This window comes from Anaerosporobacter faecicola (assembly GCF_012070565.1).
Taxonomy (GTDB): domain Bacteria; phylum Bacillota; class Clostridia; order Lachnospirales; family Lachnospiraceae; genus Anaerosporobacter; species Anaerosporobacter faecicola.
This window is the reverse complement of the sequence record NZ_JAAQRO010000022.1, coordinates 115344-173014: the sequence shown is the minus strand read 5'-3', so window position 1 is coordinate 173014 and position 57671 is coordinate 115344. Positions and strand designations below refer to the sequence as shown.

Annotated in this window: 47 protein-coding genes and 1 other annotated feature (2 of these 48 cut by a window edge); of the genes, 35 read left to right on the top strand and 12 right to left on the bottom strand. The window is 36.0% G+C overall.

What is annotated here, in order from left to right; genetic code table 11:
• Positions 1-233 carry the final stretch of a sensor histidine kinase gene (locus HBB17_RS08965; protein ID WP_167957138.1) on the top strand. The gene continues 1084 nt to the left of window position 1, outside the view, so only the last 233 of its 1317 coding nucleotides appear in the window; its start codon lies off the left edge, out of view; it ends in the stop codon at positions 231-233.
• Positions 234-503: 270 nt separating this feature from the next.
• Here HBB17_RS08965 and HBB17_RS08960 read toward each other — a convergent pair whose 3' ends face one another.
• Together HBB17_RS08960 and HBB17_RS08955 are read right to left on the bottom strand one after the other, a co-directional pair.
• On the bottom strand, positions 504-1733 hold the full coding sequence (locus HBB17_RS08960) for a DUF4352 domain-containing protein (protein WP_167957137.1): 1230 nt from the start codon (positions 1731-1733) through the stop codon (positions 504-506).
• An 81-nt stretch (positions 1734-1814) separates the two neighbouring features.
• Positions 1815-2159 carry an Ig-like domain-containing protein gene (locus tag HBB17_RS08955; RefSeq protein ID WP_167957136.1) on the bottom strand — a complete coding sequence of 115 codons (345 nt, stop codon included), beginning with the start codon at positions 2157-2159 and terminating at the stop codon, positions 1815-1817.
• Positions 2160-2417: 258 nt separating this feature from the next.
• Between HBB17_RS08955 and HBB17_RS08950 the strand changes: the two genes are divergently transcribed.
• The 4 genes from HBB17_RS08950 (at position 2418) to HBB17_RS08935 (ending at position 7087) form a co-directional block, all read left to right on the top strand.
• The gene (locus HBB17_RS08950) at positions 2418-3188 is read left to right on the top strand and encodes a flavin reductase family protein (RefSeq protein WP_330588196.1); all 771 of its coding nucleotides are present in this window, start codon (positions 2418-2420) and stop codon (positions 3186-3188) included.
• A 53-nt stretch (positions 3189-3241) separates the two neighbouring features.
• On the top strand, positions 3242-5098 hold the full coding sequence (locus HBB17_RS08945) for an ATP-dependent nuclease (protein WP_167957135.1): 1857 nt from the start codon (positions 3242-3244) through the stop codon (positions 5096-5098).
• Between the two features lie 88 nt (positions 5099-5186).
• Positions 5187-5690, top strand: a complete 504-nt coding sequence (locus tag HBB17_RS08940) for a shikimate kinase (RefSeq protein ID WP_167957134.1) — start codon at positions 5187-5189, stop codon at positions 5688-5690.
• 98 nt (positions 5691-5788) lie between these two features.
• Complete coding sequence (locus tag HBB17_RS08935; protein WP_167957133.1) at positions 5789-7087, top strand: UDP-N-acetylglucosamine 1-carboxyvinyltransferase; 1299 nt, start codon at positions 5789-5791, stop codon at positions 7085-7087.
• Positions 7088-7278: 191 nt separating this feature from the next.
• Here the strand turns inward: HBB17_RS08935 and HBB17_RS08930 are convergent, their stop codons facing one another.
• A complete protein-coding gene (locus HBB17_RS08930) occupies positions 7279-8385 on the bottom strand; it encodes an HD-GYP domain-containing protein (protein ID WP_167957132.1) in 1107 nt (368 codons plus the stop codon).
• A 431-nt stretch (positions 8386-8816) separates the two neighbouring features.
• Between HBB17_RS08930 and HBB17_RS08925 the strand changes: the two genes are divergently transcribed.
• The 10 genes from HBB17_RS08925 (at position 8817) to HBB17_RS08880 (ending at position 22210) form a co-directional block, all read left to right on the top strand.
• Complete coding sequence (locus tag HBB17_RS08925; protein WP_167957131.1) at positions 8817-11090, top strand: heavy metal translocating P-type ATPase; 2274 nt, start codon at positions 8817-8819, stop codon at positions 11088-11090.
• Positions 11091-11131: 41 nt separating this feature from the next.
• Positions 11132-11464 carry a metal-sensing transcriptional repressor gene (locus HBB17_RS08920; RefSeq protein WP_207717336.1) on the top strand — a complete coding sequence of 111 codons (333 nt, stop codon included), beginning with the start codon at positions 11132-11134 and terminating at the stop codon, positions 11462-11464.
• A gap of 45 nt (positions 11465-11509) precedes the next feature.
• The gene (locus HBB17_RS08915; RefSeq protein ID WP_167957130.1) at positions 11510-11704 is read left to right on the top strand and encodes a heavy-metal-associated domain-containing protein; all 195 of its coding nucleotides are present in this window, start codon (positions 11510-11512) and stop codon (positions 11702-11704) included.
• A gap of 165 nt (positions 11705-11869) precedes the next feature.
• Positions 11870-12073, top strand: a binding site (T-box leader).
• A 163-nt stretch (positions 12074-12236) separates the two neighbouring features.
• Positions 12237-13670 (top strand): proline--tRNA ligase, encoded by a 1434-nt coding sequence (gene proS, locus HBB17_RS08910; RefSeq protein WP_167957129.1) that lies wholly within the window; start codon positions 12237-12239, stop codon positions 13668-13670.
• A gap of 38 nt (positions 13671-13708) precedes the next feature.
• A complete protein-coding gene (locus tag HBB17_RS08905) occupies positions 13709-15109 on the top strand; it encodes a CCA tRNA nucleotidyltransferase (protein WP_167957128.1) in 1401 nt (466 codons plus the stop codon).
• Between the two features lie 100 nt (positions 15110-15209).
• On the top strand, positions 15210-16196 hold the full coding sequence (locus HBB17_RS08900) for a CotS family spore coat protein (RefSeq protein WP_167957127.1): 987 nt from the start codon (positions 15210-15212) through the stop codon (positions 16194-16196).
• 233 nt (positions 16197-16429) lie between these two features.
• The gene (locus tag HBB17_RS08895) at positions 16430-17863 is read left to right on the top strand and encodes a PEGA domain-containing protein (protein WP_167957126.1); all 1434 of its coding nucleotides are present in this window, start codon (positions 16430-16432) and stop codon (positions 17861-17863) included.
• Positions 17864-18048: 185 nt separating this feature from the next.
• Complete coding sequence (locus tag HBB17_RS08890; RefSeq protein ID WP_167957125.1) at positions 18049-19782, top strand: phospho-sugar mutase; 1734 nt, start codon at positions 18049-18051, stop codon at positions 19780-19782.
• 275 nt (positions 19783-20057) lie between these two features.
• Complete coding sequence (locus HBB17_RS08885) at positions 20058-20504, top strand: protease complex subunit PrcB family protein (RefSeq protein ID WP_167957124.1); 447 nt, start codon at positions 20058-20060, stop codon at positions 20502-20504.
• A gap of 137 nt (positions 20505-20641) precedes the next feature.
• Positions 20642-22210 (top strand): DUF3794 and LysM peptidoglycan-binding domain-containing protein, encoded by a 1569-nt coding sequence (locus HBB17_RS08880; protein WP_167957123.1) that lies wholly within the window; start codon positions 20642-20644, stop codon positions 22208-22210.
• An 82-nt stretch (positions 22211-22292) separates the two neighbouring features.
• Here the strand turns inward: HBB17_RS08880 and HBB17_RS08875 are convergent, their stop codons facing one another.
• The gene (locus HBB17_RS08875) at positions 22293-22931 is read right to left on the bottom strand and encodes a hypothetical protein (RefSeq protein ID WP_167957122.1); all 639 of its coding nucleotides are present in this window, start codon (positions 22929-22931) and stop codon (positions 22293-22295) included.
• Positions 22932-23544: 613 nt separating this feature from the next.
• Here HBB17_RS08875 and ispE point away from each other — a divergent pair.
• The 6 genes from ispE to HBB17_RS08845 all read left to right on the top strand — a co-directional run bounded on the left by ispE (position 23545) and on the right by HBB17_RS08845 (position 28362).
• A complete protein-coding gene (gene ispE / locus HBB17_RS08870; RefSeq protein ID WP_207717335.1) occupies positions 23545-24420 on the top strand; it encodes a 4-(cytidine 5'-diphospho)-2-C-methyl-D-erythritol kinase in 876 nt (291 codons plus the stop codon).
• 5 nt (positions 24421-24425) lie between these two features.
• The gene (locus tag HBB17_RS08865; protein WP_167957121.1) at positions 24426-25103 is read left to right on the top strand and encodes a GntR family transcriptional regulator; all 678 of its coding nucleotides are present in this window, start codon (positions 24426-24428) and stop codon (positions 25101-25103) included.
• Positions 25104-25231: 128 nt separating this feature from the next.
• Complete coding sequence (gene spoIIR, locus HBB17_RS08860) at positions 25232-25876, top strand: stage II sporulation protein R (protein WP_167957120.1); 645 nt, start codon at positions 25232-25234, stop codon at positions 25874-25876.
• 125 nt (positions 25877-26001) lie between these two features.
• On the top strand, positions 26002-27063 hold the full coding sequence (locus HBB17_RS08855; protein ID WP_167957119.1) for a D-alanine--D-alanine ligase family protein: 1062 nt from the start codon (positions 26002-26004) through the stop codon (positions 27061-27063).
• An 11-nt stretch (positions 27064-27074) separates the two neighbouring features.
• Positions 27075-27887 (top strand): glutamate racemase, encoded by an 813-nt coding sequence (murI, locus tag HBB17_RS08850; RefSeq protein ID WP_167957118.1) that lies wholly within the window; start codon positions 27075-27077, stop codon positions 27885-27887.
• 34 nt (positions 27888-27921) lie between these two features.
• A complete protein-coding gene (locus tag HBB17_RS08845; RefSeq protein WP_167957117.1) occupies positions 27922-28362 on the top strand; it encodes a DUF1934 domain-containing protein in 441 nt (146 codons plus the stop codon).
• Positions 28363-28442: 80 nt separating this feature from the next.
• Here the strand turns inward: HBB17_RS08845 and HBB17_RS08840 are convergent, their stop codons facing one another.
• The 4 genes from HBB17_RS08840 to HBB17_RS08825 all read right to left on the bottom strand — a co-directional run bounded on the left by HBB17_RS08840 (position 28443) and on the right by HBB17_RS08825 (position 33099).
• Positions 28443-28898, bottom strand: a complete 456-nt coding sequence (locus HBB17_RS08840; RefSeq protein ID WP_167957116.1) for a hypothetical protein — start codon at positions 28896-28898, stop codon at positions 28443-28445.
• 194 nt (positions 28899-29092) lie between these two features.
• Positions 29093-29821, bottom strand: a complete 729-nt coding sequence (locus HBB17_RS08835) for a lysophospholipid acyltransferase family protein (protein ID WP_167957115.1) — start codon at positions 29819-29821, stop codon at positions 29093-29095.
• 154 nt (positions 29822-29975) lie between these two features.
• Positions 29976-31424 carry a M15 family metallopeptidase gene (locus HBB17_RS08830; RefSeq protein WP_167957114.1) on the bottom strand — a complete coding sequence of 483 codons (1449 nt, stop codon included), beginning with the start codon at positions 31422-31424 and terminating at the stop codon, positions 29976-29978.
• A 214-nt stretch (positions 31425-31638) separates the two neighbouring features.
• Positions 31639-33099 (bottom strand): nicotinate phosphoribosyltransferase, encoded by a 1461-nt coding sequence (locus HBB17_RS08825; RefSeq protein WP_167957113.1) that lies wholly within the window; start codon positions 33097-33099, stop codon positions 31639-31641.
• Between the two features lie 314 nt (positions 33100-33413).
• On the opposite strand from HBB17_RS08825, the gene HBB17_RS08820 reads away from it, so the two are divergent.
• Positions 33414-34550 (top strand): DUF3298 and DUF4163 domain-containing protein, encoded by a 1137-nt coding sequence (locus HBB17_RS08820; RefSeq protein WP_167957112.1) that lies wholly within the window; start codon positions 33414-33416, stop codon positions 34548-34550.
• Positions 34551-34759: 209 nt separating this feature from the next.
• On the opposite strand, the gene HBB17_RS08815 is transcribed toward HBB17_RS08820, so the two are convergent.
• Entirely contained in the window at positions 34760-37195 is a 2436-nt protein-coding gene (locus tag HBB17_RS08815) for a GH36-type glycosyl hydrolase domain-containing protein (protein WP_167957319.1), read from the bottom strand.
• Between the two features lie 633 nt (positions 37196-37828).
• Between HBB17_RS08815 and HBB17_RS08810 the strand changes: the two genes are divergently transcribed.
• The 8 genes from HBB17_RS08810 to HBB17_RS08775 all read left to right on the top strand — a co-directional run bounded on the left by HBB17_RS08810 (position 37829) and on the right by HBB17_RS08775 (position 47817).
• On the top strand, positions 37829-38845 hold the full coding sequence (locus HBB17_RS08810) for a LacI family DNA-binding transcriptional regulator (RefSeq protein ID WP_167957111.1): 1017 nt from the start codon (positions 37829-37831) through the stop codon (positions 38843-38845).
• An 879-nt stretch (positions 38846-39724) separates the two neighbouring features.
• Positions 39725-41317 carry a DEAD/DEAH box helicase gene (locus HBB17_RS08805; RefSeq protein WP_167957110.1) on the top strand — a complete coding sequence of 531 codons (1593 nt, stop codon included), beginning with the start codon at positions 39725-39727 and terminating at the stop codon, positions 41315-41317.
• Positions 41318-41939: 622 nt separating this feature from the next.
• Complete coding sequence (locus tag HBB17_RS08800; RefSeq protein WP_167957109.1) at positions 41940-44129, top strand: alpha-galactosidase; 2190 nt, start codon at positions 41940-41942, stop codon at positions 44127-44129.
• 132 nt (positions 44130-44261) lie between these two features.
• Positions 44262-45023, top strand: a complete 762-nt coding sequence (locus HBB17_RS08795) for a hypothetical protein (RefSeq protein ID WP_167957108.1) — start codon at positions 44262-44264, stop codon at positions 45021-45023.
• A 225-nt stretch (positions 45024-45248) separates the two neighbouring features.
• Positions 45249-45617 (top strand): GntR family transcriptional regulator, encoded by a 369-nt coding sequence (locus HBB17_RS08790; protein ID WP_167957107.1) that lies wholly within the window; start codon positions 45249-45251, stop codon positions 45615-45617.
• A gap of 13 nt (positions 45618-45630) precedes the next feature.
• Positions 45631-46515, top strand: coding sequence for an ATP-binding cassette domain-containing protein (locus tag HBB17_RS08785; protein ID WP_167957106.1), 885 nt, complete (start codon positions 45631-45633; stop codon positions 46513-46515).
• Between the two features lie 14 nt (positions 46516-46529).
• Positions 46530-47189, top strand: a complete 660-nt coding sequence (locus tag HBB17_RS08780; RefSeq protein WP_167957105.1) for a hypothetical protein — start codon at positions 46530-46532, stop codon at positions 47187-47189.
• Complete coding sequence (locus tag HBB17_RS08775; protein ID WP_167957104.1) at positions 47173-47817, top strand: hypothetical protein; 645 nt, start codon at positions 47173-47175, stop codon at positions 47815-47817. Before HBB17_RS08780 ends, HBB17_RS08775 begins: the two co-directional genes overlap by 17 nt.
• Before the next feature lie 78 nt (positions 47818-47895).
• Here the strand turns inward: HBB17_RS08775 and xylB are convergent, their stop codons facing one another.
• From xylB to HBB17_RS08760, 3 genes are all read right to left on the bottom strand, one after another.
• Positions 47896-49365, bottom strand: a complete 1470-nt coding sequence (gene xylB, locus HBB17_RS08770; RefSeq protein ID WP_167957103.1) for a xylulokinase — start codon at positions 49363-49365, stop codon at positions 47896-47898.
• Positions 49366-49645: 280 nt separating this feature from the next.
• Positions 49646-50191 (bottom strand): NADH peroxidase, encoded by a 546-nt coding sequence (locus HBB17_RS08765; RefSeq protein ID WP_167957102.1) that lies wholly within the window; start codon positions 50189-50191, stop codon positions 49646-49648.
• Positions 50192-50566: 375 nt separating this feature from the next.
• Positions 50567-50956 carry a Fur family transcriptional regulator gene (locus tag HBB17_RS08760; RefSeq protein WP_167957101.1) on the bottom strand — a complete coding sequence of 130 codons (390 nt, stop codon included), beginning with the start codon at positions 50954-50956 and terminating at the stop codon, positions 50567-50569.
• A gap of 298 nt (positions 50957-51254) precedes the next feature.
• Here HBB17_RS08760 and HBB17_RS08755 point away from each other — a divergent pair, with 298 nt between their 5' ends.
• The 5 genes from HBB17_RS08755 to HBB17_RS08735 all read left to right on the top strand — a co-directional run.
• Complete coding sequence (locus HBB17_RS08755) at positions 51255-53084, top strand: sensor histidine kinase (protein WP_167957100.1); 1830 nt, start codon at positions 51255-51257, stop codon at positions 53082-53084.
• A gap of 41 nt (positions 53085-53125) precedes the next feature.
• Positions 53126-53938 (top strand): response regulator, encoded by an 813-nt coding sequence (locus HBB17_RS08750; protein ID WP_238483709.1) that lies wholly within the window; start codon positions 53126-53128, stop codon positions 53936-53938.
• Between the two features lie 550 nt (positions 53939-54488).
• Entirely contained in the window at positions 54489-54962 is a 474-nt protein-coding gene (locus tag HBB17_RS08745) for an NADH-quinone oxidoreductase subunit NuoE family protein (RefSeq protein WP_167957099.1), read from the top strand.
• Between the two features lie 63 nt (positions 54963-55025).
• The gene (locus tag HBB17_RS08740) at positions 55026-56882 is read left to right on the top strand and encodes an NADH-quinone oxidoreductase subunit NuoF (protein WP_330588194.1); all 1857 of its coding nucleotides are present in this window, start codon (positions 55026-55028) and stop codon (positions 56880-56882) included.
• A 20-nt stretch (positions 56883-56902) separates the two neighbouring features.
• Positions 56903-57671 carry the 5' end (the start) of an NADH-dependent [FeFe] hydrogenase, group A6 gene (locus HBB17_RS08735; RefSeq protein ID WP_167957098.1) on the top strand. It continues 992 nt past the right edge of the window, so 769 of the gene's 1761 nt are visible here — the first part of the coding sequence; it begins with the start codon at positions 56903-56905; its stop codon lies off the right edge, out of view.

The following is a 57671-nucleotide window of genomic DNA, read 5'->3' as shown; positions in this document are numbered from 1 at the left end:
AAGAAGAGTATTGTCAGATTATTCAGATTACCAATAGTGGAATCCCAGTTCCGAATACAGAGTTTGTTCACATGTTTGAAAGCTTTTGGAGAGGCAACAATGCACATGAAAAACAAGGGTATGGTCTTGGCCTATACATATGCAAAAATCTTATGCAGCAGATGAAAGGCGAGATCTATGCGGAGAATACCCCTGATTCCATGAGCTTTATGATCGTTGTTCGAGAGGCATAGCAGAGCGTGCTTTATTTGTAGGGTTCGGGTGTCAAAAGCCCTTATTTATTTTGAGGTCTGTCAATTTGCACAATTTAAGTTTGTCTAACATGTAATACAGGACATAGTTCACTCTGGGCACGCTCTCGCCCCGCTGAAGTTCGTAGTGGTACATAAGGCTCTAAAGTACAGAGCCAAAGTACCAACGACTTCATACAGTTGCTCATCAAACTATGTCCTGTATTACATGAGATTAGCTAATGTTTGTGCAAATTAACGAAATAAAGTTTACTAAGGGCTATTGACACCCGAACCTTTGCAGGAAAACCAGATTCCTTGCTCATTTCGTTCAAGAAAAACTATGGTTGGGTTAGTATCATCCTTGCTAACAAGGAAGCACACATACCCTTGTTGGGTATTCCCTGTATACATATCAGTGAGCGTAGGTTCAAGTCCTGCAATGGATACAAAATCATCATATTTAATTCCGGCGCTACTTACTAACTCGAAGTTAGCAGAATTGATTTCAATTTTTGCGTCATCCACGGAATCGGTGGCCGTTACCTCAAAAAGTGCAAGTAGATATTCCATTCCCTCTGAAGGAAGGTCGTTATAGGAATTGGCTTTGGTTACGAGAGCAAGCGCTTCCTCTCCGCGATTTATTTCGGTTAGTGTTAGATTGGCTTGATAGGTATCGAATACTGTTTCTAGCCCATTAAATGTTGCTTGTTCACCAATGGAAAAGGGATTTAATCTAGAACCAAGAGTAGCATTGGTAGTATCTTGTTTGGGAATACTTTCAGCTGGAACATAAACAGTACTACCTTCTGCCAAAGCAGCATTTGGATCTGTAGAAAACCAGATTCCGTTATTATTTCGTTCTAAAAAGACCAGATTAGGGTATTGGTCATCCTCATCAACTTCAAAATAAGCATATCCTTCTTGGGTACCACCTGCATACATTTCCTGTAGAGTCGGTTTTAATCCACTAACTGAAGTAAATGCATCATATGTTTTTCCATTTTCACTTACAACCGTAAAGGAAGCGCTGTTAATATCAATAACGGCATCCTCTTGGGAAGACAATGCACGAATCCGAAATTTTGCAAAAAGATATTCTTTTCCCTCGGCTGGTTCTGAGTTATAGGAATTTGCGCCCATCGCCATCTGATAGGCTTCGTTCCCTCGTATAACCTCTAAGAGGGTGATTTCTGCCTGATAGGTATCAAAAAGTGTGTTATTTCCATTGAATAGAGCGGTTGTATGCAAAGGGAGAGGATTGGTTCGAGTACCGATGGGAACGGATTCATCTTCAATTGGTGTAACATCGGGTAGTGGTTTTGTCGTATTGGAATCATCAGAATCTAGATCGTCTGTACCCGGAACTGCTCCATTATTTTGGGGAGATTCACTACTTTGGTTGCCATCTTGAGTTGAATTTTGCGCGTTGGTACAGGAACAAAAAAGTGTAGATAGAAGAAAAAGAATAAGGATACCATAACATCGCTTATGAATTTTCATAATATACCTCCATAGTTTTATGAATTTTCAAGAATTGATGTTAGTGTATCCTTAATTTATGGGAATTATTATAAGTCTGAATTACTTGTTCATTTTAAAGTTAATCTTGATGGGACTGCGAAGGTATTTCCCACCCTTAGATTGTACCTTTGTTGTTACATTCAGTGTATAGACATCCGCTTCAGAATATGGTTCTAACGGTTCTACTTCTATGGTATTCGTTGCGGTATCGTAACGTATGGATGTCTGTAATGTTTTTTGATTCTGGTTCGTTACGTAGAGATTCACATTGTTCACAGATTTTGGATTCAGAGGGGTATTAAACTTTACTTTCCATACAAACATGTTCGTACGAAAGCGAATATCTTGACGAACTTTGTTCTTAACGTCATCGGTAGTCACAATATCTAAATAATTGGAAGCCATAGTATCACCTCTTTAATAAATGATGTTTGGGGAGAATGCCGATTGTTTCTCCGCCATAATACACATGACCTTTTGAAACAAGTATCTTCATATAATCGATTAGAACGACAAAAGGTATATAAATAAATATGTAAAAATACTTCATCATGTGCTAAAATAATTATTAAAATTGTAATCTTTTTAAAGAAAAAAGTCAATCGTATATAAGGCATAGATATTTAGAAAATGCTAAGATGTTTTTAGATAGAAAGGAGCATTGTGAACCTGCAAATATTGCGGTTGTTTACAAGTGAATATATGAATAAAGAAGTTTGGAAAGCTGGTAATATGCTATATCCATTGCCAGTAGTAATGGTTAGTTGTAAGAGAGAAGGAGAAAAACCGAATATTATTACAGTGGCTTGGGCTGGTACCGTCTGTACAAATCCACCTATGGTATCTATATCTGTACGACCAGAACGATATTCCTACGATATACTTGCAGAAACAAAGGAATTTGTTATTAATCTTACTACCAGAGATTTAGCAAGAGCAACCGATTATTGTGGGGTACGTTCGGGAAGGGATGTAGACAAATATAAGGAAATGGGGTTGCAAGTACAGGAGAGCAGTAAGATTTCAGCACCAGGAATTAAGGAAAGTCCAGTAAACATAGAATGTAAATTAAAGGAGATCATTAAATTAGGTTCGCACGATCTCTTTTTAGCAAATGTAGAAGCCATACAAGTAGATCGTTCCTTATTAACAGAAAAAGGTAAGTTGGAATTAGGAAGATCCAATCCCATTGTATACTCCCATGGTGAATATTACGACTTAGGTAATCTGATTGGAACCTTTGGCTATTCTGTAAAAAAGTCTAGTAAGAATTCCAAACAAGTAGAACGAGGAAGTGTTACAAGAAAGACTGTTGAAAAAAGTGCTGCCATTGAAAAGACAAAACACAAAGAAGAGTATCATTCGAAACGGATAAAGGATAAGCAGAAGAATAATCAAAAGAGTAATGCTAAAGATAGAAAAAGCAAAACATAATTTATATGTAAAGAACCAGTAGTAAATAACGAATGTAAAGGAGAGTAAAGCTTATGAAGATTAGTTATCTTAGAATTCGTAATTTTAAAGTTATTAAGGATATGACCATTAATGAAGTGGAAAATGCTCTAATTTTAGTAGGAAAGAATAACACTGGTAAAACAGTAGTTTTAGATGCCATTCGAGCAATTACTGGGGATTTTGTGGTAACAAAACCGAATTTTTTAGTGCCTGAAAAACCAATTCTTATTGATATTAAAGTTGAATTTTCAGAAGAGGATCTACAAAATTATCAGGAAAAAGGTATTGTTAGCCGTTACAAACGTTATGACTTGTGGGAAAAAGAATTTAAGACAAGACTCCCTTCTTTTCAGGAGGGGGTACTATCTTTTCAGTGTATCATTACACCAGATGGAACGATTAAGTACAATGACGGATTTAAAAAGAACAACATTTACATAAAAGCTGTTTTTCCTAAGATTTATCATATCGATCATACAAGGAACACGGATCAGATTCAAAATGATGTATTTAGTTTCTATGATAAACAAGATTTGATGAACTTACGCGAGAATATTTGTATGTTTGATTCTACGAAACCATGCAATAATTGTTTCCAATGCATTGGTGTGATATCAAAGAAGGAGCCCAATGATCTGACCATTTATGAAACAGCACGTTTGTTGGAGTATAAGTTATATCATATGAATTTGCAGCAATTTGCAGATAAAGTAAATCGGTATTTTTATAGAAACGGAAGTGTGTCCCAAAAGATTCGTTATACGGTGAATCTGGATATTGAAGACATGCTTCGAATTGAGACACAAATCTATAATGAAGAGCGTGGAACCAATGGTAATCTGAACATGTTGGGAGAAGGTTTAAAAAGCATATATGCATTATCCTTGCTGCAGGCTTATATTGATGAACCAGGTATATTGCCTTGTATCATTATGATAGAAGATCCAGAGATTTACCTTCATCCACAACTTCAAAAACAAGCAAGTGAGATTTTGTACCAATTATCCAAAAAGAATCAGGTAATGTTCTCCACCCATTCACCAAATTTAATCTTTAACTTCTCACAGAAACAGATCAAACAAGTTGTACTGGACGAAGAGCATTATACAACAGTTCGGGAGGATGCGGACATTGATGAGATCTTAGATGATCTAGGTTATACAGCCAATGATTTGATGAACGTTAATTTTGTATTTATTGTAGAAGGAAAGCAGGATAGTAGCCGTCTTCCATTACTTTTGGAAAAATATTATTCTGAGATATATGATGAGAATGGAAAACCACAGCGAATATCCATTATAACGACAAATAGCTGTACGAACATTAAGACCTACGCGAATCTAAAATACATTAACCAGTTGTATCTAAAGGATCAATTTTTAATGATTCGTGATAGTGACGGAAAAAATCCAAAACATCTTGTAAAGCAACTTTGTAGTTATTATAGCCAGAGAGCCAAGGAGGATGTTGATAAGCTTCCACGTGTAACACCAAAAAATGTATTAATATTAAAATATTATTCATTCGAGAATTACTTTTTAGATCCTAAAATTATGACTAAAATAGGTGTTGTGAAGAGCGAAGAAGAGTTTTATAATATACTTTATACAAAATGGAAAGATTATTTATTCAAATTAGGCAGTACAAAACGATTGATCAAGAATTTTAATCTTCGTATTACCTGTAAGAATGATCTGAAAAATAATATGGAATTGATCAAGACTTATGTGCGGGGACATAATCTTTTTGATATATTCTATGGTCGTTACCGTGGAGATGCACAGATCGATATTCTTCAAAAGTATATTGCTTATGCGCCAAGAGAGAATTTTAAAGATATATTGGATTCCATTGACTCCTTTGTCTACTTTGAGAATAGAAAAAAATAGAATATTTAGCAAAAGAACATGCAATACACTTTTTGCATTATGGTTATACTAAGAAAGAACAAAAGAATGACTTAATTTGGAGGAAGTTATGCGTAATGTAGTTTTAGTTGGAATGCCAGGTGCTGGTAAAAGTACGGCAGGAGTAATTTTAGCAAAAGTACTAGGCTATCAATTTATTGATAGCGATCTACTGATTCAAAAACAAGAAAAAAAGTTATTACATCAAATTATTGCAACGAAAGGTCTTGATGCGTTCATTGAGATAGAAAATAAAGTGAATGCTTCTATTGAGGCAGAGGAAGCCATCATTGCAACAGGAGGAAGTGTGATCTATGGAAAAGAAGCGATGGAACACCTTCGAGCCATTGGAACTGTCGTATACATAAAGCTGAGCTATGACACATTATGCAAACGGCTTGGCAATATAAAGCAAAGGGGTGTTGTGCTGAAAGAAGGTCAAGACTTGAGAGGGCTATATGATGAAAGATGTCCTCTGTATGAGCAATATTGTCATTTTGCAATTGATGCGGAAAATTTGGACGCAGAAGGATTAGTAGAGGCAATTCGTAATCTTTTGTTTACAAATGAATAGTTTATGGTATAATCATATATGTGAAAAAATTAAGAATGGAAAACTATGCTGAAAAATTAACTTTTTTCTGTTTTTATAGGAAACAATAGAGGTGTGCGATGGAGCAATATATTATCAAAGGTGGGAAACCGCTTCATGGGGAAGTTACAATAGGTGGCGCAAAGAATGCTGCTTTAGGTATCTTATCTGCTGCAATTATGACAGATGAAACAGTAACAATTGAGAATTTACCAAACGTACGAGACATTAATGTTTTATTACAGGCAATGGAAGGCATCGGGGCGAAGGTTGAGCGTGTTAATGAACATGTCGTTAAGATAAATGGAAGTCAAATTAGCAGTATTAATATTGATTATGAATTTATACGAAAGATACGAGCTTCTTACTATTTATTAGGAGCTTTGTTAGGAAAATACAATCATGCACAAGTTGCATTACCTGGTGGTTGTAACATCGGAAGCAGACCGATTGATCAACATATCAAAGGATTTGAAGCATTGGGAGCTTCTGTGAAGATTGAATATGGCATGATCTGTGCAAAAGCAGAAGAATTAATTGGTAACCACATCTATCTTGATATGGTTAGTGTTGGTGCTACTATTAATATCATGCTAGCTGCTTGTATGGCAGAAGGACAGACAATTATTGAGAATGCTGCAAAAGAACCTCACATTGTAGATGTAGCCAATTTTTTGAATAGTATGGGGGCGAACATTAAAGGTGCGGGTACTGATATTATTCGAATCAAAGGTGTCAATAAATTACATGGAACGGAATATTCAATTATTCCTGACCAGATTGAAGCGGGAACATTTATGTTAGCTGCAGCTGCTACAAAAGGGGAAGTACTGATCAAGAACGTAATACCAAAGCATCTTGAAGCAATTACAGCTAAATTAATCGAAATCGGTGCAACCGTTGAAGAATATGATGATTCTGTATTAGTGAAGTCTGAAAAACGTTTAGGTAATACACATGTTAAGACGTTACCATATCCAGGATTTCCAACAGATATGCAGCCACAGATTGCCACTTTGTTGGCGTTATCCAATGGAACAAGTATCGTAACAGAAAGTATCTTTGAAAATAGATTGAAATATGTTGATGAATTGGCTCGTATGGGTGCTACTATTAAAGTTGAAGGAAATAGTGCAATTATTACAGGAGTCGAAGGCTTTACTGGTGCGATTGTGAGTGCGCCTGATCTACGTGCAGGGGCTGCTTTAGTAACTGCAGGACTTGTAGCAGAAGGCTTTACTATTGTTGACCATATTGAATACATTGAACGTGGATATGAAAACTTTGAAGGTAAGATGCAGCAATTAGGCGCAGATATGGAAAAAGTAGATGTAGAGGATGACAAAGCCATTCAAAAATTCAAACTTAAAGTAGGTTAATATCTAATCGTATAGAAAAAAAGTTAATAAAACTATGATAAAATCTCAAATTATGTTAAGAGGGAGAAATCCTGCTTACTGTAATTTGAGATTTTTTTAGATAATTTTTGTGTAATTTAATTTGTAAGGTTATGTCTCGTGCTTGCGCCCAAAACATAACCTTAATTAGTTTTATTCATTATAAAAGTTGACTATAAAATTGCTTGTATGTATAGATCTTTGTGCTTAGAAAGATCGATGAATTCGCTACCAATTTGAACAATTGGATCTGCTAAGGCTTGCTTGTTCAGCATGATGATCTTGCCTTCCGATCCATCATTGAGACGTACCGTATTAGAAACATAGGTTGCGAACATTTTCTGAAAGAAAACAACTAAATAAGCAGGATCGTATTTGACGAACCCTTCTCTTTCGAAAATATGTAATACTTCAAAAGGACAAAGTGGTTCTCGATAGACTCGTTTGGAAGTCAAGGCATCATATACATCTGCAATTGCAACAATTTTTGAAAAATTATCGATCTGGTCACCTTTTAGATGTTGTGGGTAACCTGATCCATCGAGACGTTCATGATGCATCAAGGCAGCTTTCTTAATACGTATATCAATATCTCGATCTTTTAATAGGTCATAGCCCATTAACGTATGCTTTTTCATCATTCGATACTCATCATCTGTTAAACGATCCGGCTTCATAATGATTGATTGAGGAATCTCTAATTTTCCAATGTCGTGGAAAAGACCACATAGAGTAAGCGTATCAACATCTGCTTGTGACAGGTGGATCCATTGTCCAAATACATTGCAGATTAGGGAAACATTGATGCAATGGCTATAAGTGGAATCATCATACGCTCTCATACAATTGATCATATCAAATAAATGAATGGTATTACGGGATTTGCCCATTACCTTATTCGTTGAATTCAATAGATACGACAGATCTAAAGGAACATCGGTTGTAATAACCTGATCTATATAGGATTGAAAGTGATTTGCATAGGCATAGAATTCTTCTTGGAATTCTTGAAATTCCTTTGTGTTCCGAATCTTTTCTAGATGCCAATCTGAGGTAGAGGGCGAATCTTCATGAGAATCCTCATAAGCATTAACAATCTCCCCCTGATCATTCATCTGTACAAGAAGACTTTGGATGGCATAAAACTGTAGTTTGGAGATAATCTTGTCTGTTAATGTAGTACCATCGGCAACTAAAATCTTGCCAGAGTAATCAAGAATATCTTTTGCCAATACCATACCTGGTATTGCTTTGGACATGAGAATTTTTGTCACCTTCATACCTTATCACCTCTTTTGATATAAAATAATTAGAAGATATATGACATATACTAAATGAAAGATTAATCAAAAAATCTATTAATACGTAATAACATTGCGTATGATATCGAAAACTGATTGAACATTGCAAATATGTAACTTGAAACAGAGGCAATTTGGCCCTGTTGTCATATGTATAGTATAAAAATAATAATGTAAAAAGTCAATAAAGGGTGAATGTAATCGAAATTAGTTAAGATGGGAAATATGTCCTATTGTATATAGAAAAACAACCGTAATATAACAATGTGTTTTGAATGATTAAAGAGTGAAAAAAGTGATTGACGTATAGTAGAGAATAGATTATGATGGATATACCCCTTAGGGGTATAGAAAGGAAAATTTCCCTTTATAAAAGGAATAGAGATAAACCATCAGAAAGGAGAAACACAATGAAAGAAGTTACACTACAGATCAATGGGATGACTTGTGCAGCTTGCAGTAGTGGAGTTGAAAGAACCGTAAGAAAACAGGCAGGAGTTGAAACATGTGAAGTAAATCTAACCACAGCAAAAGCAAGGATTGTGTATGATGAAAAGCAGATTACTCTTGATACAATAAAAGCAAAGATTGAAAAAGCAGGTTTTGAACCAAAAGATATTGAAAAAGGGGCAGAGGATCATACACGGAAAGAGGAAGATGAGCAATTGGAAAGTGCCAAAAGAAGATTGATCAGTGCAATTCTTCTAGCTATTCCACTTTTATATCTATCCATGGGGCATATGTTACCATTTCCAATCTATGTACCAGAGTGGATCAGTATGGAACATCCAATGAATTTTGCACTTGCTCAGTTAATATTGACAATTCCAATCTTATATCTAGGACGAAACTTTTATATAGTCGGGTTTAAGACATTGGCAAAGGGAAATCCCAATATGGATTCACTTGTTGCAATCGGTACGACAAGCGCATTTCTTTACAGTTTGGTCATGACGATTAGAATACCGACTTCTGAACATGCAGTTCACAATCTGTACTATGAATCAGCTGCCGTAGTTATTACACTGATCATGTTAGGAAAATTCCTAGAGAAAAGAAGCAAAAGTAAAACCTCAGGCGCAATTAAAAAGTTATTAGAACTTACCCCAGACACGGCATGTCTGATTCACAATAATGAGGAGAAGATTATTCCTGTAGAGCAATTACAAGTTGGTGATCTTGTTGTCATCAAACCAGGTAATAAAATACCCATGGATGGTATTGTTACAACAGGGAACAGTAGTGTGGATGAGTCCATGTTAACAGGGGAGAGTATTCCCGTAGAAAAGCAGGCAGAGGATGAGGTAATTGGTGGTAGCATAAACTATAATGGTGTGCTTTATGTGCGAATTACAAGAACAGGAGAAGATACCACCTTATCTAAAATCATTAAACTCATTGAAGATGCGCAAGGGAAAAAAGCACCAATTGCAAAGATTGCAGATAAAGTTGCAGGGTATTTCGTACCAACGGTTATGGGAATTGCAATTGTCGCTGCAATTGTCTGGCTGCTAATGGGTTATGAACTTGCATTTGTATTAAAGATTTTTGTGTCGGTACTTGTAATTGCTTGTCCATGTGCGCTGGGTCTGGCAACTCCAACAGCAATCATGGTAGGTACGGGACTTGGTGCAAGCAATGGAATCCTGATTAAAAGTGGAGAAGCATTGGAGACAACCCATAAGGTTACAGCAGTAGTTTTAGATAAAACGGGTACCATTACCAATGGAAAACCACAGGTAACGGACCTCATTAGCCATTCGTATGCACCGAATGAACTTTTAATGATTGCAGCTCAGGTTGAAGCTGCATCGGATCATCCATTAGCCAATGCCATTGTAGGACAAGCAAAAGTGGTAAAGAAACAGGAAAATAACTGGGAGAACTGGATTCAAGAACAGAAGTACCTAGTAGAGGATTTTATAAATCTCAGTGGAAAAGGTGTAGAAGCGACATTTTCTAATGGAAAAAGTATTTTGATTGGGAATGATAAAATTCTAGCAGAACACGAAGTGGATATGAAGACTTATGAAGAGCAAGCCAATATGCTTGCAATGCAAGCAAAAACACCAATGTATGTAGCAATGGATCAAGAACTGATTGGTTTGATTGGAGTCGCGGATACCATTAAAAGCACCAGTAGAGAAGCAATAGAAAGCATTAAGAAATTAGGTGCAACCGTATATATGCTGACAGGAGATAATCAAAGAACGGCAGAGCATATTGGAGAACAGGTGCATGTGGACCATGTTATAGCGGAGGTATTACCTGGGGATAAAGCAGAGGTTGTTCGTAACTTGCAAATGGAAGGCAATGTTGTTATGATGGTCGGAGATGGAATCAATGATGCACCAGCATTGGTGCAAGCAGATATAGGAATGGCAATTGGTAGTGGAAGTGACGTGGCAATTGAATCTGGTGATATCGTGCTTATGAAATCGGATCTTCGTGATGTATATAAAGCTATTCGTTTAAGTAAATTAACCATTCGTAATATTAAGGAAAATTTGTTCTGGGCGTTCTTTTACAATATGATTGGAATTCCAGTTGCTGCAGGTGTATTTTATGGTCTAGATCATATGTTATTAAGCCCAATGCTGGCAGGATTTGCAATGTCACTCAGTTCCGTATGTGTAGTAGGAAATGCACTTCGGTTACGTATGAAGAAATTGGATAGCCAATGATACAATTGCTATACGCAATACAAAAGGAGGGAAGAGCAAAGATGGACAAACCAGAGAATACGCAGGAAGATTTAAGTAGTATGGAATGTTGCTGTACAAAACGAAAACATCGAGAGGAAGAAGAATTTCGGAATCTTATGAATCGTTTGAATCGTGTGGAAGGGCAGATAAGGGGAATTAAAGGAATGCTAGAACGAGATGCATATTGTGTGGATATCCTCACACAAGTATCAGCAGTTCAAGCAGCTCTTAATAGTTTCAATAAGGTATTACTAGGAAATCATATCAAAACTTGTGTTGTGGATAGTATCCGTGAAGGAAATGACGAAGTGATCGATGAACTAGTTAATACAATACAAAAGGTGATGAAATAAATAAAAACAAAGCTGGAAGACAGTAGAAGGGATCTGGTGAATTTTATGACAAAATTACATGTGAAAGAAATGAGCTGTAACCATTGTGTAGCAAGAATCGATAAGGTGTTAAGTGATGCAGGAATTGCACATACGGTAACGTTAGAAGATAAGAGTGTTACCATTGAAGGAGACGAGGCAGTGGTTCAAAAATCTATTGAAGAATTAGATGATATTGGCTTTACCGCAGAAGTTGAGTAGGAGGGAACAACATTAAAGTTTGGTTGTATGAATGATAGTAATATTGTTCAACATTAATCAAATTGACGTTATTCATAAGGAAGCGAATTAGAGTTTGCTCATGCTTGACAAAATGAAAAATCTCTTTTACAATCAAAGTTACAATAAGTCTGTAAAATCAATGACTTTATGACCGTGAAGAGGAATAGTATATAGTGGTGAATAACACAGAGAGAAAAAGAGTGGTGAGACTTTTTCTTATTCCAGCTATAGAACCTACCTTGGAGTTCCGTATGAAAGTACGGCGTATCTTCTGCGTTAAAGATTATAAAAGAGAGCAACGTAGGTTGTTAATTAGGGTGGTACCGCCGAAGCCTTTCGGTCCCTTGTGGACTTAAGGGCTTTTTTGTTTTATGCGCAAAACATTGTTTTTGATGTGCGAGTTTACGTTAAAAAACTATATTAGGACAGTAGAATAACGTCAATAATAGAGTAAAACAGAAAAGACCTTAGGTTGATGTAACAAATTAAACACAAAAAAGGAGAAAGAGATATGGCTAAAGAAAAGAAATTAGTAGAAGCAATTACTTCTATGGAGGAAGATTTTGCACAATGGTATACTGATGTTGTAAAGAAAGCAGAACTTGTAGAATACTCTAGTGTACGTGGTTGTACAATTTTCCGTCCAGCTGGATATGCAATTTGGGAAAATATTCAGAAACAATTGGATGCAAGATTTAAAGAAACAGGTGTAGAGAATGTCTATATGCCAATGTTTATCCCAGAAAGTCTATTACAGAAAGAAAAAGATCATGTAGAAGGATTTGCTCCAGAAGTAGCATGGGTTACACAGGGTGGTTTAGAACCATTACAGGAAAAATTATGTGTAAGACCAACATCAGAAACATTATTCTGTGATTTCTATGCGAATATTATTCAATCTTACCGTGACCTTCCAAAAGTATACAACCAATGGTGTTCCGTTGTACGTTGGGAAAAAACAACAAGACCTTTCCTTCGTTCCTTAGAATTCTTATGGCAAGAAGGACATACTGCTCATGCTACTGCAGAAGAAGCAGAAGAAAGAACGATTCAGATGTTGAACCTATATGCAGATTTCTGTGAGAATGTTCTAGCAATTCCAATGATCAAAGGACGTAAAACAGATAAAGAAAAATTCGCTGGAGCGGAAGCAACCTATACCATCGAAGCATTAATGCATGATGGAAAAGCATTACAATCAGGAACAAGCCATAACTTTGGAGATGGTTTTGCAAAAGCATTCGGTATCCAATATACAGATAAAGAGAATAAATTACAATATGTACACCAAACATCATGGGGAATGACGACTCGTTTGATTGGTGCAGTGATCATGGTACATGGAGATGATAGTGGACTTGTATTACCACCAAGAATTGCTCCAACTCAAGTAATGATCATTCCTATTGCACAACATAAGGAAGGTGTTCTTGAAAAAGCCAATGAATTAAAAGAACGTCTAAGTCAATTTACTGTAAAAGTGGATGATAGTGATAAAGGACCAGGCTGGAAATTCAGTGAACAAGAGATGCGTGGAATTCCAATTCGTATTGAACTTGGACCAAAAGATATTGAAGCAAATCAAGCTGTTATCGTACGTAGAGACACAAGAGAGAAGATTGTTGTATCTCTTGATGAATTAGAAAATAAAGTAGCAGAAGTACTTGAAACAATGCAACATGATATGTTAGAGAGAGCAAGAGCACATCGTGATGCTCATACCTATGAAGCGCATAGCATGGAAGAGTTCACAGATACAGTTGCAAAGAAACCAGGTTTCGTAAAAGCTATGTGGTGTGGTGACCAAGCATGTGAAGATGAAATCAAGGAAAAGACAGGAGCAACTTCTCGTTGTATGCCATTTAAACAAGAGCATATCAGTGATACTTGTATCTGCTGTGGTAAGAAAGCAAAAGCACTTGTTTACTGGGGAAAAGCATACTAAGAAACAAGTTATTTCAAACGTACGGCAAGGAGAGTCATATGAGAATAGAGATGCCAAATAAGGTAAGAATGATCATTCAGACATTGACAGACCATGGACATGAAGCATATGCAGTAGGTGGTTGCGTACGTGACAGTATACTAGGAAGAATACCAGGAGACTGGGATATTACCACATCTGCAAAACCAGAAGAAGTGAAACGCTTATTTCGTAGGACCATTGATACAGGGATTGAACATGGGACGGTAACAATCATGTTAGATAAAGAAGGGTTTGAAGTAACCACCTATCGTATTGATGGAGAATATGAAGACAATCGCCATCCAAAAAATGTGGCATTCACTTCTGATCTTGTGGAAGATTTAAAGAGACGAGATTTCACCATTAATGCTATGGCATATAATGAACAGGAAGGCATTGTTGATGAATTTCATGGACTAGAGGATATGGAAGCGAAGGTAATCCGCTGTGTGGGCAATGCACGGGAACGTTTTGATGAAGATGCACTTCGGATACTTCGTGCAATACGGTTCTCTGCCCAGCTTGATTTTACCATTGAGGAGCAGACGAAGCAGGCGATAACAGAAAAGGCAGAGACGCTTCATAATATAAGTGCAGAACGTATTCGTGTTGAACTTGAGAAACTCTTATGTTCTTCCCATCCAAGAAAAATGATTGATGCCTATCAACTTGGAATTACGAAAATCATCTTACCTGTATTTGATCAGATGATGGAGACAACACAGAATTCTCCGTATCATTATCTAGGTGTGGGAGAACACTGCATTGCAGCTGTTGAAGCAATGCATAGTCTATTCTCCCAAGTACCATATGTCGATGATGCGAAAGAGCAGGAAACATTCTGTCTCGATCATAAATTGCAGATGATCTTATGTTTTACCATGTTGCTTCATGATTGTGGGAAACCACTTGTAAAACAGACGGATGAGCAAGGGAGGGATCATTTTTATGGACACGGAGAAGTGAGTGCGAAGACGGCAAAAACAATTCTACGCGACTTAAAATTCGACAATTATACCATCGATACCGTTACTTCGTTAATCCGTTATCATGATCATCCATTATCAATAGAAGAAAAAGCATTGCGTAAATGTATCAATACCATTGGAGTCGACCTTATGGATCTATTATTCCTTGTTAAGAAAGCAGATGCCATTGCGCATGCGGAAAATGCTTGCAAAGAGCGTTTGCAGCTTACGAACAACATAGAAACGGTATATAAAAAGATTCGAGCCGCAAAACAATGTTTACGAATGAAGGACTTAGCCATATCCGGTAAAGATTTGATTGAAATTGGTTTTAGTCAAGGAAAAACGTTAGGTGATGCTTTACAACAGATTTTGCAACACGTATTGGAAGAACCAGAAGAGAATAACAGAGAGAGTTTAATTGAATATGCGAAGAAATTGAGTTTCTAAATTATTTCCAATTTCAACTTCTATAATACCCACTTGTTTCATAGTATTAACAAGAAAGACATCCGTTAGTGAAGGATTGAATGGGTTAGGAGGGCTAATTGTGGAGGATAGGCATGAGGAAATCTGGAAGCAGTATAATATGGCAATCCGAAATGTATATCGTGTAAGGGGTGCATATATATTAGAAACCAATCAGGGTTTAAAATTATATAGGAACTATGAAGGTTCAGATACAAAGATCGAGTTTGAACAGTCAGTGAAAGAGCATCTACAAAAAGCGGGTTATACAAATGTCGATTTATATCTACGTAATCAGAATGGAGAGCTTATTACAGAAGATTCCCTAGGCACAAAATATGTGATTAAGAGCTGGTTTAATGGTGAGGAATGCAATCTTCGTGATGAAAAGGAAATTACCGCAGCCGCAAATAACTTGGGTAATTTGCATCGCTACTTGAATCATGTTGAAGTGGAATCTGAAGAACAGAAAACCAGGTATATCTATAATTTAGGAGTACAGTTTGACAAGCATAATCGAGAACTGAAAAGGGTCAGAGGCTATATACGAGATAAAAAACAGAAGAATGAGTTTGAAGTATGTTTTCTCAATGTATATAACCAGTTTTATGAACAAGGCCTGATGGCAATTGAAATTCTGGGGGAATCTGCATATGATAAACTCTTAACAGGATGTGTGAATGATATGACCATGTGTCATGGAAATTATATCTATCATAATATCATAATGTTACAAGATCAAATTGCAACAACGAATTTTGAAAAAGTATGTATTGGCGTACAGATGTTAGATCTGTATTGTTTCATACGTAAAGTAATGGAAAAGAATAATTGGGAGATTCGAATTGGAAACCGGATTATCGAAGAATATGCACGTTGTAAGGGAATATCAGATGAGGAATTTACGATACTCTATGCAATGTTGTTGTATCCGGAGAAGTTCTGGAAAGTAACGAATTTCTATTACAATGCACGAAAATCCTGGGTTCCAAGAAGGAATATACAAAAGTTAATGAACCTATCGGATCAGGCAAATGGAAAAGATGCATTTTTATTACAATTAAGATAGTGACAGGAGCGTCAAGAGGTATTTTGACGCTCCTGTTTTTGTGGTTGGAAAGATCTGCTTTCTTTTGCAAGTATGAAAAAACGGATCATAGAATTCTATGTCTTGAATAGCTCCATTCTTTTACAACAATAATCCGGTAAAATGTATGAATTACGACAAATAGTGCAAATATCAGGTTTACAATAGCTGGGGAATGCTTTATTATGTAAGGTAGATTGGAGGTGTATGCCTTGATGAATAAGAAACAAGGACAAGAGATTGATAAATATAGAAAATACATACCATTTGTTATATTGGTTGCAATGATTGCATTGGTGATCACTGTGATTACTGGAGAAGCAGATACCAAAGGCGGACATAAGAAACAGAATACAACAACTACTGAAAGTGCAGGCATTGCGGAGGTGAATACCTTAATCTATGACCGACAAGCATTTGCAGTTGTGAAAGCAATTGACACAGATAAGAAAAGTATCACCTTATATAGTATTGACGGAAATGATGAACTTAACTTATATTACGACGGGGCAACCGATGTAAAGGACAAATTTGACCAGGTCATTACCATGGCACAGATTCCAGTTGGGGAATTGGTGGATGTATATTATCTATTAAACAATGATGTGGTAGCCATAAATATCTCAAAGGACGCATGGGAATATAAAAAAGTAAGTAATCTTGTGATCAATTCGGATAAGAAAATGATGAGTATTGCAAACCAGAATTATCAATATAATGAAAATCTATTGATCATAGGCGATGGAAAAGCCATTAATATGATCAATCTTAATGAAAAAGATGAGTTAACCTTAAAGGGTGTGGGAAGTAACGTATATTCTATTATCGTAACAAAAGGGCATGGTTATGTTCGATTCTCAAATTATGATGATTTTATTGGGGGAAATCTTGAAATTGGAAATGACAACATGATCCAGATTTCAAAGGATATGTTAGTAGTGGTACGTGAAGGGGATTACCGACTTACAATGGAAAATGACGGACTAACAGGCAGTAAATTGATTCACGTGACCAGGGATGAAGAAATTGTAGTGGATATGGGTGAATTCCGTAAGGAAGCTCCACAGGTAGGAAAAGTAGAATTTACGGTAATACCAGATGGTGCGGATCTAACAATCAATGGAAAAGAAGTGGATTATTCACAACCAATTGAATTGAAATATGGCCAATATACAGTAACAGTAACGTTAAGTGGATATGAGGACTATACAGGTAAGATCACTGTAGATGAATCAAGTATGCAGTTCTTTATCACCCTAGTTGAACCAGCACCAGAAGCAACAGATGACTCGACAAGCACGAATACCAATAATTCAACAGGAACAAATAGTTCCACAAGTTCGGATACCAACAGCTCGAATAATAGTTCTTCTTCTGATGATAGCTTAGAAGAGGAGGTTAAGAATTCTGATACGAGTAATAATTCTGTTGATACGGAACATAAAATTTATGTGCAGACCCCTGCAGATGTATCAGTTTATTGGAATGGAGATCTAATGGGAACAGCACCGGTTAACTTTACAAAACAAGTGGGCAGTTACACCATATCCTTAGCAGCAGATGGGTATGAAACCGTAAGTTATCCAGTAATCATTGCTGATGATGGAGAAGACGTATACTTAAACTTCCCAAGCTTAACGAAAAAATAATCTAGAAAATTGTGTAATAACGTGTTATAATCATTACGGTTCGAAAATTTTACGAAAATTCAGAGAAAATGTCTACTGATAAAATAGAACTTGTTTGTACTGACGATTCCTTCACGCCACTTTATAATCGCCAGTTATGAGCAGTAAGAACACGATTATAAAGTAGGAATGATAGGAGGATGAACATGGATTACAAGAAGTTATACGAAGAATGGTTAAACAATCCTTATTTTGATGCAAAGACAAAAGAAGAATTAACTTCCATCAAAGAGGATGACAAAGAGATCAAAGAAAGATTTTATACGGATCTTGAGTTCGGAACAGCTGGGTTACGTGGCATTATTGGAGCAGGTACCAACCGAATGAATGTCTATACCGTTCGCAAAGCAACACAAGGATTAGCAAACTATATTATTAAAGCTGGCTATAAAGAACGTGGTGTGGCAATTGCTTATGACTCTCGTCGTATGTCACCAGAATTTGCAGATGAAGCAGCACTTTGTTTAGGTGCGAATGGAATTAAGGCGTATGTATTTGAATCATTAAGACCAACTCCAGAACTTTCTTTTGCAGTACGTAAATTACACTGTATTGCTGGTATTAATATAACAGCAAGCCATAATCCACCAGAATATAATGGATACAAAGTATATTGGGAAGATGGTGCTCAGATTACACCTCCTCATGACAATGGAATCATGGCAGAAGTAAAAGCGGTTATCGATTATAGTACGGTAAAGACTATGGAGAAACAAGATGCTGTCAAAGAGGGACTATATGAAGTAATTGGTGCAGAAATCGATGATGCCTATATCGCAGAATTAAAGAAACAAGTAATTCATGCAGACAGTATTAAAGAAGTGGCAGATCAAATTAAGATTGTTTATACCCCTTTACATGGAACTGGTAACATACCTGCAAGAAGAGTACTTAAGGAAATTGGATTTAAGAATGTATATGTTGTACCGGAACAGGAACTTCCAGATGGAGAATTCCCAACCGTAAGTTATCCTAATCCAGAAGCAGCAGAAGCATTTACCCTTGCTTTAAAACTAGCAAAAGAAAAAGATGCAGATTTAGTATTAGCAACCGATCCAGATGCTGACCGTCTTGGCGTATATGTAAAAGATACAAAGTCAGGAGAATACATCTCTATGACAGGTAATATGTCTGGATGCTTACTTGCTGATTACGAGATTAGCCAAAGAAAAGAACGAGATGGCGAACTTCCAAAGGATGGCGCGTTGATCAAAACCATCGTAACTTCAAATATGGCTGATGCAATTGCAGAATATTACGATGTTAAATTAATCGAAGTCTTAACAGGATTCAAATTCATTGGTCAACAGATTCTTGGTTTTGAAAACAATAAGAATGGAACCTATCTGTTTGGTTTTGAAGAAAGTTATGGTTGTTTGATTGGCACACATGCTAGAGACAAGGATGCAATCGTTGCAACAATGGCTCTTTGTGAAGCAGCGGCTTACTATAAAACAAAAAACATGACCCTATGGGATGCACTCGTATCCTTATATGATCGTTATGGATATTATAAAGATGATGTACAGGCTGTAACAATGAAGGGAATTGAAGGATTAGAGAAGATCCAACAGATTATGAATACCCTTCGTACGAATACACCAACCAGTGTTGGAGAATACAAAGTATTATCAGCTAGAGATTATAAGTTAGATACAATTAAGGATTTAGCCACAGGGGAAGTAAAACCAACTGGCTTACCAAATTCTAATGTATTATACTATGATTTAAGTGACCACGCTTGGTTATGTGTAAGACCTTCTGGTACAGAACCAAAAGTTAAATTCTATTATGGCGTTGTTGGTACATCATTAGAAGATGCGAATGCCAAATCAGCAGCATTAGGAAAAGAAGTATTAGCAATGATCGATCGTATGTAAAATTCGATTTATATAGGTTGGATTTAGCCCTTTCTTGTCTATTTTGATGAGAAAGGGCTTTTTTTCGTTGGATGCGCACTTGCACATAAGGTAGATGTCAGCTGAAGCTGACAGTGTACGGCACCGAGAACAAAGTGTACTTTGAAGCTATTATTAACACGAGGGTGTCGAAATACTTTCTATAAGAAAATACAAAGGGAAAAAGTGGAAAACCACGCATGTTTTCCACTTTTCTGACATAAGATATAATAACTGATAAGTCTAGGAGAATAGATATGCGGACATGGTTGAGACCCAGGAAGAACAGAGGCAGCAGGATATGCTATCTCGGATTGGTGTTGTGTATATTGCTTACAACCTTGTTAGCAGGTTGTAAATCAGAAAAAGCGGATATTAAGAAGATAAAAGATCTGGAATTTACAGTTGTTGAATATGCCAGTGTACCAGAAGAATTGATGCAGATGATTGAGGAAAAGAAGGCAGAACCTTTTAAGATGACATTCAAAAGTGATGACTCTCTCTATATTATTGTAGGATATGGAGCGAAACCAACAGGTGGTTATAGTATAGCGGTAAATGAGCTTTATCTGACCAGTAATGCTATTTATATTGATACAGATCTGATGGGACCTGAAAAAGGAGAGTCCGTTACGCAGGCTATTACATATCCTTATATCGTTGTGAAGCTAGAAAAGTTAGCAGAGCGTGTGGTTTTTAATTAAGAAGTTTTGTCATGGAAGTATTCGTCTGTACGAAGTTTGGGTTATATTCAATGGAGCATCAACATATGATTCTAGTGATAGGTCGGAAAAACCAAGCAATTTCGTATAGGTCAATGAAAATATGAGGAGGGATTATAGTGGAATTACTAAAAAAGAACATTCACATGAATAAATTAAAATGTAAAAGTAGTGTTCAATTAACATTAGATGATGATTTTAATGTTCCAGACGTGAAACCGGATATATCCAGTATGATTAAGGAACAAGGAAATATTATCATTTATGAAGTGAAGCCTATGAGTGGTAAATTGTCAGTGAAAGGTGCATTGCAGTTTAATATTCTCTATATTAGTGAAGAGGATACGAGACCAGTACATCATCTGTCTGGTGAAATACCATTTGAAGAAACAATCAATATGGATGAAGCTTGTTCAGAAGACAATATTATTGTGAAGTGGGAACTAGAAGATTTGAATACAGGTTTAATCAATTCTAGAAAAGTAAGTGTAAAAGCAATTGTTGCCTTCTCTTTTGCAGCAGAAGATGTTTATGATGAAGAAACGGCAATTGCAGTAGAAGGTGATGAAAGCTTACAAAGTAAGACAAAACAGATGAATATAACACAGTTAACAGTTAACAAGAAGGATACCTTCCGTATTAAAGATGAAGTATCAATCCCCTCCAATAAGCCAAATATATTCGAAATCCTGTATTCTGAAGTAGATTTAAGAAATATGGATATTCGTATGCAAGATGAGAAGATTAGCCTTAAGGGAGAATTAATGTTATTCGTTCTCTATGCATCAGAAGATGAGGAACATCCGATCCAATACATAGAAACAGAAGTCCCATTCTCTGGAACAGTAGACTGTAATGGATGTCTTGAGGAAATGATACCAGACATTGATATTACCATTAATAGCAAAGATATTCAGGTAAAACCTGATGCAGATGGAGAAGAACGAGTAATTGATCTGGAAGTTGTACTTAATCTGGATATCAAAGCCTACGAAGAAGAAGAACTAGAAATTTTAAGTGATGTGTACTCTACTGCAAAGGATGCAGTTCCGACATATAAGGAAGCATATTATGAAAATCTTCTTGTAAAGAATAACAGTAAAGCTAGAATTACTGATCGTATTAAGAAGTCAGATCTTCAGCCTGGAATAATGCAAATCTGCAATGCATATGGAACTGTTAAGATTGATGACATGCAAGTAGTGGAAGGTGGACTTCAAGTTGATGGCGTAATTGAAGTACAGGTTATGTATATATCAGATGATGATAGGAAGCCATTAAGTTCGATTAAAGGTGTAATACCATTCTCGCAGATGATTGAAGTGAAACAAATGACCCCTCATTGCTACTATGACGTAAAACCAAATCTGGAATCGATCAGTGTAATCTTGCTTGATAGTGATGAAATTGAAGTGAAATCAGGAATCAATCTTGCTACGATGGTATTTGAACGAATTGCGGAGCCAATTATCACGGAAGTAGTAGAACAAGATATTGATTTTTCAAAATTACAAGAGATGCCAAGTATCGTAGCATATATTGCGAAACCGAATGATTCTCTATGGACCATTGCAAAGAAATATTATACGACAATCGATAAGATCAAAGAAATCAACCAAATGGAGCAAGATACCATAAGACCAGGAGAAAAGATATTAATTATTAAGGCGGTAGACGCAATACTATAATTTCAGTGAAAAAATAAGGACTTCTATTTGCGCTGTAAGCAAAATAGAGGTCCTTATATAAATTGGTAATAAGTATTTGTGATTACTTTGTATTGGTTGTGGTATCGGAATCAGAGGTTGCTGTGCTGTCTTTTGTACCATTTTTCCAATTGTTTAATTTCTCTATAGTTGCGTCGTAAGTACGTTGGCAAATATCTGGTAATTCACCACCCCAACTTTTCGTTGCTGCTTTGAATCCTTTAACAAAGGCATTGATCATCTCATCGGCTTTATCTGGATCGCTACCGGATAAGGCTTTGGCAAAGGAAAGAATTCGATCGGAGGTTTGTTCTACACCCCAATAGCCATCTTCAGCAATATCTTTTTTAGCCTGGGCAGCGGTCTGTGCATCCACATTTACTTTTCCTTCTCTCAATAACTGATACATATCCTCGTCATTAGCAATGGAGTAGCTGCTACCTTGTTTTAGCAAAAGCTTTTCTACAAGGGAACGAAGCTGCATGGTATGTTGTTCTGCTTCTGCTTTTAATTTGTCAACCAAATCAGTGTTGGTTGTGTATGTTGATGAATTTGTCTTTGATGATTTCTCATATACAGCAGCAGTATCTTTTGCATTGGTCTTGTTTTCTGTTGCCTTTTTATTGGTTGCTGAAGTCGAAGCAGCAGTAGAGCTTGCAGCTGTATAGGCTTGTGATGATGTTGTAATTCCGTTTACACTCATAATTATTCCTCCTTGATGGTGTTGTGTACGCTGTTTTTCATTCATATTGATAACCTTGTGTCTATTAGAATCATGTAGTCCCTGCTTGTATAAACAATTTCTTGCTTGTACAAAGCAACTCCACAGTTTTCATTAAGAGTTTCCTATATATCGTACTATATTAGCTTGAAAACAAGCCGTATAAATATATGGAATGAAGAGAGACTAGGTTATATAGGGAAAAACAGAAGTTCATATAGTCAATTTGTTCTATTTTATATATCGACAGTATGAGGAAATAGTTAACCAATATGTAGGAATCTTATATAACTAACTCAAACTTCGCAGTTCAAATGCTGGCCTAAAAAAGTGCAAAACTCCTCGCAAGCTCGTCAAACAGTTGCACTTTTTTGATGAAAGCTAGAAACATCGACATAAGAAAAATATACACATTTCCATAGGCGTTTAAACACTAACGGTGATACCGTGTGGTAAACGCTAGGGATTGGGAACTATCTTGCAATTTCATAGGGTGATGTGTATAATATTATGTATACAACATACAAAAGATAGTAGAAGGCTACATGTAAATTCTGTAGCATGTGGACACGCAATGAAAGGCATAGGAGTAGATATGAATACCATTATGTTAAAAGCATACGCAAAGATTAATATAGGACTCGATGTCCTGGGAAAACGTCCAGATGGTTACCATGATGTGCGTATGATCATGCAAACCATACGTTTGTACGACAAACTTAATATGAAGAGAATTGGGAAAGATGAAATTATACTCAAAACCAATCTCGCATATTTACCAACCAATGAAAATAATTTAGTATACAAGGCAATTCAGTTGCTACGAGAAGAATTTCATATAAAACAAGGCGTGTACGTTGAACTTCAAAAACATATTCCTGTTGCAGCAGGATTGGCAGGTGGGAGTTCTGATGCTGCAGCTGCATTAATTGGGATGAATCGTTTGTTCCATCTAAAATTGACGAAAGCAGATTTGATGAAACGAGCAGTTACCTTAGGAGCAGATATTCCGTATTGTATCTTAGGCGGAACGGCATTATCAGAAGGAATAGGAGAGGTTTTGACTCCATTAGCCCCAATGCCTCGCGCTTATATTATCATAGCGAAACCACCAATCAATGTTTCTACAAAGTATGTTTATGAGAATCTAAAATTAGATGAACAGACGAAACATCCAGATATTGATGGAATTATGGAAGCGATTCAGACAAGAAATCTTGTTGGAATAACAGAGCGTTTGTGTAATGTTCTTGAAGAAGTAACGATAGAACGCTATCCGGTTATTCAAGAAATTAAAGATACACTCTTATCATATGGTGCAATGAATGCGTTAATGAGTGGAAGTGGACCAACTGTTTTTGGAGTATTTCAGGATCTTGAACTCGCCAAGAAAGCATTTTATCAATTAAAAGTACAAGGAAAAGCAAAACAAATCTATTTGACGGATGTGTTTAATCGAAGAAGGGGGTAAAGCAGATGAATGACCTTAAAGTAACGATGAATGAATATCTGCCACTTCGTGATGTGGTATTCAATACATTAAGACAAGCAATCTTAAAAGGAGAATTAGAACCAGGGGAACGTTTGATGGAGATCCAATTAGCAGAACGTTTGGGGGTGAGCAGAACTCCAATTCGTGAAGCGATAAGAAAGCTTGAGTTGGAAGGTTTAGTAATCATGGTTCCTAGAAAAGGCGCAGAGGTTGCTAAGATTACGGAAAAGGATCTCAATGATGTATTAGAGGTACGGTGTGCATTAGAAGAACTAGCGGTTGAATTAGCATGCAATAAGATTACAGAGGAGCAGATTGAACAACTGAAGATTACATTAGAACAGTTCAAGAATGTAATTCGTAATAAAGATCTTACGGAAATTGCAGAAATGGACGAAAAATTCCATATGTTGATTTTCGAAGCAACAGGAAACGGAAGATTAATTCAGTTATTGAATAATCTAAGAGAACAAATGTATCGTTACCGTGTTGAGTATCTAAAGGATCAAGCAGTATATGAGAAATTAGTAGAAGAACATGATATGATTGCTAAGAATATATTAGAATCAAATGTTGAACTTGCAAAGAAGAACATCAAGGACCATATCATTAATCAGGCAGTATCTATTAGTAAGAGCATTAGTGGTGTGGAGGAAGAATAAAGGTACAAGTCGTGAATAACGAATGGAACACATAAATTAATAAAAATACCTTTGATTGGTAAAATATGTATATCTATTTTTTGAACGGGAATACTACTTCTATAAAGTAATATATAGGAGGTACCAAGATGAGTAAAGGTAAGAAATATTGTATAGTTATAATGATGTGTTATATTGTTTACTGTATTGTAGATTTCTCCATACATACAACAAGTGCAAAAGAAATAACTGAAGGAATCGCTAAAAAGATTATTCGACTACATGTACTTGCAAATAGTGATGCTCCAGAGGACCAGGCTTTGAAGCTAAAGGTAAAAGATGCCATTGTGGTAGCGTATGAAGAGGTATTTGCAGGAGCCAAAGATAAGAAAGAAGCAGAGGAATTAATTAACAAGAATAAGGAAGCTATTCGAAAGACAGCGTTACAAGTCATTCGGGAAGAAGGATATACGTATGATGTTACAGTCTCGTTGACAAATTGTATGTTCCCAACAAAGGTATATAAGGATCTAACATTCCCAGCAGGATATTATGATGCTCTGCGAATTCAAATTGGAGAAGCAGATGGAAAGAATTGGTGGTGTGTGATGTATCCTCCGTTATGCTTTGTTGATCAAACGTACTCCATTGTTCCCGACGACTCCAAGGAGCAGTTAAAAGAATTGTTAGAACCAAAGGAATATGGATCTTTATTTGCTGATTCATCAACGGAGGTAACATATCGATTTAAAATTGTAGAAGTAATCCAAGATATTTTTCATATAAACGAATAGAACTACTATATATCTGTATAATTATAGTGTATAATACTATGTGTAGTGTGACTCGTTGACAGAGCGAGCAATGAATAAATCATCTGTCATAATTTAATAAGTGGAAAAGAGAAGGGATAAGGCATATGACTAAGAAAAACATAGCAGTAATATTTGGCGGAAAATCCTCAGAACATGAAGTATCTTGTGTATCGGCTGTTACCGTAATTGAGAACATCGATACAGATGCCTATAATCTTATATTATTAGGAATAACAAAAGAGGGAAAATGGTTAAAAGTAGATTCTACAAAACAGATTACATCTGGTGAATGGTATAACAGCAAAACGTCAGCAGTTATTTCCCCAGATGCTTCACATAAAGGCATTCTTGTTTTAAAGGACGATAAAGTAGAGAAGATTACCATTGATGTAGCTTTTCCAGTTCTTCATGGATTAAATGGAGAAGATGGAACCATTCAGGGATTGTTTGAATTAGCAGGAATCCCATATGTTGGTTGCGGTGTGCTTGCATCAAGTGTTTCTATGGATAAATTATATACAAAGATTATCGTGGATGCCTTACAAATACGTCAAGCTAAGTATGTAGCGGTTTTGAAGAGTGATATGAAAGACGTATCGGAAGTAGTAGCCAAAGTAGAGGCTACTTTAGCATATCCCGTATTCATCAAACCTTCCAATGCTGGTTCTTCCCAAGGTGTTTCCAAAGCGCATAATAGAGAAGAATTGATTGTTGGATTAGAATTGGCAATGAAACATGACCGCAAAGTACTTGTGGAAGAAAATATCGTTGGTAGAGAGATCGAGTGTGCAATATTAGGTGGAAGTGAGCCAAAAGCATCTGGTGTTGGGGAAATCCTTGCTGCAGCAGATTTCTATGATTATGATGCCAAATACAATAATGCAGAATCTAGAACGGTAATCTCTCCAGATCTTCCAAAAGAGGTAGAAGAGAAGGTTAGGGAATCTGCAGTTCGTATCTTTAAAGCAGTAGATGGATATGGCTTATCTAGAGTGGATTTCTTCGTAGAGAATGAAACCAATGATGTAGTTTTCAATGAAATTAACACCCTTCCTGGATTTACAAGCATTAGTATGTATCCTATGCTTTGGGAAGCAAAGGGAATCAGTAAAAAAACATTGGTTGAAAAGATTATTCAGTCTGCTTATGTAAGAAAAGGTGAGTAGGAGGATTAGTCATGGATAAGAATGCTCCAATCGGCGTTTTTGATTCTGGCGTAGGTGGTTTAACAGTAGTACGTGAAATAATGAAGCAGTTACCCAATGAAAGAATTGTCTACTTTGGTGATACAGCTCGTGTTCCATATGGTAGTAAATCGAAAGAGACTGTTATTACCTATGCAAGACAGATTGTAAAATTCTTGCAGACGAAAGAAGTAAAAGCGATTGTTATTGCGTGTAACACCGCATGTGCACTTGCTTTTGATACTGTTAAAGAAGAGAGTGATATTCCCGTAATTGGCGTTGTAAAGCCTGGTGCGAAAGCCGCTGCAACTACTACGAAAAATGGGAAGATTGGTATTATTGCAACGGAAGCAACCATTCATAGTGGAATATATGAAACATTTTTAAGTCAAACAAATCCAGAAGTACAGGTATACGGAAAAGCCTGTCCACTTTTCGTTCCTTTGGTAGAGGAGGGATTGTTAGATGACAGTGTTACAGTAGAGATTGCTAGCCGTTATCTAAAACCATTAAAGAAAGAAGAAATTGATACATTAGTACTTGGCTGCACCCATTATCCTTTGATTCGTGATACCTTACAAAAGGTAGCTGGAGATGAGGTGACTCTGGTGAATCCTGCTTTTGAGACTGCAAAATCTCTAAAACGGATGCTTGACAAGTACGATATATCTTGTGATCGTACCCATACGGTTACGGATCATAAGTTTTTTGTTAGTGATGGAGCAGAGAAGTTCAAAATGTTTGCAAATACAATATTACCTTGTGATGTGGAAGAAACCAAGGATATTAATATTGAACAATATTAGAACATAGAAAAGCCGTGAAAGGAATACGCAAACGATGACGAAGGATGTTTTGGTGACAATTGCGGGTCTTCAGTTTGAAATTGATAGTGAAGAACCCATTGAAGTGATCACAACAGGTCAGTATTTCTTAAAGAATGAAAAACACTATATCTTATATGATGAAATTCTAGATGATACGAAGGAAGTATGTAAGAACCGAATCAAGATTGGTAAAGATTCCGTTGAGATCTTAAAATCAGGTGCAAGTAATGTGCATATGGTGTTTGAAACGAATAAAAAGAATCTGACATATTATAACACGCCATTTGGTAGTTTGTTAATTGGAATAGATACCACGAAGATTGCGTGTAAAGAGAAAGAAGAAGAAATTGAACTGTATATCGAGTATGGATTAGAAGTCAACTATTCCCATGTATCCGATTGTAAAATAACAGTACGTATTGCTGCGAAGAAAGAGATAAACGCAGAGATATAAAGCAAAAGAATAATAAAGCATCTGCACAACATGTCGTTATAAAATAACATATGTTGTACAGATGCTTTAATTGTATTATTTTATTTATTTTTAGTGACTTTATTCTTCATTTTCTTAAAGAATCCGACTTTCTCTTGTTTTGTGTCAAGAGAACCTCTAAGTCCTTTTACTTCCATGATATAGATACCGTTCATAACGGCTTTCACTTCTTTTTTTACTGGAACAAGATCGAAGATTTTTTCATCACAGATCAATGGCATAATCTTTGGACCAATTTTGGCTTTCACGATTGGTACCTTAGAACCTCTTAGATACTTAGGTGTTTGATCAATAACGATCTTAGGAAGACCAGCTTCTTTCAGTTTCATACGTTTCTTGTCTATTACTAATAAAGAGACTGTCTGTGCACCTGCTTGCATCTGTGCTTGAGATACCTCTTGTTTTTTCTGCATCTTGCTTCCGAATATATAAAGTACTACCAAAGCTACAACGATAACAGCCAGTACGATTAGCAATACAATACTCCATGTTGGCATTTTATGTACCCCCTTCTTTGTTTTCTAGTATTAAGCTTGTATTTGCATATTGTGTTGCAATATTTCTCATATGACATAAGCCATACGAACCTATTATAGCATTATTTTATATAAATGAAAATAGCGTTTATTTAATTCCATAAGGAAATTTAAAGATTTCATTAAAGCGAACAGATTATCTTCCACAAAGGAAATTAGATCAAGGCTTCATTTTTTTCAAGTGTATCTTTGATGATTCCTTGAACATATGGTGCAAGATGTCTGCGAACATCTTGTGGAAGATCTTTGACATAGATTGGTTCCCCGAATTCAATAATAACATGACCTTTTCGTATCCATGGTAGATGGTTTTCAAATAGATTATCTGTATTATTCATGGAAACAGGAATAATTGGACAACCTGATTTTTCCGCAATTTTAAAACTACCTTCTTTGAATGGAAGCATTTCTTTCTCGTGATTTCTGGTTCCTTCTGGAGCGATAAAGATAGAATGCCCATTTTTTACTAGACTTATGCCTTCTAATATGGTTTTCATACCTTCTTTAATATTCTCCCGATCAAGAAACAAGCAATGTAGATTTTTCATCCAACTGCTGATAAATGGAAGTTTGATCATCTCTTTCTTTGCCACAAAACCAGTTAAGGTTGGAACGGATGTGTAACCAATTAAAATATCAAAATAACTTCTATGATTGGACACATATAATACAGGTGTATCTTTTGGTATATTCTCTAAACCAATAACTGTTTTTTTAACACCACAACCAGCTAGTATCATTTTAAATGCAGTTACTACTATTTTTTGTGAACTGCGTACTTTTAGTTGTTTATTAAACTTGCCAATAATAAATTCAATAAACAGTAGTGGAATACTTAAGATAAAAAATATGAGTAAAAATACACCGACAAATAATGTTTTCATGTAAATCCCTATCCCTTTCGTACAACTTTTTTCATTTGCTTACATACATAAGAATATTGAATACTTACAGATTTGTCTGAACGATACCAATAAAATAAGAGTATGTAAGCATAATCTAATATACTCACAATACTCTTATTATATCATAAAATTATTATATTAACCACATCAAACCAAGAACTAAGTCATCCTCAATGATAATTGGTTCAGAACTTTGTGTCGTTGCATCCTCGTTTTTAGAAGAGGTATCCCCTTCCGAAGAACCTTCATCATTGGTTAGTTCACCAGAGCCAGTGTGATTGTTTTCCGTTGAATTGCTATCATCCGTTTCACTGGAATCAGAATCAGTTACGTGATCCGTATTGGAAGAGTTGTCACTGGAGTCATTTGGTTTGGTTGGATCTGAATTGATATTCTGATCCGATGAAGGATTTTTATCATTAGAGGTCTCTTTGTCGGAGGTATCCTTATCATTCGACGGATTTTTTGACGGATCCTTATCCTTTGACGGATTCTTGTCCTTTGAAGGATTCTTATCTTTTGAAGTATCCTTGTCCTTTGAAGTATCCTTGTCCTTTGAAGTATCCTTATCCTTTGAAGTATCCTTGTCTTTCAAACTATCTTTTTCACCAGAATTTTGTGTATCTTTACTTGTAGTTTCGTTGTTAGTCGTTTCCTCTTTGTTTGAATCGGAAGAGTTTTCTGGGTTAGGAAGTTCATTGATAATATCATCTGGATTATCTACATCAATGGCATTATCATAACTTGTATCATCATCGTCTGTTTTAACAGGTGGTTCATAAGAATAATATTCTTCTAATGTTAAGTCGTTTTCATACAGATATGTAGCAAGTTCGACGCCAAGATAACGAATGTGCCACGGTTCATATGCATAACCTGTTATATCTGCTTTCTCTTGTGGGTAACGGATAATAAAACCGTATTCATGACCGTGTTTGGCAAGCCATTTCCCTTCCTCCGTATTACCGAAGGATTCACTAAGTCGATTTCCAATTGATGATGCAGATACATCAATGGACAATCCTGTTTGGTGCTCACTAAATCCTGGTTTTGCAGAATACCGGTTAGTATAATCTTCACCTTTGGTTCTTAAATTGCGGTTATAGATTGCATGTTGTCTTTCGTAGGAACGGTAACCAGATACACCACAGATCGTATAGCCATCATCTAAAGCTGCTGAGAATAATTTTTCAAGTGCAATAGCTGCTTCTTTACGAAGCATTCTTTTTTCGTCAGCATAATCAAAACTGAAAGTTACATTTGGTTCTGTTAGATCAGAAGGAACATAGTCTTCTGGTAAAGAATATTCTTTGTTGACAAACACACCAATACTTTCTGGATTGGTATCTAATGGAGCATTGGCAACCACATGGAGAGTTGCAGAACCGTCTGTGTCATGTGCAAGAGCTTGAACGGAATTAGTGCTCTTCGTGTTCTCTTTCTCAGCTGTTTCATCCTCATTATAATAGTATTCATAATCCTTAGTGTGATCCTTGGATTTTGACATAGAAGTAATTGATGAATAAACAATCACGGAAAGAAGTAATACGGATCCTGCAACAACTAGTATTTTCTTACGCATAGTATCAGCCTTTCCAATCGTCGACATACACCGACGTATATATTGAGAATGAATTGTGTAACCAATTTTTATTATAGCATAATTAATCGAAATTTCTAGATAAACGAAAAAAATTAAGAAAATAATAAGAAAAGAGACTGCAAAAGAGATCGAATATAGAATCGAACACTTGGGAGTCTCTTAATAATCTAGTCTTTATGCACTATTAATCAGATTAGTGGCTATGGTTTCTAGAATTGTAATTGTCTAATAATTGGTTCTTTAAGTGCCATAATTCATTGGATAAATCCACATAGACACGATGTGGATTAACAAGACGTCTTGTCTCATCCCATAATGTGGCCAACTCTTTTTGACAATAATCACGGATTTCCATAACCTTTGGTGATTCATATACGCATTTACCATCAATAAAGATCGGAACAAGTAATTCACGTAGTGTGTATTCACCTGCATCCAAATACGTCTTTTTCCAAGTGGAAATTGGGTCAAAGAGCATTAATGGATTTTCTTCTGAAAAATGTTCATCGACTAAGGCAATCAAATCTGCTTTTAGTTTCCCATTTTCTTTTTCGTACACACGATATACGGTTTTGTTTCCTGGGTTAGTAATCTTCCATTCATTTTCTGATAATTTAATCTTTGGAATAAACTTTCCATTTTTCTTAATAGCAGCTAGTTTATAAACACCGCCGAAAGCAGGGCAATCCTTACTTGTAATTAGATTCGTACCAACTCCCCAAGAAGTGATTGCAGCACCTTGTGTTTTCAAGGAGTCTATCAAATATTCATCTAAATCACTGGATGCACAAATTACTGCATCATGGTAGCCAGCATGATCAAGCATCTTACGAGCTTTCTTAGATAGATAGGCAAGATCTCCACTGTCAAGACGAATTCCATATTTTACAGGCATCTTATTCGCTGCCTTGAGTTCATCGAATACTTTAATTGCATTTGGTACACCACTACGAAGCGTATCATACGTATCAACTAATAAAGTTGCATTGTTTGGATAAAGTTCTGCATATTTACGAAAAGCAGTAAGTTCATCTTCAAAACTCATAATCCAACTATGTGCATGTGTACCTAATGCCGGAATATCGAATTCTTTCGCACTAAGAACATTGCTTGTACCAATACAACCACCAATTACAGCAGCACGAGCACCTAACGTACCAGCATCTGGTCCCTGTGCACGGCGCAGACCAAATTCCATGATTCCATCACCATCAGCGGCAAAGACAACACGAGAAGCTTTGGTAGCGATTAAACTTTGGTGATTGATGATATTGAGAAGAGCGGTTTCTATTAATTGTGCTTCCATAATTGGTGCAATGACCTTAACCAATGGTTCCATAGGAAATACAACGGTTCCTTCCTCCATTGCATAGATACTACCAGTAAACTTGAAGTTTGCCAAATATTCAAGAAAATCTTCATCAAATATGCTTAAAGAACGGAGATAAGAGATATCTTCTTCACTAAAATGTAAATTCTTAATATAGTCGATTACTTGCTCTAATCCAGCAGCGATTGCATAACCACTACCAGAAGGGTTTGTTCTATAAAAAGCATCAAATATAACGGTTTCATTCGTTTTATTCTTAAAATAGCCTTGCATCATTGTTAATTCATAAAAATCGGTTAATAAAGTTAAGTTTTGTTTTCCCATGTCCTTACTCCTTTGTTATTTCGGAATTCCTAATGAGTTGTGATGATTGGAGAATACGTTTGCGCCCAGCGCAAAAATGTATCTTCTATATTATAGCACTTTTAATTAAATGTACAATACTTACAGAGACAAAATTATGCAGATACACGCATTGCGATTGTTTCAGGTATGTGGGAGTTACATTACAATGAAAAACATTCTGTAAATCAGTAAGAGTAATGAAATTAATAACAAAATATAAGAATAGTATAGCAAATAAATGGAATTTTATAGTAATATAGTAAGAGAAGGCTGGAGTAGGAAAGGAAAAAGACATGGGTACATATAGCAATGAAAAACCAAGTAAACTAAGTAAACTAAGTAAACCAAGGAAAACAAGAAAAGCAGGCTGGATCATGTTAACCATGCTAAGTCTTATACTTAGCGGAGTGTGTGGCTGTAGTAGAGCAAAAATCGTTCAGGAAGGGCAAATGGATGAGGCTGTATCAAGTGAATTAGAAGAGTCAAAACAAACAGAACTAGAAGTTGAAGAGACAGATAAAGATAAGACCGTGACAACGGGGGAAGAGCAGACAGAAGAAACCATAGCATCGGCAGAAACGCCAGAAGAAAAAACGACAAATACAAAAGATGAGGTTGATCAAAAGGAGAAAACGGGAGAAACGAAAGAATCTACAGGAGCAAAGATACCATATAGCAAGTTGGAAAACTGTATCTATATATGGGAAGATGAAGAGCAGAAGGAACTCTTACAAGGATATGTTTCCTTGGTGAATAATGAGGAATCAAAAAACTATAAGTATAAGAATAGTGATTTAGTTATCCTTGAAGCAAAAAGCAGCTATCCAAGTATAGAGGATCAAAACAATGGGAAATTACAAAAAGCTTTAGAGGATGAGAATAAGAGACAGAAGGAAAAATTTGAAAAACAGGTAGCAGAAGCCCTTGAATGGGCAGAAAGTAATGTGCAGGGTATTGATAGTACGAACCAGGAGTTAAACCCAATTGGTCCTTATACATTTGATCTTTCCTGGCAAGTAATTCGCAATGATGATAAGATGCTTACCATCGTATATTCGTTATATTCCTATGCAGGAGGGGCACATCCTAATTTGTTTAAATCGGTTGTATCCTTTCGAACTGACACAGGAGAGAGGATAGAAGTAAAGAGTATCACTGATGATGCGAAAACAGTCAAGAAGATCATCGTGCAGGAATTAATTACATTTGTAGAAGAAAACAAATGTGAGCCATATTTGTTTGGGAATGAGGTATACAAAGAAGTATTTGAACAATGGGATACCAATTGGTGGGTACAAAATGGAATCCTTTTTGTAGGTTTTAATACATATGATATCGCTCCTTATGTGGCAGGACCATTGGTGATTCCTGTTTCTTTATCAAAAATAGAAACCTATTTGAACCCATATGGGAAGTCATTACAAGAATAAGATGTACGTAATTTATTTGTAGTATACTTACCCGGAATTATACATACAATGAGGTGAGATCGTTCTGAATAGTGGTAGTATGATTGCAACATATAGGAACGAGTGAAAGTGTAAAGCGATACATATAATAAAAAAAGTTCGATAAGATTGTTAGGGATCTTATCGAACTTTTTTATATAATTGGAAGTCGATCTCGGAGAGGAAGGTAATTAGCCTAAAGTAATTGTAACATTATATTCTTGTTTTCCGTCAACGAATGGAATCATATTGCCAGACATTTCTTGTCCGTCAACAACTAACTTAGCAACACCTTTTTGTACACCATTAGGATTTTCAACAGTGATGTTGTAAGTTGCACCACGGAAGATACGAGTTGCTTTGAATCCAGGCATTGTACTTGGAATACAAGGGTCTACGATTAAACCATCGAATTCTGGACGAATACCAATAATGTATTGTGATACATTAACGAATGTCCAAGCTGCAGTACCAGTTAACCAGCTATTCTTTGCTTCTCCATGACGAGGAGCGTCAGCACCAGCAACCATCTGTGAGTATACATAAGGTTCTGTACGATGGATTTCGCTGATCTCTTCCACATAAGCTGGACAAGTCTTTTTATAGATTTCAAATGCACGATCACCATGACCAATAACTGTTTCAGCAATAGAAACCCAAGGATTGTTGTGACAGAAGATACCAGCATTTTCTTTATATCCAGGTGGGTATGAAGATACTTCACCAAGATTTAGATAATAGTCGGAGAAAGCAGGTTGTTGCAACATAACACCGTATTTGGTATCCAGTCTTTCTTTTACAGAGTTCAATGCTTTTTCGGCAAGACCTTCTTTTACACCGATGCCTGCAAGTACACAGAAACCTTGTGGCTCGATAAAGATCTGCCCTTCTTTACATTCTTTTGAACCGACTTTTTCACTATATGCATCATAAGCACGAAGGAACCATTCGCCATCCCAACCACTTTCTAATATCGTGTCATACATCTTATCAACAGCTGCATTTACACGATCTGCTTCTGCTTGGTTGCCAGTTCTCTTACATAATTCTGCATATTCTCTACCATATTTTACGAACATACCAGCGATAAATACGGATTCGGCTTTTCCGCTTTCAAAGTTTGAACATGTTTGGAAAGACTCACCTGGAGTTTTGGAGAAACAGTTCAGATTTAAGCAGTCATTCCAGTCAGCTCTACCAATCAATGGTAAACCGTGTGGTCCTAAATGCGTATTAGTATAATCGAAGGAACGTTTTAAATGTTCCATTAATGTCTGTGCTTTGCTTTCATCATTATCAAAAGGTACGGATTCTTTTAAGATATCGAAATCGCCGGTTTCTTTGATGTATGCAGATACACAAGCAACTAACCAAAGTGGGTCATCATTGAAACCACTACCGATATCCATGTTACCTTTTTTCGTTAATGGTTGGTATTGATGATATGCACTACCATCTTCAAATTGTGTAGATGCAATATCAATGATTCTTTCACGAGCACGATCTGGAATCAAATGTACGAAACCAAGTAAGTCTTGACAAGAATCACGGAATCCCATTCCACGTCCAGTTCCGGATTCATAATAAGAAGCAGAACGAGACATGTTAAATGTAACCATACATTGATATTGGTTCCAAGTGTTGATCATTCTTGTTAATTTGTCATCACTTGTTTCTACCGTATATTTTGATAAAAGATTTTTCCAGTGATTTTTTAGTTCAGTAAGAGCAGTTTCTACTTGCTCATTTGTTTGGAACTTCGCTAACATTTCTTTTGCAGGAGCTTTGTTGATTACGCCAGGAGCTTCCCACTTTTGATCTTCTTCATTTTCAATGTATCCAAGAAGGAAGACATAGGTCTTTTCTTCACCAGGTTGTAGGGTAAGATTAATGTTATGAGAACCAATTGGAGCCCATCCACTTGCTTTGCTGTTTGTAGATTTTCCTTGTTCTACAACGATTGGACGATCTACACCACGATATGCACCAAGGAAGGAATCACGATCTGTATCATATCCATCAACTGGAGTGTTTACTGCGTAAACAGCATAGTGATTTCTTCTTTCTCTGTATTCTGTCTTATGATAAATTGCAGATTCTTCAATTTCAACTTCTCCAATACTGAAGTTTCTTTGGAAGTTTGTCATATCATCTACAGCATTCCATAAACAGAATTCTATGTATGAGAACAAAGAGATTTCCTTTTGTTCCTTACCAGTATTCTTTAATGTTAAACGATTAATTTCACAGTTTGTTTGAAGAGGTACGAAAGCAGTTAACTCCGCTTGTAACGCATTCTTCTTTGATGTGAAAACAGTATATCCAAGACCATGACGACAGCTGTATTCATCAAGTTCTGTTTGTGTTGGTTGCCATCCTGGATTCCAAACGGTATTTCCATCTTTAATGTAGTAATAACGTCCATTCGTATCAGCAGGAATATTATTATAGCGATAACGAGTTAAACGTAATAGTTTTGCATCTTTGTAAAAACTGTAACCACCACATGTGTTGGAAATTAGTGAGAAGAAGTTCTCACAACCTAAATAGTTGATCCATGGAAGTGGTGTAGTTGGTGAAGTAATAACATATTCTTGTTTTGCATCATCAAAAAAACCAAATTTCATCTTATTCATTCTCCAATCTTTATTGAAATATAGTCTATACCATCCTTATGTTTTTAAGAATACATAGCATGGTATAAGAAACTTTTGCTATGAAAACGATTAAGTTAAGTGAAAAAACACGTTTCTTATACAAATTAGTATATATTACAAACGAAATAAAAGCAATAACCAACCCAATATTTGTTGAATATACACAATAAACGAGCAAATATCTATGCAATATCACAATGTTGAAAAAATATTTGTTTTTTCTTTCAGTCCAAAGGAAAAAGAAAAAAATTAGTAAAAGGATTTCGTAAATGAAAATTTATGTCAAATAAAAACGAATAAGGAAGATTTAATAAGAAGATTATATTGTCAAATAATTATCATTATACAGGAAAATATCAATAATTATATGAATAATCGGAATATTTATGCAGAGTGCATAAATTTATTAAAAAATAGCAGAATTGTTATTGTTTTCATTGAAAACCTATGGTATAGTTAATTACGAAAACGTTTACGATATGGCTACGCGAGTAGACTCTTGAACATATATCATTTACTAGAATAATCGAGCATTAGGCTTTGCGTATTCATAAAATATGTTGTATAATGTCAAAAGTATAGTAAATATTGGGGGATATTGGTATGGTTTCAATGAAGGATATTGCATTAAAGTGTAGCGTGTCTGTAGCAACAGTAAGCAAAGCTTTGAATGACCATAGTGACATTAGTCAAGAAAAAAAGAGAATAATAAAAGAAACAGCAAAAGAAATGGGGTATTTTCCGAATTCTGCAGCACGTGCATTAAAAACCAACCGTACGTATAATATTGGTGTCCTTTTCGTTGATGATGCCAATAGTGGTCTGACTCATGAATATTTTGCAAGTGTTTTGGAAGGATTTAAAGTAGAAGCGGAAAAAAACGGGTATGACATAACATTTATCAATCATCGCATCGGAGTTCGTACTATGTCATATTATGAACATTGTATGTATCGTGGTGTTGATGGTGTCGTAATCGCTTGCGTTAATTTCAACGATCCTGAAATCTTGGAATTGATCAAGAGTGATCTTCCAGTTGTAACCATTGACCATATCTTTAATAACCGAATTGCTGTAATTTCTGATAATGTGAAAGGCATTCATGACTTAATCGAATATGTATATCAGGCAGGACATCGAAAGATTGCCTATATCCATGGTGCTGATTCTGCGGTTACATCAGATCGTTTGGCTAGTTTTTACCGTACATTAGAAGAATATGATATTGAAGTTCCAGATGAATATATTAAGGAAGCGGCTTATCATGATACAAAGAAAGCAGAACAATGTACGAGAGAACTGCTCCAATTGAAAAACAGACCTACATGTATCTTATATCCAGATGATTTTGCTTGTATTGGAGGAATCAATGTGATAAAAGCATTGGGATATCGAATTCCAGAAGATATATCGGTTGTAGGATACGATGGTATAACTGTATCGGAAGTTTTAGAGCCAAAATTAACGACCTTAAAACAGGATACGACTACATTAGGAAGAGAAGCTGCCAATCACTTAGTTGATCTGATTGAGAAACCTAGGACAACCTTGATTGAACGGGTTGTGGTTCCTGGTAAAATCCAAGTTGGAAAATCAGTAAGGCAGATTACTCCAGTATAGGGAATACTAGAGGAAAACAAAAGACAACAAAACATAAAACACAAAAGAAAATAAATTAAATAAATAAATATATAAAACAAAAGACAATCTTCAGAAGCCTGGTAAGAGTTGAAGGTAATACTTAACGGGCGAACAAGAGAAGATTGTCTTTTTTGTTAGACTTTTGTCATTTGAATCAGGAATAGAGAGGATCCATGAACAAATATTCATGAACAGATGCACAGATTAAGAAAAATATATGAAAATACTAGAAAATATAAGAAAGTAAATAAGTATAATTATATAAGGATAAAACTGGAAAGATGCATTGCTGGTAATTTTGCAATTGATTATTTCAACAAATATTTACGAAATTTTTATTTAAAATAAAGTATGCTTCCTTGACATTTGCATAACTACATGTTATACTTCACAAGAACGAAATGTGGTAGTTAGGCAAATTGCCTAAAGATGGTATTAGGATTGGTTGTTTATTTCGTTGTACGTAATTGAATCTTATATTTATATTGATAATAGAATGATGGAAAGGGCAAAAGTAATTGCTGATTCACTTTTGTGCAAGCACAACGGAAATGCGTTTATACCGTTGCATCATAGAATTATGAAATAGGAATGCTTGATTGGTTTGAATCCTATAACATAAGCAATCTCTAGATATTAAGTAATGGCTTGTTCCCAAATCAAAGAAATATAGGGAATAACTACTTAAATATAAGAGTGATAAAATAGTTACAGATCAGAAATAATATAAATGCGATGCTTCACTTAATTAAGGTAGCTCTTAGTCCCAGGTTGTAAGGTCTAAGGGTTTTTTTGTGGAAATCTACTTCGACGCTGATTCTTATACACGAGTAAGAACAGAAAGGATTAATATAGAATATGGAAACAGTAAGATTTGAAGAGTTAAATTTATCGGCACCTCTACTTCGAGGAATCGTTGAAATGGGATTTGAGCAGGCAAGTCCAATACAGGCAAAAGCGATACCTGCAGTTTTAGAAGGCGGAGATATCATCGGTCAAGCGCAGACTGGTACTGGTAAGACCGCTGCATTCGGAATTCCACTATTGGAATCCGTTGACCCAAAGAACAAACATCTACAAGCGGTTGTTCTTTGCCCAACAAGAGAATTGGCAATCCAGGTTGCTGATGAAATTCGTAAATTATCAAAATTCCTTCATGGAATTAAAGTATTACCAATCTATGGTGGACAGGATATTACAAAACAGATTCGTTCTTTAAAAGCGGGTACACAGGTTGTGATTGGTACTCCTGGTCGTGTAATGGATCATATGAGAAGAAAAACTGTTAAGTTCAATGAAGTTAAGATGATCGTTCTTGATGAAGCAGATGAGATGTTAAACATGGGATTCCGTGAAGACATTGAAACAATCTTGAAGGAGATGCCAGAAGAACGTCAAACCGTATTATTCTCTGCGACAATGCCAAAGCCAATTATGGATATCGCTCGTATGTATCAAAAAGATGCGAAAATCATTAAGGTAGTGAAGAAGGAATTAACAGTACCAAAGATTGAGCAATATTATTATGAAGTAAAACCAAAGAGTAAAGACGAGGCACTTTCTAGACTTCTTGATATGTATGATCCAAAACTTTCACTTGTATTCTGTAATACAAAGAAAAAAGTTGATGAATTAGTTACTGCATTAAAGGGAAGAGGATATTTTGCAGAAGGTCTTCATGGAGACTTGAAACAACAACAAAGAGATCGTGTAATGAATGGTTTCCGTAATGGGAAGACAGAAATCTTAGTAGCAACAGATGTAGCTGCAAGAGGTATTGACGTAGATGACGTAGAAGCTGTATTCAATTACGATGTGCCACAGGATGATGAATTCTATGTTCATCGTATCGGTAGAACAGGTCGTGCAGGAAGAACAGGTAAAGCCTTTACCTTTGTTGTAGGTAAAGAGGTTTATAAATTAAAAGATATCCAGAGATATTGTAAAACAAAGATAATTTGTCAGCCAATTCCTTCAATTAATGATGTAGCGAACACAAAGGTAGAAAAAATTCTTAACCAAATTGATGAATTAATTAAATCAGAAGATCTGAGCAAGATGGTTGACCTGATTGAAGCAAGAGTAAATGAAGAAGATTACACAACATTAGATGTAGCAGCTGCATTCTTGAAATTAGCAATGGGAGATAGCGAACAAAGTGAAAGCTTAGCGCCTGAAGTTGCTGATTTTGGTGATACTGGTGCAAGAGAAGGAATGGTTCGTCTATTCATCAATATTGGTAAGAAGCAAAATGCAAGACCAGGAGATATTCTTGGAGCGATTGCTGGAGAAACAGGAATGCCTGGTAAATTGATCGGAACCATTGATATGTTCGATAAATATACATTTGTTGAGGTTCCAAATGAATATGCACAGGAAGTCATTCAAGTGATGAAGGATGCAAAAATCAAAGGTAAGAGTATCAATATCGAACCAGCAAACCGTAAATAATTCGGGTAAGATTTTTGCTTATAAAAGCAAAGACTGAATTAATTATAAATATAATCAAAAATCCATATAATACAAGTCCATAGGAGATGTGGCTTGTATTATATGGATTTTTTTCTATACTAGGATTAGGGTGTCAAAAGCCCTTAGTAAAACTTTCTTTCGTTAATTTGCACAAACACTAGCTAATCTCATGTAATACAGGACATAGTTTGATGAGCAACTGTATGAAGTCGTTGGTACTTTGGCTCTGTACTTTAGAGCCTTATGTACCACTACGAACTTCATCCAAGCGAGAGCGTGTTGCGATTGAACTATGTCCTGTATTACATGTTAAACAAACTTAAATTGTGCAAATTGACTGACCTCAAAATAAATAAGGGCTTTTGACACCCGAACCATACTAGGAAAGTCCTCCGACTTTCCTAGTATAGAAACCCTCAGGGGGATGCGCACTCGCACAGACTATAGCAACGTATTAGTACTTAAATTATAGAAATATATTAGCTAAATATTTGTTAAAAAAAACTAAATACTGATTGATGTATGAACAAAAACACGTTACAATAGTAAAAGAATGGTTGTACATCCACGGCGAGTACAATGGATAAGAAAGGAGATAGAAATGGCAATTACATATTTTGATGATAGTAAATCCTTTAAGCTAGATACAGTTAACACTACATATATGATTGCAATTGTAGATGAGGAAAAGTTTATTGGACATGTTTATTACGGAAAAAGAGTAAGTGATCAAAACCTAAACTATTTACTGCGTACGGAGGAGCCCCCTTTTGTACCATCAAAGAATAATCGCGATCGGAGTTCTTTTTATGATTCATTTCCAATGGAGTATGCGACACATGGTATTGGAGATTACAGAGAGTCGGCGATGAAACTTCGTACAGAACAGGGGTATTCAGCAGGAAAACTTTCTTATGTTACGCATACAATTACGAATGGAAAAGAAAAATTACAAGGGTTGCCAGCAACTTTTGGAGATGAAGAGGACTGCATGTCATTAAGCATTATTTGTGAGGAAGAATTCACTGGAATTCAAGTAATCTTACATTATAGTGTTTTTGAAAAAGAAGATGTGATAACGAGAGATGTACAATTGGTCAATAAGACAGGAAAACCGGTATTTGTTGAAAAGGTATTTTCCTGTTGTTTGGATTTTGATGGAAAATATTATGATATGATTACGTTACATGGTTCTTGGGCAAGAGAACGACATATACAGAGAAGAGCTGTTGGGCTTGGGAAGCAGGGGGTTGCTTCTATAAGGGGAGAATCTAGTCATCAAGATCATCCATTTCTAGCACTTTGTTCAAAGGAGGCAACAGAAGATTTCGGTGAAGTGTACGGTCTTAATTTTGTGTACTCGGGAAACTTTCTAGCACAAGCTGAAGAATCTCAGTTCGGTATGACTAGAGTGGTGATGGGAATCCATCCGGAAGAATTTCGTTGGCTATTAAAGGACGGGGATCTGTTCCAGGCTCCGGAAGTCGTAATGACGTACTCTTGTAAGGGAATTGGACAAATGACAAGGAACTTCCATAACATGTATAGGAGACACTTAATTCGTAGTAAATACAAAAATATGGAACGTCCAATTCTTATTAACAATTGGGAGGCAACCTATTTTAATTTTGATAAACAGAAATTAATCGATATAGCAAAAGAAGCATCGAAATTGGGAATTGAAATGCTGGTCATGGATGATGGCTGGTTTGGAAATCGCTACGATGATAACCGTGCATTGGGTGATTGGTTCGTGAATGAGGAAAAAATCGAAGGCGGCTTAAAATCCTTAGTAGATGAAGTAAATGCATTAGGAATGAAGTTTGGAATTTGGTTTGAACCAGAGATGATTTCACCAGAATCCCAGCTTTATAAGGAGCATCCAGACTGGGCAATCCAGATTGAAGGAAAGCCAATTACCTTAAGCCGAAACCAGTATGTGCTGGATATTAGCAGACAAGAGATACGAGATTACATATATGGTTTAGTGAAAAACATCCTATCCAGTGCCAATATAGCCTATGTGAAATGGGATATGAACCGTCAATTAACGAATCTGGGAAGTAAATTTATGAATTGTGAGCAAATGGGTGAAATCAGCCATCGTTATGTACTAGGTGTATATGAAATGATGGAACGATTAACAAAGGATTTCCCAGATCTTTTGTTAGAAAATTGTTCAGGTGGTGGTGCACGGTTTGATGCAGGTATGTTGTACTATAGCCCACAAATCTGGTGCTCTGATAATACCGATGCTATTGAACGATTGGAAATCCAACGGGGAACTTCCATGGTTTATCCACTATCCACAATGGGTGCACACGTAAGTGATTGTCCAAATCATACAACAGGACGGGTCACTCCATTTATGACAAGAGGACACGTTGCACTGGCAGGTACATTTGGTTATGAGTTAGATGTGACGAAGATATCCGAAGAGGATAAAGCATGTATCCCAGAACAGATTGCTTTGTACCATAAGTATGCAAAATTAATCCAAAGTGGGGATTATTATCGCATTGCCAATGTGGCAGAGGAACGCTACTATGATTGCTATGAAGTCGTTGCTGCGGATAAGAGTGAAGCTTTGATCACCTATGTACAAGTCATGAATGTTGCTAATTCTCATAGTAGAAGGATTCGTATCAAAGGACTTGAACAAGATGCTTTATATGAATGGGAAGAGAATGGACTGGTACAGACAGGGGCAGCCTATGAAAATGCGGGAATTCTTATTCCATCATTATGGGGAGATTATCAGTCTATATTAATCCATCTGATTAGAAAATAAACGATTTAGAAAATAGCAAGCCAGATACGTATAGTGACAACGAAGTCGGTTGCATTTTATCGTGTATCTTATTACAATAGAAGGTGTGAAGAAATGGCATATTGTTAGCTAATGAAGTTGGAGTAAGAATACATGGTAGATAAAAAACGATTTGATGAAGTATGTGACTACATAATTCATTCTACAGCTACAAGAGAAGGAATTGGAACATTAAGTGAAAAGACCTTACATGCAGTGCTGAAGAATTACTATGAACCTGATGAAAATTGCCAAGAGATTAAGATTGGAGCAAAAGTTGCGGATATTCTCAATGAGACAGGTGTTATTGAGATACAGACAAAACAGTTTAATAAATTACGTGGAAAATTATCGATTTTCCTTGCTGATTACCCTGTAACGATTGTTTATCCCATTGCTCGTACAAAATGGTTATGTTGGATTGATGAAACAACAGGTGAAATCTCTCCAAAACGTAAATCGCCAAAAAAGGGAAAGGCGCATCAGATCTTTCTTGAATTATATAAGATCAAAGAGTTTTTAACGAATTCCAATCTAGCATTACGCGTGGTACTTGTGGAAGTGGAAGAGTATCGTTATCTTAACGGCTGGAGTAAAGACCGAAAGAAAGGGTCCCATTGTAGTGATCGAATACCAGTTGGACTTGATGAAGAAATTGTCATTGCATGTATAGGCGATTATGGAAAATTCATACCTAAGAACCTAATCGAACCTTTTACAAGTAAAGATTTTGCCAAAGAGGCAAAGATTCCTGTTGGCTTATCGCAGGTGGCACTAAATGTTATGTGTAGTGTTGGTGTAATCCGTTATGTTGGAAAACAGGGAAGACTGAAGCTGTATGATACTTGTGAAGGTGTAGAAAAATGTTATGAGTGAATTATAAAAGAACAATAAGGTTTAGGCTACATAATACGTTTAGAAAGGCGTATTATGTAGCCTTTTTCAGGTCAATTAACATTATTGAAAATGCAGAAGAAGTATGTTGACAAATAACTGATAATAGTGTATATATAACATATAAACAGTTGGGAATATATTTGTAAATTATATTAGAAATTTACGAATAGCATTTTCATGTTGTAAATGAAACGAGGTGAGCATTTGAAAATACTTCAGAATTCAGGAGTTCCCATATACCAGCAGATTGCAGATCAGTTTCAAGAAGACATACTATGTGGTAAGCAGAAGCAAGGAGAATATCTTCCATCAATAAGAGGATTAGCGAAGGATTTGCGAATTAGTGTAATTACTACTATGAAGGCATATGAGGAATTAGAGAAACGAGGATTAATAACAGCAGTACAAGGAAAAGGGTACTACGTGAATGCACAAGATAAAGAAATGCTACGAGAGCAGCATCTTAGAAAGATGGAGGAATATCTAATGAATGCAATAACTGCTGCAAGAGTAGCAGGAGTAACGAATAGCGAACTTATCCATATGATGGAACTATTATTAGAAGAAAGGTAGGAAAATTGAGGTTATGGATCATGAACAGGTTATATCAATTAGCAAACTGAACAAGAAGTTTAAGGACTTTGAATTAAATATTCCAGAATTAAACATACCCAAGGGGTTTGCTACGGCATTAATTGGAGAAAATGGAGCTGGAAAGAGTACACTACTTAATATACTAGCGGGAATTCGATGTGATTATACAGGAAAGATTACATATTTTGATGGAGCAGATACCGAAAAAGAGATTCGAGAAAAAATAGGTTATACGGGACCTGGTAATTATTTTATACCTCATTGGACGAGTTTGCAGGTCGCCAAAGCAAGCAGTTTACTCTTTGATCACTTTCATAAGGATCGATTTGACCGTTTGTGTAAAGAACTGGATATATTTAAAACCGCAAAGAGTAAGAAAGGGGTCAGTAAGCTGTCAGATGGAATGAGAATGAAGCTTATGCTAGCAACGGTATTCGCAAGAGATACGGACCTGCTTTTGCTTGATGAACCGGCATCACCTCTGGACCCATTAATGAGAGACAAACTATGTAGTATGATGCGAGAATATCTCGACCAAGGAAATGGAGAAAAAAGTGTTTTTTTCTCAACACATAATATAGCTGATATGGAAAACGTTACAGATTACGCAATTATCATGGAACAAGGAATGGTTGTAGAACAAGGGTATGTGGAGGAACTAAAGGAGAAATATATACTTGTTAAAGGAGAAGCAGCAGACTATGAGAAAGTAAAACATAGTATGTACTCCATACAAAAGAATTCGTATGGGTTTACTGGTCTGTGTTTATCGGAAAAACTGGATGAACTTGCGGGAATTGATGTTGTTACAGAAATTCCAACGCTATCACAAATATGTGTTTCTGTAATGAAACAGTATACAGTACTACATGCATAGAGGAGGCAAATAGAATGAAACAGTATAGCAAGAGTTACCATGTGTTTCTTCCCTCTTCACAGCCAATCGCTCTTTTGACATTTTACATTCTGTATCCACTTGGCGTATTATGCTTTACATATTTTTTAAGATGTTTGACGATGTTTTCCTTCATCTGTTTTGGAGCTACAGGGGCTATGTTGATTATTGTGGAGGGCCTATTCGATTATATTGCGTTTGCAGGAATACAATCGAGAAAAGATAATAATCTGGAGTATATCAAAACGTCAGCAAAAGGAAAGCAAATTATTTGCCAAGGTATGAAAATGGCTGCATGGAAGAGAATACTTACAATCGGAGTTGTTGTTAGTATTTCCTTGTTTATATCTAATATTGGTGCAACGAAGAAAGAAGAAGTGCCATACTATATGATTTTTCGAATAATTATTCTGGTTTGTTTGACTGTACAGGCGGCATCTTGCATTACAAGATATTTTTCAAATATTTATTTATGTATTGGAGTGAATTATGTTTTACTAACTCTATACTCAATTGTGGGATTTGCAACTTGGAATATGCATTATGATGTATGGGTGTATATAATTCTCATAGGAGTACTTGTGGGATTATTGGTCCTTAACCAGAAGCTATCAATGAAGGGAGTGGAAGCTAGTTACTATGATCAATCGAATTAAGACAGAATTGAAATTGTTAAGATACTCGTATCAATTTGGTTTGTTTTCCGTATTGGGAATTTTTATGTTTGTAATGGGCTGGCTTTTTCTGATATTTGATGAAGAAGGGTATCGATTAGGAATATTCTATATATTGATGTCAGCAATGTTTACTGTTCAGGAGGCGCATATTCTAGAGGCTTCTACACTAATCGCATCATCGCCAAAGAAGAAAGAGCTTGTAGTAAATCTACCAAACAAGGTATCTGCATTCTTTACTATAGTAAATTACATTCTATATGTGATTCTAACATACTATAAGCAAAATGGATCAGAAGCATATGAGATTCTCTGTTCGAGACGACTTCTTCTATATGCAGTAGAAGCTTGTATATTCTTACTATATATGGGTACCGCTTTTAAGCGGTTTGTTGAAAGTACGATTGCATTCACCATAGCCTTTTTTGCAATGTATTTACTAGGAGATATTGTTGTGAAGAATATCAATCTAAGCTTTCATCACGGTATTATCGTTTCCTCCCTTATGATTTTAGTTGGAATTTTACTATCGAACCTATGCAGAAAGTTATTATACAGACTTCCTCTACAAAAAATAAGTGTTGGAAAACAACTAAGAAAATATATGTAACTTTCCGTTGCATTCCAACACGATACCATGAACGATTCATGATGTAAGGGGAGGTGTGAAATCACCGTCTCCCTTGCATCATTTCATTACTTCAAATACCCCTTTTAATGCAGGATATAATTGAACGAATTTCTTATATTGCTCCTCATAAGCAGCCACAAGTGTAGAATCTGGTTCTACAGAATCAATGACTTGAATTAATTTGCTTGTTGCTTCTTCTACGGTAGCATATTCTTTACAACCAACACAAGCAAGGATTGCAGCACCAAAAGCAGGACCTTCTTCACTGTTAATGGTATCAACAGTAACGTTCATTACATTTGCAATAATCTTTTTCCATAATGGACTCTTCGCACCACCACCATTTATACGAGTACGTTCAATCTTAACGCCAAGAGAACGGGCAATATCAAGGCAGTCTCTTAAAGAGTAAGCAACACCTTCAAGAACAGCCTGGGTCATATCTTCACGAGTGGTATTCATTGTCATACCAATGAAAGTACCTCTTGCATCTGGATTGTTATGTGGAGTTCTTTCTCCCATAAGGTATGGTAAGAAGAATACATTATTCTTACCTAATTCGGTAATCCCTTTTTGTTCTGTAGCGTAATCTTTTGTACCTATGATTTCATCCATCCACCATTTATTAGAAGCAGCAGCACTTAAAGTTACGCCCATTAAATGATACTTATGGTCAGCATGAGCAAAAGCATGTAATGCATTATGCTCGTCTACAGCAAAACTCTTGCTGGCAATGAATACAACACCAGATGTACCAAGTGAGATGTTACACATACCATCACCAACAGTTCCTGTACCAACTGCTGCAACAGCCTGATCGCCACCACCCATAATTACATGAACGTTGTTTGAAAATCCTAAATCATTGGCAACGGATTCTTTCACGGTACCAATCACGTCAGAACTTTCATGAACGGAAGCTAATTGATCTTCTGAAATACCTAGAATTTGAATCATTTCTTTTGACCAGCATTTGTTCTTAACATCTAGAAGTAACATACCAGAAGCATCGGATACATCAGTACAGTGGTTTCCTGTTAGACGGTAAGCCAAGTAATCTTTTGGAAGCATGATTTTTTTAATCTTATTAAAATTATCTGGTTCATTGTTCTTTACCCAAAGAATCTTTGGTGCTGTGAAACCAGTAAGAGCAATATTTGCAGTATATTGTGATAATTTTTCACGTCCGATTTCGTTGTTTAGATAATCACATTCTTTTTGTGTACGTCCATCATTCCATAAGATTGCGGGACGGATTACTTGGTCTTTTTCATCAAGTAGAACTAAACCATGCATTTGTCCACTAAAGCTTAAACCATTGATCTGTGTACGATCACAATCGGAGGTTAACTCCTTTAATCCCGCAATAGTGGCATTGTACCAATCTTCAGGGTTTTGTTCAGACCATCCAGTGTGTGGAAAGAAAATGGGGTACTCTTTGGAAACAATTTTTTTAATATCTCCTAATGCATCCATTAATAAAAGTTTTACAGCAGATGTTCCTAAATCGATACCGATGTATAACATGTAATTACCTCGCCCTTTCTATGTACTTATTTAAAGTTTGTTCACTCATTAAACTATATACTTAACATACTATAAAAGTGCCTACTTGTCAATGAATAAAGGCTAAGGTAGGTGGAGTTAGCAGAAAATAGGTTTGAAGCATAAAATAAAAGACCATCGTAAGGAAGTTGGTCTGTGAATGATAATGAAACTGAATCATTCACGCTTGGGGACTTCCTTTGCGATGGTCTTTTTCTGTATAAGTTAAGGGGGGGAGGAGTTAATTTCTTTTGCTTATTATTTATTTACCGAAGTATCTATTTAATAAACCTTCGAAAGCTTTTCCATGTCTTGCTTCATCTCTAGCCATTTCATGAACTGTATCATGGATTGCATCAAGGTTAGCAGCTTTTGCACGTTTTGCAAGATCAAACTTTCCGCTTGTTGCGCCATTTTCAGCAGCTACTCTAAGCTCAAGATTTTTCTTAGTACTATCAGTGATTACTTCACCTAATAATTCAGCAAATTTAGCTGCATGTTCTGCTTCTTCAAAAGCAGCTCTTTCATAGTAAAGACCGATTTCTGGATATCCTTCTCTATGTGCTACACGAGCCATTGCTAAATACATACCAACTTCTGTACATTCACCTGAGAAGTTATCTCTTAAGTCTTTTAAGATATCTTCACTAACGCCTTGTGCTACACCTACAACATGCTCAGCTGCCCAAGTCATACCTTCACCTTGTTCAGTGAACTTTTCAGCTCCTGCATTACAGATTGGACATTTTTCTGGAGCACTATCTCCTTCATGTACATAACCACAGATTTGACATACAAATTTACTCATAATCATTTCTCCTTTTCATTTTTAATAATTTTATTTATGTGTTTTGTTTTGTTGAAATTAAAAAACAGTAATCGTTACTGATATCATTATAATACATGAGTTGAAATCATTTGTCAATAGATATTTGAAAATAATTATCAAAAAGAGCATAATCGTTATTGGAGCTATATATGTTAAATGATATAAGTTGGAATACCACTGTATCCCCCGTTTGTATTTCCAATATGTATGAAGTACATGCATATCTGCTGCGTATTATCTTGGAAGACATGTTCGTCACATGGAGATACCTACTTCTTATAACAAATAAAAAACGACAGTCCAATAGGAACCTTATCGAAAGAGTACTATTGTAAAGTCGTTTAAGTTATTACATCAATTTTGTAGTTTACAGTCTTCGCAGAGCCCGTAGAAGTACACGGTATGTCCGTCTATCTGTCCAGGGAAACTGGCACTTGCTATGGTGTTGATGTGATCAATGGATTCCATACGTAGATCCAGCACGCTTCCACAGTGTTTACATAAAAAGTGATAATGTGGGTGTACGTTACCATCAAAATGATCACTCCCGTCACCACAGGATATCTTAAGGATTTCACCTTGTTCAGCAAGTAGATTCAGATTACGGTATACAGTACCAAGACTAATGTTCGGATATTCTTTTTTGATATTCAAATATACCGTATCTGCTGTAGGATGACAGGTTGTACTGGCTAAATATTCTTTAATTGCTTCTCGTTGTCTGCTAAATTTTTGTGTTGCCATTGTAATCATTCTCCTTTCGCATATTATCTTTGGTAATAGAAAAAACATTCATTTGGTATTTCAAATTTAGTATCTGTTTTATAGAAAGTTTTAACATGGTTACCTGATCCTATTCACTAAATAATAGTAATTGTTATTATTATAAATTCTTTTGTTAATAATGTCAAGAATTCGCTAAGGTGAGAAAATAAAAAACAAGACAATTAATAGAACAAGTATTATAATATGATGTAAGAGTCAAAAGGATTATATTATATAGAACAGCTATTAGAAACTTTTGTAGAACAAGGAGGCATTAATGGATAAGAAAGTAAAGCCTGCACAAGTTTTTTTATCAACCTTTGTTCTTGTTGGAATTTTTAGTGTATTATCTTTATTGCTATACAATAAATCAGGTGAAAATCTCAATAAGTATGTGTTGCATTATTTTAATACAAAATGGATCTATGTAGATCAATTAGAGCAGGAGAGGGAAATTGAGTTACCTGTGCAATTGGAATGTCGCCCCAATGCAATTGTTACAATTAAGAATACGTTACCTTATGCTGATCTTGAAGATTACAGCGTGTGCTTTCGTAGCAAACAACAATTTGTTAGGGTACTGATCGATGATCATGAAGTATATTGTTATGGCTATTCAGAAAAACGCTTTACCAAAGCTCCTGCAAGTGCATGGCAGATGATACGGGTAAGAAAAGAAGACCAAGGGAAAACAATAACGATTCAAATGGAAAGTCCATATGAAAAATATTCTGGTTTAATTGATGAGGTGGTATACGGAGGCAAGTACGATTACCAAGCATACATAATAAAAAAATACACGCCGGCATTTATTGTATCCTGCGTCATTTTATCATTAGGAGCCTTTATTTTACTTGTATCCCTTTTATCAATTACATTCAGAAATGAATTTCGAGCCTTGTTCTATATTAGTATGTGTACCATAACAATTGGAATATGGTCATTAGGAGAAAGTAAGATTACGCAATTTATGTACGATGACTTGGATTTTATGTTAGCATTGACCTTAATTGCATTACTTGTTACACCATTTCCCTACTTATTATATATGAAAGAATTAGTGGAGAAGAAACATCGGAATTATTTGAATATATTGTTGATTATATGGACGATTAATTTTGCCAGATGTATTACTTTTGCATTGCTTCAGTGGAAAGATCTGATCGAAACACTGGACAGTGTACTTATTTTAATCGTCATCTCGTTGGTGGTGGTGCATGTTATTCTGATCTATGAATATATACACAACCGAAAGCAACATTCCAAGATTTATCCGGCGGCATACTTATCAATGACGGGGATCCTTCTTGCGTTTACTATGTTAGAGATTGGTGCGTACTATCATGATGTGTTCAAGGATTATGGCTTGTTTTTAAGAATTGGGTTGCTTCTCTATATGGCCGTTTTAACGCTTACCGTTGTGGCGAGGTATTTTGATTTGATCACAGAAGCAAATGATTTAAGAGAGCGGTTACTTCATAGCCAGATTACTTTAATGTTAAGCCAGATTCAGCCACATTTTTTGTTTAATACGTTAACGGCAATCCGCACGCTAATAAAGAAAAAACCCGATGAAGCATATAAATTAGTTGGACATTTTGCAAAATATCTTAGAGCAAATCTGAATTCAATTAACAGCCAGGATTTAATTCCATTTGCAGAAGAACTAAATCATATAAAAACCTACGTTAACATTGAATTAGTAAGGTTTAACCACCAGTTCGAAGTAATTTATGATATTGATATTGAAGATTTTAAAGTGCCACCATTGTGCATTCAGCCTATTGTGGAGAATGCAATTAAACATGGGGTATGTAAGATCATAGAAGGGGGAGTCGTTACCATCCGTACAAGGCTGATTGGTGGATCAATTATTGTAGAAGTAATTGATAATGGAATAGGCTTTGATGTTAACGAGTATGAGTCTGATCAAGGGGATGATACGGATAAGAAGAATCCTTCTGTGGGGATTAAGAACATTAAGATGAGATTAACAAAAATCTGTGATGCAACCTTCAAGATTCAGAGTATTAAAGGAAGCGGAACGATTGTAACAGTTGTTTTTCCTAGGAAGATCGTACAGCCATCCATAAAAGAATATAGATAGTAGAGAGTTGTTTCATAACGGAAAGGATAATAGGAGGGATTATGTTGAAAACCATTCTTGTTGATGATGAAATGCTTGTAATGGAACAGTTTGAAATTGAGTGTGAAGAACTAGAGGAAGTTGAGGTTATTGGAAAATTCAATTTACCAAGCAAAGCAATTCAATTTGTACAAGGAAACAGAGTAGATATTGCAATACTGGATATAGAGATGCCAGAAATGAATGGAATCGAATTGGGGAAAAAACTAAGAAGTATACAGCCAGATATTGTATTAATCTATATAACAGGATATGAAAACTATGCGTTAGAGGCGTTTCAGGTATATGCAGCAGCATATATCTTAAAGCCTTTTGATGCAGAAGAAATTATGCATGCAATACAAACTGCAAAATTACTGGTAAAAGGAAAGAAAAAAGATTTTGTGGTGAAGACATTTGGAAGATTCGACCTTTTTGTACAGGACAAGTTAGTTTCCTTTACTAATGCGAAAGCCAAAGAGTTACTTGCAATCTGTGTGGATCGCCAAGGGGGAACGGTGACCATGGAGGAAGCAATCGATAAATTATGGGAAGATCGAGAGTATGATGATAGAGTGAAAAATCTATACCGTAAGACAATTGTCCAATTAACAAGTACGTTAAAACAGGCAGGTGCAGAGGATATCTTTATCAACCAACGAGGGGTATGTTATATTGATAAAGAAAAAATTGAATGTGATTATTATGAGCTTTTAAAAGAGAATTCAGAGGTAATTGTTACTTTTCACGATGAGTACATGTTTGAGTATAGTTGGGCAGAAAAAACATTATTAGAGATCGAAGATTTTTTATATAAAAAAAATATAGAATTCTAATAATAAGTCACGCTTTTGTCACGCAGGAAAGATTATAATGAATTTACAAAATAACAAATACAAAAACTTAATTTGTTATTATAAGTTCATTAAAGTTTATTCCCCGTTTACTTTAATGAAGTTATTCCCTCCCCCCCTCGAAACAGTGTTTCATAATAATAAAAAAGACGTCTTGTGAGAACAAGACGTCTTTTTTATATACTAGGAAAGTCCTTCGACTTTCCTAGTATATAAACCCTCCGTGGGATGCGCACTTACCATTTATTCGAGTATATAGTAGAAAATATTGCTCGTGTTGTCACATATATACAAAACAGTATAAAATATATTACTGAAAATAAAACAAATAACTAATCTATTTACAATGATTGGGATAGTTGGTATAATATATATATTAAACTTGCTTGATAAAAGTTTAACAAAAAAGCATTATGCACAAAATAAAAAACAAATCTTTATTCTTCATAGGGTGGACTAGTTGTTATGACTTCTCGTTTCCAAATGTTACGAAAGATTACAAATGTGTAATTTTATAGGAGGTGTAAGCAACATGGCAATGGATAGTTTGTCAAAGGAGAAGTTCGAGGAATTGGGTACATACATAGATTCGCTCCCTTCTAAAAAAGGAGAATTGATTCGTGTCCTTCATCGAGCGCAAGGAATTTTTGGATACCTTCCAAAGGAAGTTCAGTTCTTTGTTGCTAGAAAGATGGATGTCCCAACATCTAAAGTTTACGGTGTCGTAACGTTCTATTCTTATTTTTCTATGACCCCAAAAGGGGAACACAATATTTCCGTATGTTTAGGTACTGCATGTTACGTAAGAGGTGCAGAGCCAGTATTAGAAGAATTTAAGAAACAGCTAGGTATCTCATGCAATGAAACAACTGCAGACGGTAAGTTTTCATTGAATGCACTACGTTGCGTAGGTGCATGTGGTCTAGCTCCTGTTGTTATGATTGGAGACAAGGTATATGGCAGGGTAACGAAGGATATGGTTAAGGACATATTAGCAGAGTATTAGACTCTAGCAATTGGTAGTTCTTATAATCCGTATACGTAGAGAATAGGACAATCGAGGAGGGTTATGATGGCAAGGATTAATTCATGCGAAGAGCTTTGTAATGTGAAGGCGAAAGCATTAGAACAACAAAAAAATCAAAAAATTACTATTTTAGTTTGTGGTGGTACAGGGTGTAAATCTTCAAACTCGGACATGATCGTTAAGAATCTAAGAGCTGCTTTGGAAGAAGAACATTTAACAGATCGGGTCAATGTTACGATGACCGGTTGTTTTGGATTTTGTGAGAAGGGTCCTATTGTTAAGATCCTTCCAGACAATACATTCTATACAGAAGTGAAACCAGAAGATGCAGCAGAGATTGTAAAACAGCATATCGTGAATAATGAGAAAGTAGAGAAACTGCTTTATAAAGATCAGATTACCAATGAATCGATACCAGACTCCAAGCATATGAGTTTCTATAAGAAACAGATGCGTATCGCTTTAAGAAATTGTGGTTATATCGATCCTGCTGTAATCGAACAATATATTCGTGAAGATGGATATCAGGCATTAGCAAAATGCCTTACCACCTTAACACCAGAGGAAGTTGTTGGAATGGTAAAAGCTTCTGGCTTACGAGGAAGAGGTGGAGCAGGTTTCCCTACTGGTTTGAAATGGGAAATCGCAAGTAAATATGATGCAGACGAGAAGTATGTTGTCTGTAATGCGGATGAAGGAGATCCAGGTGCATTCATGGATCGTTCTATATTAGAAGGAGATCCACATTGTGTTGTTGAAGCAATGGCCATATGTGGATATGCAATTCATGCCAGCAAAGGACGTGTCTATATTCGTGCAGAGTATCCATTAGCAATCAAGAGATTGGAAAATGCTATAGAATCTGCAAGAGCACATGGATTATTAGGTGATCATATACTTGGAACGGACTTTAGTTTCGATATTGAGATAACCTTTGGTGCAGGTGCATTCGTTTGTGGGGAAGAAACCGCGTTGCTACATTCGATGGAAGGTAGTCGTGGAGAACCAACAACAAAACCACCATTCCCTGCGGAAAGTGGTTTCTTTGGAAAACCAACAAATGTGAATAATGTAGAAACCTATGCCAATGTTGCGCAGATTATTCTAAAAGGAGCAGACTGGTATCGTTCCATCGGTACGGAGAAATCACCAGGAACAAAAGTATTCGCTCTTGCAGGTAAAATCAATAATGTTGGTTTAATCGAAGTTCCAATGGGAACAACACTAAGAGAAGTAATATTTGATATTGGTGGTGGTATTAAGAATGGTAAACGATTCAAGGCGGTGCAGACAGGTGGACCATCTGGTGGTTGTTTAACAGAAAAAGACCTAGATACACCAATTGATTTTGATAATTTAGTAGCGAAAGGTTCTATGATGGGTTCTGGTGGTATGATCGTTATGGATGAAGACAGTTGTATGCCAGCAGTAGCGAAATTCTATCTAGAATTTACCCAGGAAGAATCTTGTGGTAAATGTACCCCATGTCGTGTTGGTACAACACGATTATTGGAATTGCTCACGCTGATCTGTGAAGGAAAGGGTGAGATGAAACATCTGGAAGAATTAAAAGAGCTTAGTGAAGTCATCAAGGATACTGCACTTTGCGGATTAGGTCAAACAGCACCAAATCCAGTTCTATCCACACTTAATGCTTTTTATGATGAGTATTTGGCACATGTTGTGGATAAGAAATGTCCGGCAGGAGCATGTCGTAAACTTCTATCTTATCGTATTGATGCCAATAAGTGTAAAGGTTGTACGCTATGTGCAAGAAATTGTCCAAACAATGCGATAGAAGGTAAAGTGAAAGAGCCACATGTGATCCACAATGATTTATGTATCAAGTGTGGAGCTTGTATGGAAAAATGTAAATTTGGTGCAATATCAAAAGGCTAATCGTGAAAGGAGTGAGTATTTTGGCAGAAATTCATGTTGAAATAGATGGTAAAAAAGTAACAGCAGCTGCAGGAAGTACCATTTTAGATGTAGCAAAAAGCGTAGGAATTGAGATTCCTACATTGTGTTATATGAAGTTACATAATACAGAATATAAGTGTCAGCCAGCTTCTTGTCGTGTGTGTGTGGTAGAGGTACAGGGAAGAAGAAATCTATGTCCTGCATGTGCAACACCAATCACGGAAGGAATGGTCATTAAGACAACAAGTATGCGTGTTTTACAGGCAAGAAAGATGATCGTAGAGTTGTTAATCTCTGATCACCCAAATGATTGTTTAACTTGTAATAAATCTGGACAATGTGAGCTACAAGACCTAGCTCGAAAAGCAGGAGTAGTGAACATATCCTTATCTGGAAAGAAACAGTCTACGTATGAGGTCATGGAAAATAAGGCTATTGTACGTGATATGTCCAAGTGCATTATGTGTAGACGATGTGAAAAGATGTGTTCCAATATCCAAAGTGTTCATGCATTATCCGGCGTTGACCGTGGTTTTGAAGCAGTGGTAGGAACGTCTTTTGGTGAACCTTTAGACAATACAGTATGTGTTGGTTGTGGACAATGTGTAGCTGTCTGTCCAGTAGGGGCATTGATGGAGAAAGATGATACAGATGCAGTCATAAAAGCATTGGCTGATCCTGATAAGACCGTTGTATTCCAGACAGCACCAGCAACCCGTGTTGCAATTGGGGAAGAGTTTGGATTAGAACCAGGAACAGATGTCACGT

Coding starts and splice junctions, on each gene's coding strand:
- spoIIR (WP_167957120.1), top strand. CDS start 25,232: ATGAGTAAAGGTAAGAAATATTGTATAGTTATAATGATGTGTTATATT.
- HBB17_RS08780 (WP_167957105.1), top strand. CDS start 46,530: ATGAAACAGTATAGCAAGAGTTACCATGTGTTTCTTCCCTCTTCACAG.
- murI (WP_167957118.1), top strand. CDS start 27,075: ATGGATAAGAATGCTCCAATCGGCGTTTTTGATTCTGGCGTAGGTGGT.
- HBB17_RS08765 (WP_167957102.1), bottom strand. CDS start 50,191: ATGAGTAAATTTGTATGTCAAATCTGTGGTTATGTACATGAAGGAGAT.
- HBB17_RS08865 (WP_167957121.1), top strand. CDS start 24,426: ATGAATGACCTTAAAGTAACGATGAATGAATATCTGCCACTTCGTGAT.
- HBB17_RS08825 (WP_167957113.1), bottom strand. CDS start 33,099: ATGGGAAAACAAAACTTAACTTTATTAACCGATTTTTATGAATTAACA.
- HBB17_RS08855 (WP_167957119.1), top strand. CDS start 26,002: ATGACTAAGAAAAACATAGCAGTAATATTTGGCGGAAAATCCTCAGAA.
- HBB17_RS08745 (WP_167957099.1), top strand. CDS start 54,489: ATGGCAATGGATAGTTTGTCAAAGGAGAAGTTCGAGGAATTGGGTACA.
- HBB17_RS08895 (WP_167957126.1), top strand. CDS start 16,430: ATGAATAAGAAACAAGGACAAGAGATTGATAAATATAGAAAATACATA.
- HBB17_RS08905 (WP_167957128.1), top strand. CDS start 13,709: ATGAGAATAGAGATGCCAAATAAGGTAAGAATGATCATTCAGACATTG.
- HBB17_RS08875 (WP_167957122.1), bottom strand. CDS start 22,931: ATGAGTGTAAACGGAATTACAACATCATCACAAGCCTATACAGCTGCA.
- HBB17_RS08785 (WP_167957106.1), top strand. CDS start 45,631: ATGGATCATGAACAGGTTATATCAATTAGCAAACTGAACAAGAAGTTT.
- HBB17_RS08760 (WP_167957101.1), bottom strand. CDS start 50,956: ATGGCAACACAAAAATTTAGCAGACAACGAGAAGCAATTAAAGAATAT.
- HBB17_RS08805 (WP_167957110.1), top strand. CDS start 39,725: ATGGAAACAGTAAGATTTGAAGAGTTAAATTTATCGGCACCTCTACTT.
- HBB17_RS08945 (WP_167957135.1), top strand. CDS start 3,242: ATGAAGATTAGTTATCTTAGAATTCGTAATTTTAAAGTTATTAAGGAT.
- HBB17_RS08815 (WP_167957319.1), bottom strand. CDS start 37,195: ATGAAATTTGGTTTTTTTGATGATGCAAAACAAGAATATGTTATTACT.
- xylB (WP_167957103.1), bottom strand. CDS start 49,365: ATGTTATACATCGGTATCGATTTAGGAACATCTGCTGTAAAACTTTTA.
- HBB17_RS08915 (WP_167957130.1), top strand. CDS start 11,510: ATGACAAAATTACATGTGAAAGAAATGAGCTGTAACCATTGTGTAGCA.
- HBB17_RS08810 (WP_167957111.1), top strand. CDS start 37,829: ATGGTTTCAATGAAGGATATTGCATTAAAGTGTAGCGTGTCTGTAGCA.
- HBB17_RS08885 (WP_167957124.1), top strand. CDS start 20,058: ATGCGGACATGGTTGAGACCCAGGAAGAACAGAGGCAGCAGGATATGC.
- proS (WP_167957129.1), top strand. CDS start 12,237: ATGGCTAAAGAAAAGAAATTAGTAGAAGCAATTACTTCTATGGAGGAA.
- HBB17_RS08750 (WP_238483709.1), top strand. CDS start 53,126: ATGTTGAAAACCATTCTTGTTGATGATGAAATGCTTGTAATGGAACAG.
- HBB17_RS08740 (WP_330588194.1), top strand. CDS start 55,026: ATGATGGCAAGGATTAATTCATGCGAAGAGCTTTGTAATGTGAAGGCG.
- HBB17_RS08920 (WP_207717336.1), top strand. CDS start 11,132: ATGGACAAACCAGAGAATACGCAGGAAGATTTAAGTAGTATGGAATGT.
- HBB17_RS08955 (WP_167957136.1), bottom strand. CDS start 2,159: ATGGCTTCCAATTATTTAGATATTGTGACTACCGATGACGTTAAGAAC.
- HBB17_RS08835 (WP_167957115.1), bottom strand. CDS start 29,821: ATGAAAACATTATTTGTCGGTGTATTTTTACTCATATTTTTTATCTTA.
- HBB17_RS08830 (WP_167957114.1), bottom strand. CDS start 31,424: ATGCGTAAGAAAATACTAGTTGTTGCAGGATCCGTATTACTTCTTTCC.
- HBB17_RS08775 (WP_167957104.1), top strand. CDS start 47,173: ATGATCAATCGAATTAAGACAGAATTGAAATTGTTAAGATACTCGTAT.
- HBB17_RS08890 (WP_167957125.1), top strand. CDS start 18,049: ATGGATTACAAGAAGTTATACGAAGAATGGTTAAACAATCCTTATTTT.
- HBB17_RS08845 (WP_167957117.1), top strand. CDS start 27,922: ATGACGAAGGATGTTTTGGTGACAATTGCGGGTCTTCAGTTTGAAATT.
- HBB17_RS08930 (WP_167957132.1), bottom strand. CDS start 8,385: ATGAAGGTGACAAAAATTCTCATGTCCAAAGCAATACCAGGTATGGTA.
- HBB17_RS08940 (WP_167957134.1), top strand. CDS start 5,187: ATGCGTAATGTAGTTTTAGTTGGAATGCCAGGTGCTGGTAAAAGTACG.
- HBB17_RS08800 (WP_167957109.1), top strand. CDS start 41,940: ATGGCAATTACATATTTTGATGATAGTAAATCCTTTAAGCTAGATACA.
- HBB17_RS08820 (WP_167957112.1), top strand. CDS start 33,414: ATGGGTACATATAGCAATGAAAAACCAAGTAAACTAAGTAAACTAAGT.
- HBB17_RS08755 (WP_167957100.1), top strand. CDS start 51,255: ATGGATAAGAAAGTAAAGCCTGCACAAGTTTTTTTATCAACCTTTGTT.
- ispE (WP_207717335.1), top strand. CDS start 23,545: ATGAATACCATTATGTTAAAAGCATACGCAAAGATTAATATAGGACTC.
- HBB17_RS08935 (WP_167957133.1), top strand. CDS start 5,789: ATGGAGCAATATATTATCAAAGGTGGGAAACCGCTTCATGGGGAAGTT.
- HBB17_RS08840 (WP_167957116.1), bottom strand. CDS start 28,898: ATGCCAACATGGAGTATTGTATTGCTAATCGTACTGGCTGTTATCGTT.
- HBB17_RS08795 (WP_167957108.1), top strand. CDS start 44,262: ATGGTAGATAAAAAACGATTTGATGAAGTATGTGACTACATAATTCAT.
- HBB17_RS08925 (WP_167957131.1), top strand. CDS start 8,817: ATGAAAGAAGTTACACTACAGATCAATGGGATGACTTGTGCAGCTTGC.
- HBB17_RS08960 (WP_167957137.1), bottom strand. CDS start 1,733: ATGAAAATTCATAAGCGATGTTATGGTATCCTTATTCTTTTTCTTCTA.